Genomic DNA, 57,671 nt, shown 5'->3' with positions numbered 1-57,671 from the left:
TCTTTGTATCGCAACCCTGGATCGGCCTGTGTGTCAGCATCCTCTGGATCATGATTCTGACAAACGCCATGAATTTCCTTGACAACATGGATGCGTTGTCGGCGGGAATCGGCGTAATCGCATCTTTAATCTTCGCGGTCATCCTTGTAGTGCTGCTGCACAATCCTGTCTGGTCCGTGGCCATCGCGCTGGTGATGCTTGCTGGTTCACTCACAGGATTCTTATTCTGGAACCGCCCACCTGCCTCTATTTTCATGGGCGACTGTGGCAGTAATCTCATTGGGTTCCTTCTGGCGACATTGACGATCGTCGGAACCTTCTACGACCACTCCGGCAGCCGACATGTCATTCTCGCTCCGTTGTGCGTTCTGGCGATTCCCCTGTACGACTTCAGTACAGTCATTCTGATTCGACTCCGGCAGGGTCGAAGCCCTTTCCATGGAGACAAGAGCCACTTTTCTCATCGACTCGTTGAACTCGGCCTGCGTCCCGGGCCAGCGGTTCTGACAATTCATCTCGCCACTCTGATGACAGGACTTGGCGGCGTTCTGCTTTATAAGGTCTCCGACTGGTCGGGCGCAGTGGTTGTCCTGAGTCTGATCGTCTGCGTGTTATGCATTGTTGCAATTCTGGAGACCGTGGGGCGAAGATCAGTCAATCAGATGACGGCGATCAAGGCCACGCAGGAAGCCAACCATAACATGGCGGGTGCAGGCGGTCCTGATGTCGCTGTGACCAGTCCATCATGAAACGCTCTGTCTTTGGACTCATCGCGGCCATCATTACGGCCAACATGCTCTGGGCTTCAGAAGAAGCCTACGATGGTGCGGGCCTGCACTGGGTCGTCCTGTGGGGAATGGTGGGCCTGCTCGCTTCGCTGAACCAGTTCAGCCGCATGCGGTCTGATGATGCAATACAGCCAGCCGACGGTCCTGCAAACAAAACCTTCCGAACTGCACAACTGGCTGACATTGGCTGGATGTTGATTGCTGTCGGTCAGTGGATTTCAACAGCGAGACTGTTCCGAACCGGAGGCGATCGAAGAACAGCGTTGAATTTATCGCTGGAGTGGTTTGCACTGGCCATCGCGTGGTGGGTGTTCCGGCAGTTGCAGCGACATCACGACCAACGACGCCAGCTTGGTATCCTGTTCGCGTGCCTGATCGCCGGAATTGCAACCTATGGTCTGTGGCAGCATCATGTTATCTACGTCCAACAATCTGATTGGTACACAGGTATCCGCAACGAACTCGATGAGCTCGCAGGGTCAGATAACCCCGCATCGTTTGGCCAGATTGCGAAACTCAAGTCCGAATTGCAGCAGAATGGCATCCCACTCTCCGGCACGGACCGAATTCTTTGGGAAAACCGACTGCTGAACAGCACTGAGCCGACAGGCACCTTCGCCCTGGCAAATACGCTGGCAGGCTTGCTGGGTGTGGGATTGGTGATGATTGCGGGCCAGCTGGCAAACGAATGGATGAAGAGCGTCCATCGTCGCAAACTGCAAATGCTCTACCTGTGCATCGTCTTCACTCTGGCTGGCTATTGCTTCGTCCTGACAAAAAGCCGTACGGCCTGGATCGCCACGCTGGTCGGTTTCGTCATCCTGTTTGCTCAAAGAAGACGAACCCCTGCATCCACGAGACGAGCGTTCAGAATTGCGGTCTTCGCCGGCGCTACGATGCTTCTGACATCCGCAATTGCAGCAGCCACAGGCGCTCTGGACAAAGAGGTCCTTCTCGAATCGCCTCGATCTCTGCAGTTCCGTCTTCTGTATTGGCTGGGCACCAGGGATGTCCTCCTGGAGTCCCCTGTATTTGGAGCTGGTCCCGGCAATTTCCGGCAGGCATACCTGAGACATAAGCCACCTGAATCCAGCGAAGAAATCCGCGATCCGCATAACATGCTGCTGGAAGCTTGGACATCCGGCGGGCTGATGAGTCTTGTTGGGATAATTCTGTGTTCGACCGCGTGGGGAATCAGTTTCCGCCACTCACGAAGTAGCGACCGTGAGCAGAATGAACGTTTGAATAAGCGAGTCACAGATTCGGAAGTAACTGAGTCAGCGGATGCGTTCAATATTGAGGGAGCGTTGTGGAAAGCCTGCGTAACTGGATTTCTCCTGCATTCCGTCTGGCAATGGTTGAATGGCCGAGACTTTTCTGACGCGATTGATCCGTTCCTGCTGGTTCCGTTCACTTCAGTGGCAGGATGCTGGATTCTTACGAGATCGATTCGACCAAGACGATCGCCTCAGAAAGAAGGACAGCAAGGCCGGAATGAATCGGGGTTCGAACCGATGTCGAACCGAATCTGCCTGGCTGCCTCCGCTGTACTGGGCATACATCTGCTTGGCGCGGGTGGTTTCCAGATGCCATCCGTCATGCTGGTGTTTGCAGCGATGCTGACCGGTGCCACTGGCAGCGATCCTGTTCTACCGCCCGCCCAAAATAATGCTGCTGAAAAGAGCAATTTGTCAACAAGGCTTGCAGCCACAACAAATCTGGTCCTCTGTACGATCGGGCTGTTTGTCAGCATACGGTTTGGCTTGATGCCCGTTCGGGAATCTGAGCAATTCTCACAGCAGGCTCAGTTCGCGCTGATCGATGGTAATACATCGACCGCTGTCGCTTTTTTCAAAAAAGCGGCCTCTGCAGACCCATTTGGCGTGCATCCGCGCCAACAGATCGCAGAACTCGAAACGTACAGGCTTCAGGAAATGGTCCGTCAGCAAGTGCAGGGTCACTCGGCAAGCGTGCCACCGGATGAAAGGCGGGAGATCAACCCGGCTCTCACTCGGCAGTTCAAACTGGCATTGCGGGCCTGTGAGAATCTGGAAAATGCTGATCTTCAGAGTGTTGTTGTGCCAAGACTGCGATCTGAATGCGAATACGCTATGTTCGAAGGCACAGGCGACCGCAGTCATCTCGGTAAAGCAGTAGAACATCTGCAGGAAGTTGTCAGAATGTATCCGACAAATCCGGTCGACTTGTGGAGACTGGCGATAACAGCGGCTGACGATTCGCAACGATTGCCCCTGGCAAAAAATGCGGCTGCAAAGGCCGTCCTGCAGGATGAAATCAATCACAAATGGGGTCACATCGATCGATACCTGTCTGAAGATCAACTATCTCAGTTAGAGTCCATCCTGAATCAGTAATTCGTACAGAACGCACGCATCTCCGTTGATAACGGGGCAATGGCCCTCAAGGTAATGCAAATGAATAAGTCTATCGTGGTTGCAGTTGGAGTCGTGGGCCTGATCGGCGCTGGTATCGTGTTGTTTCTTTCCGATGGACAGTCGACTGAGAAACTGCTTTCTGATCCATCAACACCATCCGCTGAATATCCCTGGCTGCCCGGCAATCAGCCTGATTTGGCAGCGGACGATCACGCAGGTCACGATCATTCGCTAAGTGGCCCCGAGGCAGATGATGAAAAAGAAAAGCCCCGACCAAAGATTGCAGGAAAGGGCCCCTATCCCAAAGCGGAAGTTCCGGAGACATTGTTTGACTTCGGTCGACAGCTTCTGCATTCTGAACCTGGACAACACGATTTCACGATCCGAAATACCGGCGAAGCCGATCTCGAACTCGTCGCTGGCGAAGCAACCTGTCAATGCACATCGTTCGACGTGAACAAAGCCCGGATTGCACCAGGTGAGGAAGCCATTGTCCATATTCAATGGAAAGCAGAGCGACGTGATGTCACGTTCAGACATGGCGGACCGGTCTATACCAACGACCCCGAGAATCCAGAGATCACGTTCAATGTGACCGGAGCGATTGACGAAGCTGTCGAGATTCTTCCCAGCAGCCAATGGGACGTCGGCAACGTCTATGCCGACCGGAACGGTAAAGTGCAAACAGCATTTGCATCCAGAATGGTGGATTCGTTCGAAATTGAATCCATCGAAGCAGATTCGGAATTCATTACTGTCGAGACGACTCCTATGAGTCAGGAAATGCTCGCGCGCGATGACTGGCGCTGTGGCTATTCCCTCACCGTCACGGTCTCCAACGAGATCCCCAATGGTTCGTTCCAGGGAAAAGTGAGTGCAAAACTCTCCTGCTCTGATGAAAAACTCATCATCCCCGTGACCGCCCGCAAGCAGGGACGGATCCGATGCCTGCCGATGCCGGGCACGTTCTTCGATCCTGAAATCATGCTCCTGAAACTGGGTGTATTCTCAGCCAGTGAAAGCAGAAGCGGTAAGATTCTGTTGCTGGTTGACCAGGAGGGACTCGAAGGGCCGCTCGAAATCACGAACCTGGAAGCCAGCCCTGGCTTTGTCAAAGCAACGATTGAACCGGACGGTGACCAGTCAGGTCCAAAACGACGTTATATTCTGACCGTTGAGGTACCGGCGGGAAAGCCACGCGTCAAACACACGATGGGAAACCTAGCATCACTGCGAATTGAAACGAACCACCCCAAAGGTGAGACCATACCACTCGATATTCTGTTCTCAACGAACTGAACAAGGCCATTCTTTTGACACGATACTTTCGCACAACTCTGCTTGTCATTATCGCATGTGGATCTGCTTCTCACGCGGACGACGCCCGATTTGAGTCGAGATTCATATTTCCGCTCGACGCTCAACACAATCACGCGGCCGGAATCACAGAACTCACTGGCGGCAGCCTTCTGGTCTCGTGGTATCGCGGATCCGGCGAACGAAAGGCGGATGACGTTGCCGTCTTTGGTTCAAGACTTGTGCAGCCGGGTGACAGTCACAAGGCAGAATGGTCTGAGCCGTTCATCATGGCAGACACTCCCGGGTTTCCGGACTGCAACACCTGTCTGATGACCGATCATCAGGGTCGGGTATGGCTGTTCTGGCCCGTCATCATCGCAAATTCCTGGGAATCCTGCATCACAAGATTTCGAGTTGCGGATTTACCAGAGGGAGACGGAAGCCCTCAATGGTCGCGCGATGAAATGATCCTGCTGAAACCAGACGACTTCTCCATGGAAGCCTCCCTTGAACTGGACAAGCTGGTTGCAGACATCAAACGCCCGCTCACCGATCACGAATCCAAAGTTGTGCGAATCGTCAAAGAACGGCTGCCGGATAAAATGTACCAGAGACTGGGATGGCAACCCCGATGCAAGCCCACCGTATTACCTTCGGGGCGGATTCTTTTGCCGCTCTATTCTGACACTTATTCGCTGTCTCTGATGGCGGTGAGTGACGATCAGGGGGCATCGTGGTACGCCAGCAAATTGCTTGTCGGTTTCGGGGCAATTCAGCCATCCGTCATTCGGAGAAATGACGGCACTCTGGTCGCACTGATGAGAGAGAATGGTTATACCGGTCATATCCGCCAATGCGAATCTCATGATGACGGGCTCACCTGGGGTGACGTCACCGTCAGCCGGATCCCAAACCCCGGATCCGGCTTGGACACAGTCCGACTCCGGAATGGCAACTGGGTTCTTGTTTGCAACGATACATCAGAGGGACGACACCGGTTGAGCGTCCTGTTGTCGGAGGACGAAGGTCAATCATGGCCCACACGTCGGACTCTGGAAGACAATGAATCCGGTTCGTTCCATTACCCTGCCATCATTCAGTCAAAGGATGGCCAAATCCATGTGGTGTACAGCTACTTCGTTGAAGAGGGCAAAACCATCAAACACGCCACTTTCAACGAAGACTGGATTCGCAGCAATCGAACTGCTATTCACCAGTGAATTAATGTTCGCTAAGGTCCGTGGCACCGTTCAACCGTCGTCGTCTATCTGTACCGGAAGTCATTATGCGAGGCTCTTCGCTGGTCGCAATCGGCATTATTCTGCTCGTGGGTGCCCTGGCCCTGGTCTTTCTTTTTCCCGACCAGGCTCCAGATGGAGCGACCAACCGCGAGCCGGAATCGAATGTTGTGACAGACTCCCCTGGCGAGAAAAATTCTTCGCCCGTTGCCTCAGCGGAAAGCAGTGAGTCAAAATCCCATGCCGCCGCAGATCCAGAACCGCAGGAATCCACGAACGCAAAGTCAACGGCAGGCCATGATGAGACCAGCGATCAGCAGAAGTTTGTCCCCAGGAAGGAAGAGTTGAAATTCGTTTCCTGGCCCGTGCCCAAAGCAGGTCTCGTCATCACGGGAGAACAACTGGGTTACTTCGAACCGTGCGGTTGCACAGCCAACCAGTTGGGTGGCATGAATCGACGCGCGTCCTTGACGGACAAGCTTCGGGAACTCGGATGGACGGCTCGCGGAATTGATCTGGGCAGTATGTCACGTCGTTCGGTACGACAGTCGCAGATTAAGTTCGAAATCACGCTTCAGGCACTTCGTGAAATGAAGTACGTCGCTATCGGTCTCGGACCTGAAGAACTGCGTCTGGATCCTGGCTACCTGATCTCTCAGCACACCACAGACGGTGATCTGCCAATCGCTTTCGTCAGTTCCAATCTCACGTTTTTCGGCACGCCGGATTTGGGTACGCCCCTCCCATGGAAAGTTGTTGACATCAACGGGGTCAAAGTTGGGATGACAAGCGTGATGAGCGATTCGCGGCGACGCGAAGTGATTCCCGACCGAAGTCCGGAAGACGCTGCCAACGCAGACATCCAATGGCTCGATCCCGTAGAATCACTCAAGAAGGCATTGGAACATTTTGAAGGCGAAGGGGTTCAATTCAAAGTCTTGCTGAGCCAGTCAAGCGTTGATGAATCACGCGATTTTGCGAGACAGTTTCCGGCCTTTGATATCGTCGTCACCAGCAAAGGGTTTGGAGACGGCGAACAAGAAGCCGAAATGATCGGAACCACCCGCTTACTGCAGGTTGGCGAAAAAGGAAAACATGCCGGTGTTGTGGGGCTGTACCCGGACCACCCGGATCAACCCGTTCGATTCGAACTCGTCACGCTGTCCGGCGAAAATTTTGGTGAATCCGAAACCATGATACGACTGATGCAAACGTATCAGGATCAACTAAAAGACGAACGGATGGTGACAGCAGACGGCCCCGTCAGTCACCCCACCGGTGCGCAGTTTGTTGGAGCCGCAAAATGCGGCGAATGCCACACGAAGGCCTTCGAAGTGTTCGAAAAAACAGCACACGCCGATGCCTTCAAGAGCCTGGACCCGCATTATCAACGAGAAGGATTTGAACGACTGAACGGCATCATTCGGACACACGACCCTGAATGCCTGGCATGCCACGTGACCGGCTGGGAACCCAAAGAGTATCTGCGGTTTCGATCCGGGTTTATCAATGAAGACATGGCAGAGACAGACGAAGACAAGCTGCTTCAATCGTTGCTCGCGGGAAATCAGTGCGAAAACTGTCATGGGCCGGGAAGTCAGCACATTGAACAGATTGAAGCCGACAACATCGAAGCCGCACGCAGCCTGATGAAAGTGCCCCTGAGTGAATCCGGATGCGTGAAATGTCACGATGGAGAAAACAGCCCGGACTTCAACTTCGAAGAATACTGGGAAGCCATCAAACACCCTGGCCTTGATTGATTTCGTGAGCAATCTGAATCTATTCCTCGAAGCGCTTACACAGCTGGGAATCGACACGGTTCCGCAGGAGTACATCCAACTGCTTCGGAACTTCCCCGCTGAACTCGCCAATCAATCCCGCTCACCGCACCAGCATACAGACGATGCCTGCGTCAGCGATCTTGAACTGCTGAACCATCCCGACGATATCGTCACCATCAACCTGGAAGCTCGCAGTCACTGCATCGCCGATCCTGATGGCAATGAATTCCACTGGCCGGACCAATTACTGATCATCGGTGAGAATGGCGAAGGCGACTATTACTGTCTGGATTCGACCGGCGAACATTCCGGCGTCCTGCAGTACAGACACGTACTGGTCGAATTCGATCTGATCACCGATTCACTCGACGAATACGTCGAACTCCTCAAAGAGGCTTACAGCGCTGGCAATGCGATCGGCGAATCCTGACTGGCACCGCCGCCATGATGCCCGCATCCAGATGATCTCTGCAATTCAGGTACGTTAACGTCGCAGCTACAGCAGAGAACGATGCGGCGTTTCCCTCGCGCTAAGTGTGAGTCGGCACTTGCAAGCCGCATATCCCGTGCGTGATCTGATGGGGTGAGTTTCCGGGGATCGATGCATGTGATTAGACTACGAAGCAACGACGCATTGTGACGCGATGAGTCGCCGAACAGGGTCTGCAGGATGACCCATCGAACAGAAAGATCGAACCAATCGAAAGGTTGTTCTGATGAAATTCATCGGACCAGTTCTTTGTCTTGTCGCTGCCGCACTTTCGGTGTCTGTGAGTCCCGTCGTTCGGGGCGACGATCGGCCGAATCTGATCTGGATCATGGCGGATGACCTGGGCTACGGAGATTTGGGCTGTTATGGTCAGAAAGTGATTCAAACCCCGAATCTGGACCGAATGGCATCCGAAGGAATGCGTTTCACGCAGTTCTATGCAGGAGCCACGGTTTGTGCGCCATCGCGGTCGGTTCTGATGACCGGCCAGCATCATGGACACACACGCGTGCGCGGGAACGCCGGCCAGAGTAACCCCATTGCACAGGCACTGCGAGAAGACGACGTCACCGTCGCCAGGGCTTTGAATGACGCGGGATACAAGACAGCACTGGTCGGCAAATGGGGCCTGGGTGACATTGGTGCGGCAGAAAGCGGTCTGCCTCGCAAACAGGGCTTCGACTATTTCTTTGGATACCTGAATCAGCGACACGCTCACAACCATTTCCCAGATTTCCTCTGGCGAAACGAGCAGAAGATTTCGCTGCCAAACAAGATCACTCCGGTAGGCGACGACGGTGCCGGCTATGCCGACGAAGCAGTGCTGTATGCCGACGATCTGTTTGCGGATGAAGCACTGAAATTTGTGGCCAACAATCAGAACAATCCATTCTTTCTTTACTGGTGCATGGTCATTCCGCATGCCAACAACGAACGAACCCGCGCATTGAAGGATGGTGCGCACGTACCGGATAATGGGCCCTATGAAGATGAAGATTGGCCTCAGCCCGATAAAGGACAGGCTTCGATGATTACGCGGCTGGACAGCTATGTCGGCCGCATGATGGACCAGCTGGATCGACTGGGTCTGGCAGAAAACACGCTGGTAATTTTCACAAGCGACAACGGCCCTCACAATGAGAGCAATCACAATCTGGAGCGATTCGATCCCAACGGTCCATTAACCGGCATCAAGCGAGCACTGACCGATGGCGGAATTCGTGTCCCCATGATTGCTCGGTGGCCCGGCAAGATTCTGCCTGGGCAGGTCAGTGACCACGTCGGCTATTCAGGCGACTGGTTCGCAACAGCAGCGGAACTCGCCCACGCCAACACGCCCTCCAGTCTGGACAGCATCAGCTTTGTCCCGGAACTTCTGGGGCATTCCGACAAGCAGCTTCAGCACGAGCATATTTACTGGGAGTTCCACGAACGAGGATTCAGTCAGGCGGTGCTTTTTCAGGGACGATGGAAGGCAATCCGCATGAAAGACGCCGGTGCTCCGGTGCAATTATTTGATACGCATCAGGACATCGGGGAATTGGTCGATGTCGCAGAAAGGCATCCCGAGCTGGCCAGGCAGCTGGATGAATGGCTGAAGTCGGCACGCAGCGATTCTGAAGACTGGCCCGTGAAATCCGGAAAGTAGCCGAACGCCGCCCTGCTCTGCACCCTAACCTAACTGTCCGTTGAAGAATGGGGACATGCACGGTGGACGGCTGTAAACCGTCGTGTTGTCAGGTCTCTGCTCATGCCAGTCCCGTTCTTCAGCAGGCTACTAAACTAAACCAACGTCACAGCAAGAAGACCCAGGATGCGAGGTTCGAAGGTCATGCAGATTACGCAGCGATTGACAGTATTCGCCCTGGCGTTGTTGCCATTCGCCGTTCAGGCGTCTGACCAATCGGCCCGGACTGCGGCAGCACCCCCTCTGCCCAACGCTCATGCTCACAACGACTATTTGCACGAACGACCATTGCATGATGCCCTGGACTTTGGCTTTACAAGTATCGAAGCCGACATTTTCCTGATTGAAGGCCAGCTGCTGGTCGCTCACAGCCCCCTGGAACTGCATCCGGAGCGAACTCTGGAGCAACTTTATCTGAAGCCACTGCAGCAGATCGCCCATCGCAGAAACGGACGCATTTTTCCGAAACCGCAGCAGCTAACACTGCTGATCGACATCAAAAACAAGGGGAAACAGACGTGGGTGGTTCTCGACCAGCTTTTGTCGAAATATGACCATCTGATCTCACAAACCATCGACGGAGAACGTGTGGAAAGAGCCATCACTGTGATTATCAGCGGTGATCGACCCATGAACGAAATTGCTGGCTCAAATCCGCGACGTGCCGGCATTGATGGCCGTTTGAGCGACCTGGACAGCCGTCATTCGGCAGATCTCATGCCTTTGATCAGCGATCATTGGGGGAATCATTTCAAGTACCAGGGTTCGGGTGAAATGACAGAAGATGAATTGAAGAAGCTGAAGAACATGACGTCTCAGGTTCACAGAAGCGGACGACGAATTCGATTCTGGGCGACGCCGGAAAGTCCGGACCTCTGGAAGAGGCTTCGCCAGAATCACGTCGATCTGATAGGCACGGACGATCTGAGTCAGCTAAGTCAGTTCCTATCGCAGGCATCACATTAATCCCCGGAGTCAATCGTGGGCCGGGATCCATTTTCCTTTTTCAGGGATCACTCTATGAGAACACATCCGTCGGTCTTCGTTCGCATGCTTATCGCAGCTGCGACCCTCGCTGTTGCCTGCAGACCACAACCGGTCGCCGCACAGAACGCAGAACTGGATCATGCCGCCCCTGCAACCACGTCAGTCGCCGCTGCCGTGCTCGACTTGCGCAAGCTGAAACTCCCTCGGGAAGCTGAACCCGTCAGCGAGCCACGCCTGGCTTCTGTGCATTATCACCAGCAGGCGGACGTGAAAACCGCATTCAGCCATGTGAAAACTCAACTGATTTCACTTGGGTGTGAAGAGATTCCAGGGGGATACGAAACCGAGCAATACTGCGCGACGACATTTCAGAAACAACAGTTTCGCATCTCTGTCATGGTCCTGCCGCACAGCCAGCCGGATCAGGTGAGCGTCAATGTTAGCAATCACGGAAACATCGACCTGACGGCACTTCCAAAGCCCAAAGACACAACCCTTCAGTTTTCGAACGCTGCAATGGCAATGTACGAAGTGCCCGGGTCGCAGGAAAAAATCAGGCAGGAAGTCATGGGCGCCATGACAAATCAAAAATGGCTTCCATACGGCACGGCAGGCGATCAAATGTTCTTTCGACAGAATGCTATTGTCGCCAGCGTGAACTGCATCACGGCGCCGGCACAGGACAATAAGATCCTTCTGCAATACGCCAGCCAGCTGGTCTCGGCAGAAATCCCATTGCCGCCAAATGCATCCAATGCACACTATGCGGATGTAACACGGGAGTTATCATTTTCGACAACCGACGACGTCAATGCCGTCGGGAAGTTCTACCAGAATTCACTGGCCGCAGATGGATGGGAACCAACCACGGAAGCACCACTGGCCATCGATTTCGAATTTGTTCAGATCTTCCGTCGCCGGGACGGACAGCAGATGCGACTGTTGATGAAAGACATCAAAGACGAAGGCCGTCGAGATGTGCGTATGAAGTTATGGATGGATAAGGTTGAACAATAAATTAAGCTCGTCATAGTGCCCTGAACTGTTCGGGTCATCGAAATCTGTGACGAGAGGTCATGCCATGTTTTCTATCTGCAGGTCTTGCTGCCTGGCCGTTCTTTTGTTTGTCCCATTCAGCATCGCACGATCGTGCGAAGTCGATCCTGCAAAGGACGTGAAGGTCCAATCCGCAAAGCAGCGACCAAATATCCTGTTTATCTACACCGACGATCATTCGTATCGTACCGTTGGGTGCTATCCTCAGGCCTGGCCGTGGGTCAACACACCGCACATGGATCAGCTGGCCGAAGACGGCATACGCTTCGAATACGCCTACATTGGCACATGGTGCATGCCTTCGCGGGCAGGACTATTGACGGGACATCACCCATATGGTGTTCAGTCAATGAAAATGGAAGGCACCTATCCGGGCAGTACATACGACCCGAATCAGTGCCCATTCTGGCCAGCAGTTTTTCGCAGAAACGGCTACACCACCGCACAGATTGGCAAGTGGCACACAGGAACCGACACCGGGGCGAAGCGGGACTGGGACCATCAGATTGTCTGGAACCGACCTCGCTACCCTGAAAACGCAGGCAACTATTTCTACGACCAGATCATCGAAACGAATGGCGGCCCGGGCAAAATCACAAAGGGATACAGCACCGACAATTACACCAACTGGGCCGAAGACTTCATTCGAGGCGAAAACCGGGACGGGGAGAAGCCGTGGTATCTCTGGGTTTGCTACGGTGCGGTCCACGGCCCCTTCACTCCCGCTGTCCGGCATCGCGAAGATTATCCGGGCATCTCGATTCCTGCACCAAAAGACATTTTCCCACCGCGGCCCGGCAAACCCGCCTACATGCAGATGGTTGAGAAATGGGTCCCTGATGCCGATGGGAATCCCGTCATGAAAGGAGCCTTCGGCGGAAAAACCGTAGAAGGAACAAAGAGCATTCACGGCAACACACTGAGTGACTGGGTGCGGCAGTACAATCAGGGCGTTCGAGCACTGGATGATGGTGTGGGCCGCCTGGTTTCGGCTCTCAAAGAATCCGGCCAGTACGACAATACCCTGATCGTCTTTACTTCCGATCAGGGATTTGCCTGGGGACAGCACGGATTTGCAAACAAGCTTGCCCCCTATGATGCGACAATTCGATCTCCCATGATTGTCAGTATGCCGAGTCGGCTTCCGAAAGGAAAAGTCGTTCCACACCCGGTCAGCGGAATCGACCTGGTCCCCACATTCTTTTCTTTTGCCGGCATCGAATTGCCCTGGAAGATGCATGGCCACAACCTGAAGCCACTGCTGGAGAATCCAGACGGCGAGTGGCAGTATCCCTCGTTGACGGCATTCACGGCCCGAAGTTATGGCGCTGACACCAATCGCTATCCCGTAGGTACCGATGCCGCCCACATCGACAACATTCCCTGGTATTTCATGCTGCGGCAACACCAGTACAAATACATTCGTACGCTTGTCGAGAACGAAACAGAAGAATTGTACGACCTGACGGCTGATCCCGATGAACTCGTCAACCTGGCAGCACATCCTGAATTGAAAGATGTCCTGTCCCGGATGCGTGAGGCGACCATTCAGGAACTGCGTCGCACCGATGCCGGCATCGCAGACCATCTTCCCAGGGTCAGGCTGCCCTGATCGGAACCGCCAGTGGTGAAAGAATTGTGTCTCCCGGAATGAAGCGAACTTCATGACGGTCTTCGCCTCGCGGTTTCCACATCACGCACTTCGAACCGCTGACTGTCCGACGAACATTTCACTATTCATCTGCACGGGATTTTGAACATGCCGATCTGCATTCGGGTAGTCACGGGAATCTGGATCCTGTTTTGCGCTTCGGCAGTGTCATTGGCCCAGCGCCCCAACATCCTGCTGATCGTGAGCGACGATCAGCGTCCGGATACGATTCACGCACTCGGAAACGAGATCATCAGAACTCCCCACCTGGATCAGCTGGTTCGTACCGGAACAACCTTTACGCGAGCAACCTGCGCAAACCCAATCTGCACCCCAAGTCGCGCGGAAATCCTGACAGGATGCAGCGGCTTCCGAATGGGCGTTCGGGACTTTGGCGGCACCATTGACAAGACGGCGCCGCGCATGGCAAGCTGGTTCGCCGGGAATGGCTACAGCACGTGGTATGTTGGAAAATGGCATAACGACGGTCAGCCGAAAGATCACGGATACCAGCAAACGAGGGGACTCTTTACCGGCGGTGGTGCAAAGTTCGCCACGCCGCAGATCGATTTTTCCGGACGACCAGTCACAGGGTATCGAGGCTGGATTTTTCGCGACAGGAACGGAGCCCCTCAACCGGAAAAAGGTGTCGGACTCACAGGTGAGATCAGTCGCCATTTTACCCAGGCGGCCATTCAGGCCATTGACGATTCCATGGCGCTGGACAGCCCGTTTTTCGTGCACGTCAATTTCACGTCTCCACACGACCCACTGATGATCCCACCTGGCTGGTCTGATCAGTACAAGCCCGAAGATATCCCCGTCCCATCAAACTTTCTGACGCAACATCCTTTCGACCATGGTAATTTCCAGGGTCGTGACGAACAGCTGTTTCAATGGCCTCGAACACCCGAAGAGACGCAGCGAGAACTCGCCGCGTATTACGCAGTTATTTCTTACATGGATTCGCAGATCGGACAGATCCAGCAGCACCTGCGGGATTTGAACCTGTATCAGGAAACCATCATCGTCTTTACTAGTGACCACGGTCTGGCTATTGGCAGCCACGGACTCCGCGGTAAACAGAATATGTATGAACACACCATTGGAGTCCCGCTTATTTTCACCGGACCTGGCATACCAGAGGGCCAGCAATCACAGGTCCAGTGCTATCTGCGGGATTTGTTTCCGACTATTTGCGAGCTTGCTGGATTCGAAGCGCCGGTTGAAGAGATTGACGGTCGCAGTTTGAAGTCGGCGGTGAAAGGCTCCGAAGATCAGATTTATCCATTTGTGACGGGATACTTCCGAGACAGCCAGCGCATGATCCGAACGGAACGCTGGAAATACGTCGAATACCCAATCGTCATGAAACAGCAATTGTTTGACTTAGTGAATGATCCACATGAACGAAACGATCTGAGTCAGGCTATTGAATACTCGGACACGTTGTCAGACCTTCGAAATCAGATGACGACATACTTCAGCAACTTTAGCAACGGTTTCCCTTAGCGTCAGCTAAGTTAAGAGACGCCTGCCGAAGAATAAGAACACCGTCCCTGATAAAGAGCGTCTGAACACCCACAGAGGAACTTGCAGCAAGGGAAATACATCAAGGGACGCGCACCAACATAAGACTTCCGAAGAACCTGACATTCCCGCGGAATCTGCTTCGCAGAATGCCATCGATTCTGGTTCTTGAAATGCCTCGTTATTAGTTATTCGATGAACCCTCTTCTTGTTTTTTAACTCCAAGTGAGACTTTTATGCCCATCCATCGGCGAAGCCACACGCCTGTCGTAGCCGTTTTTTTGATCCTTCAGTCACTGCTGCCATCCACGACCGAGGCAGTTGCCTCCTCAGCAGATGAACCATCGCAAACAAGAATCATTCTGGTGGCCGGAGAGACGGCAAAAGTGGATAAGCCGGGGCATCACGATTACCTGGCAGGTTGCGACTGCCTGGCACTTCTGCTGAGACAGACGCCCGGCGTTGTAACGGTTCGTATCAACGATGGATGGCCCCAGGATGAATCACTCTTCGACGGAGCCGCGGCCATCGTGTTCTATACCGACGGTGGTGGAAAGCAGGCATTTCTGAAGACGCCAAACCGAATCGCCCGGATGCAGGCACTGGTTGATGCCGGCGTGGGAATCGTAATGATTCATCAGGCCGTAGACTTCCCCGATGATCATCTCTCACAGGCAAAAACCTGGATTGGAGGCGTCTATGCGAAAGGAAAATCAGGTCGAGGACACTGGGACAGCGCTCATGTTGACTTCCCGAAGCATGAAGTGTGCCGCGGAGTTACGGCATGGCAGATCAATGATGGATGGTTAAATGGGTTGCAGTTTGTCCAGGACATGAAAGGCATCACCCCCCTCGTCTGGTCCGGCAGGGAATATACAGAAAGCCGCACAGGTATCGACGCTCATATCGTCGCATGGACCTATGATCGTCCAAATGGTGGCCGTTCATTCTCGTTCACAGGCCTCGATGCCCATTCCGCGTGGGAACGAACCGGCATGCGGCAACTTGTCATCAATGGAATTCTGTGGTCGGCAGGAGTGATGATTCCCGACACCGGTGCTCCATCCACGATTGAACAATCACAACTTGATGGGCTACTCACACCTCGCCAGCCCGCGAAGACGGACGCCAGGAAGAGCATCCCGAAAAAGAAGGCCTCAGCAGAAGCGGTTGAGACGCGATAGTACGCCTCCGCCATCATTGGCGGTTGAATCAACCAAAATGTTTCAGTGCCAGATCCTTGACTCCTCTCAGGTCAAGTTTTCCGGTGCCAAGCAACGGAACTTGTTCAACTTCCAAAAAGCTATCCTGACTCGGAATCCACAGATTTGGCAGGCCCGCGGCTTTCAGTTCATCGGTCACCTGCCGAATCGATTTCTTCACGGGCTTATGCAGAACAATCAGGCGTTCGCCTTTGGAAGCATCAGGGACGGCCGTCACCGCGCAGAGAATGCCCGGTTCGTCCGAAGGATCGTCGTCCATAATGCGGGTTAATTCAGCTTCGATTCGAAGGTGGGGAACCATCTCACCACCGATCTTGGAAAATCGACTCTGGCGGCCCGTAATCCGGATAAAGCCTTCATCATCAATCAGAGCCAGATCCCCCGTTGTGTACCATCCATCCTGAATCAACTCTGCAGATTTCTCCGGATGATTCAGGTATCCAAGCATCACGTTGGGTCCTTTAATCTTCAGCATGCCTTCCTGATTTGTTCCCAGACGTTCATTGGTCTCGGTATGGAAGACAGCGGCCACAGAACCCGGAATCACTCGGCCAACCGTTCCGTGTTTTGTTGAGGTCTGCCCGGAATACTCTGTGCCAAGTCGCGAAGCCGGAATATTCACTGAAGCGACAGGTGACAATTCGGTCGTCCCGTATCCCTCGCTGGGCTCGAACCCGTACTTCTCCCGGAACGCGTCGCGCAAATCGTCGGGGAGTTTTTCTGCACCAACGATCACCAGGTTCAGCGACTTCAATTCCTCGGTGGAGCATCGCTTCATGTACGAACGAAGGAATGTGGGAGTCGCCAGCAAGATGGTCGCTTTATACTTTTCGATGAGCTTTCCAACGGTTCGGGAATCGAGCGGATTGAAGTGGTAGATGACGCCAGGATCTGTACAAAGTGGCAGCCACATCGAAATGGTAAAACCAAACGAATGGAAGAACGGAAGTACACCCAGCAGCATATCCGTTGTTTTCAGATTCAGCAGTTGTCGAACGGCTGCCAGATTAGAGCCAATGTTATTCTGTGACAGCATGACGCCTTTGGGTTCGCCGGTGGAACCTGAAGTGAAGATAACAGACATCAGGTCGTCGGGCTTAATTCTGTCAAGCCCCAGCTTCCGACACAACATCCGAAATGGCATCAACCTGGCAGTCAGAAATGCCAGAGCCTTCTCCATTCCACTGATTTGTTCTTTCAGGTCCTCAAGATAAATCAGTTCAGCATCAAGGTTCATCGGCTTCTTTTCCAGAAATCGACGACTGGTCAGAACCTGTTTGACACCTGCTTCGCGGATACAGTAATTAACGACATCATCCGACAGCGTGTAATTCAGATTGACAGCCACCTTACCAGACAACGCCACAGCAGCGTTGGCCAGCAGGCCCCCGGAGGACGGCGGCAGGAGCAAGCCAACCATCGTGACATCAGGCTTCAGAACCGAAGTCGTCAGCAGTTTATGAAACGCCAGCGATCCGGTCAGTAAACGTCCTCCCGTTAATTCCGCTCCGGCTGAGTCCGCAGCTTTGATTCGATTCCATCCCAGACGACATTGTCGTATGAACTGCATTGCCGGAATCATCATTCGTTCCTTTCTGCGTTCCAATGATTTTGTGCCGAGGTCCAGCACAGCGTGCCGGACGATATCAACATCTTCCACTCTATGCACAGGCGAGCCGAAAGAAATTGAAACCGGATAGGGCCAGTGACTGGGCTTCTTCCAGAAGAACCGCCCTCGTTCATAGCTGAAAACGCTCCCCCACAGCTCATCAAGGTAAACAGGAATTACAGGAGCATCGGTTCCCTTCAGGATTTTGACCAGTCCCCGTTCAAACTTCTGCAGCTGCCCGGTGCGAGTAATTTGACCTTCAGCAAAAATGCAAACCAGTTCCCCCGCGATCAATGCATCGCGGGCGGTGTTCAACGATTGCATCAATGCTCTGGGACCATCTCCCGCGCGAATCGGAATGATACCGAACAAATTCGCAAGCCATTTGATCCACGGCCCCTGTATGTAATCTGCGTAGGCGACCATGCGAATATTGCGGGAACTCGCCAGCAGCAGCAATACACCATCCAGCCAGGAGACGTGATTTGCCACCAGCAATGCCCCGCCCTGCTCCGGCACATTCTCGATGTCATAACATCGCACACGATAGACAAATCGGCTCAGCATCCAGACCACAAATCGAACGGTGGCTTGTGGCAGCAGCCACACCACATAGTACAAAATTGGCAGAATACCGATGCCGCAGACTAAAAAGATCTGAGCGGCCGACAATTGAAGTGGTCCGCGCATTAGCCAGAACAGTCCGGCGACAACAACCATACCAATAGCGGTCAGCTGATTCCCCGCTGCCAGAATCGCCCCCAGTTTGCCATGAGGGCTGCGTTCCTGAAGCCAGGCATTCAGCGGAACATTGAACAGTCCGCCCCCCACACCAATCGTCGCCAGCATCACAGCGGACATCACCGATGAGGACCGGCTGAAGAAGAGACAAACACAGGCAAACGCCATCGTCAACGCACCCAGCGGAACCATCCCCAACTCGACACGACCATTCGACCACCACCCCGCCAGTAAGCTTCCCAGTCCAACACCAACGCTGAGCACTGCCAGAAACAACCCCACCCTGGTCTGACTCAAAAGCAACTCCCGCGTCACAAACGTGTCGATATTCATTTGGGCGAGAGAGGCCAGCGACCAGAAGAATGTAATGCCAAGTGTGACCCGCAGAATCGGGCGATCCAGAAAGACCAGCTTTAAGTCTCGCCAGGCCCACGTGATCGGATTCACAGGGAACGCCAGACCGGGATCTGCCGGACGGACGCGTTGAATCAACCAGCTGCCTGCGACGCCAAGCACGGCCACTGTGAGAAGGGCAATCGCAGGAATCGTCAACCCGAAGTCGGGTGATGAAATCATTCGTTCAGCAAGCTCATTTCCGGCGACCGTTCCCGCAATGACAGCCACCAGAGTTGTCAATGCCACCAGACCGTTGGCAGCCGACAACGATGTCCGCGCCACGAGCTCCGGAATAATGCCGAACTTTGCCGTGCTCAGCAACGCACTTTGGGTTCCCAGCAGAAACAGCACAGCAAACATAGTCGGCAAATGGCCGAAGTGAATCGACCAGACCCCCACACCAACCAGGAAGACCTCCGCTATCTTGAGCAGGATCGTTGATGAGCGTTTGCTGAATCGATCCGCCACCCATCCCGAATATGGAGCGAACAGGACGAATGGCAGAACAAGACTTCCCAGCCCCAGCGACAACATCAGGGATTCCTGCGATTCAACTTCCGATGGCGTCAGACTGCCTGTCCGCAGTTTGGCCTTTGCGATCGGAATAATCAGCCATCGAAACATATTGTCGTTCACCGCCGTCAGAAAAATCATCATCAGGTACCCGACAAACGAAGCCGAAGCAATTCCTGAGTGTGTTTCCGGAACAGCAGTCTCCGAAGAATGTTGAGCTGAATTCATTCGCCAGGTCCGGTTGAGGTTCGGTACGAAATCGTCTGAAGATATGCGTGTGTAAGATAGAACACTCATCGTCAAATCATCAGCGGCCCATCCTGTTTTTCATGGGATCAGGAAAGTTTGAAGGACTGATGACTGCTACGCCGACCGTTCATGTGACAAAGAGCGATATTGAGCCGACGCAAAGAGCAACCATCAAGGGTGGCAGACTGCTGTCGGTTGTGCCGACAGTAGTCAAACCGCACCGAAGACCGTGACCGCACCGCAAGCCTCGCCGGAATCGCTTGCCAGTGCCGTCGCGCTCGCAAAGTTCCATTGCCCGGAAATGCATTGAGGCGGATGCCGCAGTACCGTTACGTCGGTCCTGCAATTGCTACCGGGTGTAGCGACCCTGAAGATTGATGCCGACGCAAGAACAGTCATCGTGTCCGGCGATACTCAAAACTTTGTCATCGAAGACGCCATCGCGGCTTCAAAAGAATGTGGCTTCCCGGCGGAATCCACAGAACTTCTGACGAATCCCTGAAAGTCTGTTTTGTCACTCGACGGGGCTCTGGAAGATCACCGCCTTCATCATACGTCGAGTCCGCGGAGACCACCCAAACCATGCTCGCGCCATGCGGGCATGGTTGCGTGCCGGAGTTCGGACGCACTGTTTCTCCGGCAGCGAGGTACAGAAGCTACCCCAATCGACCGAACTGCTGGTCCAGTGTGTCACGGGTCAGAGTCAAAGCGGTGGGGCGACCATGGGGACAGTGATGAGAATCGTCGACGAGATGGCGTTGCCGAAGAAGTTCCTGCATTTCTTCCAGAGTTAACCGCTGTCCGGATTTAATCGCGGCCCGACATGCCATGGTGTGCAGCATATGATCCAGCAAATCACGTCGGGTTGTTCGACCATCACTTTGTTCAAGCTGCCCGGCCAGATCGCGCACAATGCGGGCCAGATCCCCTCGGGGAATCAGAACCGGATACGAAGTCAGCAGCATGGTTGTCCCACCAAACTCCTCAACTTCGAATCCAATTTCACGAAGCAGATCCTGATACTCCTGCAATACTGCAGCTTCGCCCGCAGAACATTCAATTGGATCAGGGATCAGCAGTTTCTGGCGTTCTATTCCGCCTCCAAGAATGCGGTGCCTCAGGTGTTCGTAGAGAATCCGTTCGTGCAGCGCATGCTGGTCGATGACTTCGAGGCCTTCGTCTGTCGCAACCACCAGATAACAATCGTGAATCTGGAAAGCGCGAAACTCGTCCGCCATGACCATCGGTCCATAACTGCCCGCCGTTGCAGCACCAATGATGGCGTTCGCCGAAAACTCCTCTCTCTCTGCAGTTACTGACGGGCTACCCTGAGGATCAGTGCCGCTACCGACGTTGTTCGGCTCAGCTGCCGGCGACGACGACAATGCCGCCCGCGAATGCTTCTCTGACAGGCCCGCATCAGACGAGCCCTCGGATGGGGACGGCGGGGAGGTCTCATCTGCAAAGATTCCACTTCGCCCACCGGGAGATGCCGGAACGCGAAAACGGTTGTTGTCGGGGAACGGTTGAAATGGCGTGACCAGCGGGCGGGCGTCGTTCGCAGGGATCGATCGATCATTAACGTCCTGCGCGTTGCTGGCCGTCTCAGGAGCGGTGTCCTGAAGCCGGATTGCCTCCGGCGAATCCGTTTGTTGCGCCAGCGGCCCAATCCTCGGCAGCTCTGCTGCAACTGCGTTTTCTGCCCATAACCCAAGCTCGCGAGTTTCGGCAGAAGGACCCGAGATCCGTGAGTTCAACAGTAATGGCTGCCGACCGCGAACCTGCGGCACTTCGATTGTTGAACGGAACTCAAGCTTCAGAAACTTGTCACGCAACGTATGAAGTAACTGTCGATACAGGGTTTGGCTATCCTGGAAACGCACTTCGGTCTTTGTGGGATGAACATTGACGTCCACCAGAGCAGGAGGCAGTTCCAGAAACAGAAAGCTGACTGGATGTCGCCCGACCATCAGCAGACCTCGGTAAGCTTCCTGCAATGCGTGCTGCAGACTTCGATCCTGAATTGAGCGGCCATTCAGGAACAAATACTGGTTTTTACGAGTGGATTTACTGAGCGTTGGCGATCCAACATAGCCCCACAATCGAATTGACTCGCCCGACGGCAGATCAGAAACCGATTCGACAGGAATCAGCTGATCCGCGACTTCAGAACCATAAAATCTCCGAATCCGATCGAGCTGATTGCTGGTTGCTGGTAATTCATACACCAGCTTATCGTTATGCCGCAGCACCATGTGCAACGCGGGATTTGGAAGTGCGATGCGAGCAAAGTATTCACTGATGTGCCCGAACTCCGTGGACGCCTTCTTCATGAACTTGCGTCGCGCGGGCGTGTTGAAGAACAAATGATGGACTTCCATCACCGTACCGACAGGACAACCACATTCTCGCTGAATCGTGATCTGACCTCCGTTGCATTCCAGCTCTCGACCGACAGTTTCGTCCTCCTGTCGTGTTCGAATCCGAAATCGACTCACCGAAGCAATCGACGCCAGGGCTTCTCCACGAAACCCCAGCGAATTCACGTGATCCAGGTCAGCATCACTGCGAATCTTACTTGTCGCGTGGCTCGTGACGGCCAGCAGCATGTCATCTCGATGAATGCCTTCTCCGTTGTCGGAGATTCGAATGAGTTGAAGTCCGCCCTCGTAGATATCAACCTCAACACGCGTTGCTAAAGCGTCAACACTGTTTTCCAGCAATTCCTTGACCACGCTGGCGGGACGTTCAATCACCTCACCTGCAGCAATGCGGTTAATCACATGAGGATCGAGTTGCTGAATGCGAGCCATGGAACCACAAGTTACCAGGAATCCATTGAAGAGCGGCAGAGTCACCTGTTGAGCATCAACGTTGACGCCAGACAGGATCTTAGAAGGTTACCACAACAGATCAATGCGCGATGAATCATTGCACGAATTGAATATCTGCGCGTGGTCATTGAAAGCATTTGACATCTCCACGCCACCGGATTCTACTCTGAGCCCGGGTGCGGATTTCCGGGCGAATGATCCCGCAGGTCATCGATGCGGTCAGCAGTCATGCATCTCTGATGCATTTTCTGTCCCCAACGTTGCCTGACCGATCATTTCTCCGGGGTTACCCCGGGGCATTTTCAGCACTCGAATTTCGTCGCGTGAGCCATAGTACGCCGGTCGTACAACTGCTCACGCCTGTCAGATTCAGCCGGAAATCCGCTACCCGTTCAATCGTTCTGGCAATCGTTTCCCGTGTTTCCAGCGCGTCACCATTTCGTTTCCGAGTGCTCTCGACCAGGTTGGCCGCATCATGAGCCTTCTCTCACGTGATGTTGATTCATTGGTAGACGCTTTCGTTGCCGGCGAATGGACCGAGCCATCAATGCTGCATCGGTGCGGTGTTATCGTGGACGGAAAATCGAAATGGCTGCCATTTCTGATCCAGGGAGTTCTGAAGCGATTCCCAGGCGTACGCCCAACCCGCCGGGCACTGACTGACTTTCTTTATGAAGACCGGCGTCTGGCCGCCGCAAGCGAACGCATCACAACGCTCACCAACCACATTCGGATGAATTCCGAATTTGATTGCCAGCTTACTTCGCTCAAATCGTCTGTCCGACCGACATGGACAACCGTGCGTCAGTTGGCCGATTGGTTTGATCTCCCTGTCGAACATCTGTTGTGGTTTGCCGATTCCTCTCAAATCGGACGACAACACCCACACGGACCGCTCTGTCACTATCACTACCGTTGGGTTGAAAAACGACGCAGCGGGCGGCGGCTGATCGAGTCTCCCAAACCGGGGCTCAGGCAGATGCAGCGACGTCTCCTGAATGAATGCCTGCGTCATCTACCCGTTCACGATGCAGCTCATGGATTCTGCAAAGGTCGCTCGGTCGACACGTTCGTGCAATCTCATACGGGTCGCCAGGTCGTGCTGCGAATGGATCTTCAGAATTATTTCCCATCGCTTCGGCCATTTCGCCTGATGCGACTGCTGATGCTGGCAGGCTACCCGGAAGTGGTCGCACGCACTCTTTCGAATCTTTGCACAAACACGACACCATCGTCAGTCCTGCGGGACTATTCATCAATCTCGCTGACGAACTCTGATCGACATCTCATGGTTCTGCTCAGGCAACCTCATTTCCCGCAAGGTGCGCCGACATCACCACTGATCGCCAACTTGTTGTCCTATCGTCTGGATGCTCGACTTCAGGGATTAGCACAGTCTGCTGGTATTCACTATTCGCGATATGCCGACGACCTGCTGTTCTCCGGCGACGAGCGGTTTCGACGCTGCGTGAAACAGTTCCGCATTCATGTGGCAGCGATCGTGATTGCCGAAGGTCTGAATGTCAACCACCGAAAATCGCGCATCATGCTCCAAAGCAGGCAACAGCGAGCGACAGGGCTGGTCCTGAATCAGCATCCAGCCGTATCCCGGCGAGACTTTGATTTGCTCAAAGCAATCCTGCATAACTGCATTCGTTTTGGGCCGCAGACTCAGAATCATTCGGGCATTGACAATTTTCGAATGCATTTGCTGGGGCGGATCCAGCACATGGCACGCTACCACCCGTCGCGCGCTCAGAAACTCATGCACAGCTTCGAGCAGATCACGTTTTGAACAGATACTACGAGCTTCGCCCCTGGGCAAATGCCGTGAGCTCCAGAGCTAACCTGATCTCAATGCCGCGATGACTGCTGCACCAAAAACTTGCGGCAGTCCTTGCTCAGTTCCAAAGCGGAGCTTCGCGCTCAGCCATTTTCAGATGCTGCTGCAGCATTGATCGTTCGTCAGGTGGACACACCTGAATGCATCTTTTCAGCAGGCTGATGGCTTCACCGGATCGCCCTGCCCGCAGCGAAATAATCGCCAGGTCGCGTCGTTCACGATAAGACCCGGGAATCAACAACGATAGTCGATGCTGAACTCTCCACGCAGGTGTCCATTGTTCGCGGTTGCCGAAGATCGATTTCAAATTGTTGAGCATCCGAATCAGAATGGTCCGTTCATCAACGGGCTTAAGAGTGACACGAATTTCAGAAATCGGCAGTTCTGTCAGGTCATGCAGCCATGAAACACACTCTTCTTCATCCATGATGCGTCCACTGTCGAATGCATCGACATAGAGATTTCCATGATCGGTGGGCAGACGAGTCAGAAAGTGGGCCGGAGCAGCGATAGGCTCCAGCGGAATCCCCAGATTGTTGGCAACAAACAGATAGATGAGCGAAAGAGAGATCGGAATACCTCGACCGGTTTCAAGTACCCGATTGACATAGCTGCATTCTGCGACTTCGTAGCAATCGTCGTCACCATGCAAATTGAGTTCTTCCGTCATATGGCGGATTAACAATTTCAGCTCTTCCAGGTCTGACCCGGCCTGTGTGACAGGATGGGTGAGTCTGGCGATCGACTTTCGCAGCCGAGTCAGTGTTGGCTCGAACGACAAATCCGACTGTGAATCCCGGGCAATTTCCAGCGCTGCAGTGACCAGATCGACATCGGATTCCCGACGCACAAGTCGCATAAACTGAATATCGTTATCAATCGACGGCAGGAATGACATGGAGGCACTGACAACTGGGGGAAGACAGAGGGGATCGCGGCGACCGCAGCCAGACTATAGCGGCGTGCCGAACGTGCCACAATGGCGACCACGCCAGCCCTGATCCAGTGAAAATTCCGCAAAAATTGCAAGGTTTATTCCTCGGCAAAACCTGCAACTCGCCTGTTGAATTGACCATGCTTCGCCTCATCCGTATGGTGGACAAAAGATTTGCGGGATTCCGGGCGAATCAGGTTTTGATTGCGGTCTGCGTGGGCGTGCAGCAAAACTGCACAGCCATCCACTGGTGCAAGACACTCAACGGAATCCCTGACATCGAAAGCATTTACTACGTTGTACGGCTGAGTCCGATTCCGGCATTCGGACTGAATTCATTCATTTGGTCTCGTTCAGGTGATTTCATGAGCAGATGTACGTGGTTGTCGATTCTGTTGGTATTCGGCATCGTTGGTTGTGAAACCGGTTCAGACTCCGCATCTAATCCCGGTGGTCAGCCTGAAATTCCATCCACATCAGATACCGGCAGCAAACAGTCTGTCGCGTTCATCACAAACCAGATAGCCGATTTCTGGAAGATTGCGGAGGCCGGATGTAAAGATGCCTCGAAGGAATTCGATATCGAAGTGGAAGTTGTAATGCCGCCGGATGCAACCGCTGTGGTTCAAAAACAAAAAGTGGAAGACCTGCTGGCACGAGGTGTGAACGCAATTGCGATCAGCCCGCTCGACGCAGATAACCAGGTAGACTGGATCAACACGATCGCGGAGAAAGTCCCAACCATCACCCATGATTCCGACTCACCAGCTTCTAACCGTCTGATGTACATCGGCATGGATAACTATGCCGCAGGCCGAATGTGCGGTGAGCTGGTCAGAAAGGCACTGCCGGATGGTGGGAAGGTATTGCTGTGCATCGGTCGTCTCGAGCAGGACAACAGCAAGTACCGTCGACAGGGTGTTGTCGACGTGTTGATGGGACGCGACCGAACAATGGATTTCTACAAATCTCAACCGGATTCCTGGGACCCCAACGACGGCGAAATCGTCGGGGACAAGTACACAATCGTTTCGACTGTTACGGACCAGGGTAAGCCGGAGGTCGCGCTTGCCAAAGCCGAAGACGCCCTCGTTACCTGGCCGGACCTGAACGCAATGGTCGGGCTGTTTGAATACAATCCGCCTGCGTGCTATCAGGCGTTGAGCAAGGCAGGTAAGCTTAAGCAGGTGACACTGGTAGGCTTCGACGAAAACGAAGTCACCCTGCAGGCAATCAAAGATGGCGAATGCGTGGGAACAGTCGTCCAGAATCCTTACATGTATGGATACGAATCCGTGCGGGTCCTGAAAGAATTGCTGGCAGGAAATGAGTCTGTTATCCCTGAATCGAAGTACATCGACATTGCCCCGCGTGCAATCACTTCCGACAACGTGGACGAGTACTGGGAAGACCTGCGAGTCAAAAAGGGCCAGTAGTCACCAGCGACTCGTCATCTGCAGGGTGCAGATTTTGTCGCGGGAAATTGACGAGCCCGAAAAACAGGTTGTCTGAACGACGACAGCGAAAAGCCCGACTTCAAATGAAGCCGGGCTTTTGTCTCCGCTCTGATTTGCTGTCTTTACACTTAATACTCCGGCACGGTTCGATGCCCTCACCACAATCATCCAGTCATACACACTCAGGCAGCCAGACGCCGCCAGAAAATAAGATTCCACCTCGCCTGCAGGTGACCAATATTTCAAAGTCCTTTCCCGGCGTCAAAGCTCTGCAATCCGTCAGTCTGCATATCGGTGCCGGAGAGGTCGTGTCTGTCGTTGGTGAAAATGGTGCAGGCAAAAGCACCCTGATGAAAATTCTAGCTGGTGTTCAAAGTCAGGACTCGGGCCAGATTCTGGTGGATGGTACTGAGCGACACTTTGATTCAGTCAGTGATGCGATGGATGCTGGAATCGCATTGATTCATCAGGAATTGAATCTGGCTGACAATCTGGAAGTGGGGGCAAATATTTTTCTGGGTCGAGAACCTCTTCGGCTGGGAATGATTGACAACCCAAAGATCAACCAAAAATCGGAAGTCCTGTTGAAACGAATCGGGCTGAATGTTTCGCCCCAAACTCTCGTTCGGGAACTGACCATCGGGCAGCAACAGATGGTGGAGATCGCCAAGGCAGTCTCTATCGATGCTCGAGTACTGATCATGGATGAGCCGACATCCAGCCTTTCCGCAGGAGAATCTGAACGCCTCTTCGAAGTTATTCGCGATCTGAAGTCAGCTGGCGTCAGCATCGTTTACATCTCACACCGACTCGCTGAGGTGCAGGAACTTTCAGACCGAGTCGTCGTCCTCAGAGATGGACAAAATGCGGGCGAACTCGAAAGGGATCAGGTCAATCACGACAGCCTGGTCAAACTGATGATTGGTCGGGATGTCTCTCGATTCTACATTCGTGAGCCTCATGAACCGGGTGACGTCGCGATTGAAGTCCATGACATTTCCACGGAGGCCTGGCCCTCCCATCGAAACAGTTTTCAGGTTCGCGCAGGAGAAATTGTCGGAATCGCTGGTCTGGTAGGGGCAGGTCGAACAGAGTTGCTCAGGACGCTTTTTGGAGTCGACAGACCTCTCAGCGGGACCATCAAGGTCGGCGGCCATCCTGTGGATCTGCAAAGCCCTCAGGATGCGATCGCTGCAGGCGTCGCATTGGTCCCGGAAGACCGCAAGCAACAGGGGGTTATCCTTGAAATGGCCATTCGACAGAACATCGGACTGGCATCTCTACACGATCATGCCACAGCCGGATTTCTGAATTTCACAGTAGAACAACAGCAATCGGCCGAGATGACACAGCGTCTGCGTGTCCGGATGCCAAATGATGAACAGCTTGTCCTGAACCTTTCCGGGGGTAATCAGCAAAAAGTTGTCATCGGCAAATGGCTGGCCATGAAACCCGGAATCCTCCTGCTTGACGAACCCACCAGAGGTATTGACGTGGGTGCCAAGCAGGAGATCTATCACCTGATGGACGAACTTGCCGGTGAAGGAATGGCAATCCTGTTTGTCAGCAGCGAACTTGAAGAAATCATCGGGATGAGTGATCGATCTCTTGTCATGCACGAAGGCCGAATCACTGGGGAGTTACAGCGCGACGAGCTCACTGAAGAAAAAATCATGAAGTTGGCAACGGACTCGGGCCGTGCAACACAATAATCGACATCCGAATCCGCCTCTGGCTGACAAACGAATGTGCGGTTTCAGAAGCGAAACTGCGAGGTGTGAATCGTGTTGCTGTAAGTCGGGGCAGGTCTGTTGAATGAACAACTGACAATCGAATCCAGGACTTCAAACGCATTTGTCCTCACCAGGAATGAAATTGAGAGTACAGAATGAAGGGTAAACTGTTTGGAATTTTCATGTTGCTGGTGGCGTTGTGTACGTTCATGACGCTCGCAACATCCGATCCGTGGTGGAACATCAAGTCGTCGCTGTTTCTGCAACCGGGTAACATCCAGAATCTGCTGAGCCGCACGTCGCTCTATGGTATCCTTGGAATCGGCGTCGCGTTCGTGATCATTACCGGTGGGATCGACCTGTCGATTGGATCGACCGTGTGCCTGTCCGGCGTCCTTCTGGCAATGTTTCTGCAGGTCGACTATCACCCGGCAGAACAGTTCAGCGTCTCTGATGTGAATGCGGCAGCCCACACAATCGTCGTCTCGGGAGATGCGAGCAGTCTCTCCCCCGGCGACCGCGTGCGCTATTCGGGTGGAAGAAGCAAGTCGATTCTGTTCACCATCGAAGCAATTAACCAGACCGGAAGCCAATGGTCAATCACAACGAAAGAAGCTCCATCGCGAGATGAAACTCAGGGCGAACTGACTCCCACAATTCCCGTAATCTCAGCAACCCGGGAAGAGGGAAAGAAAGCAGCAACGGTGATACTGGGCAAAACCGACAGCCGGACACACACCATCAAACTCCAGGATCAGATCAACCTGGTCGGTATCGCCTCGGGCCTGAGCACACAGGAAGTTACAGCCGTTGAAGTCAAGGGGGGCACAACCGTTTATTCTCTTCGAAATGATCCCGGAGACCGGATCACGAACGACTGCGTCGCCATTCCAATGCATCGACACCAACGAATGTCTATTCCTGTGGCGATCCTGAGCGTGCTGGCAATTGCTGCCACACTGGGGCTTATTCACGGACTGCTCATTACTCGCGCGCGGCTTCAGCCTTTCGTCGTCACACTCTGCGGACTGCTGATTTATCGGGGTCTCTCCAGATGGCTGACCAGTGACAACCCGGCAGGCTTCGGAGAGTTTTCGTCTTCACTCGGTACAGTCGCCACGGGTCGACTTCCCATCGTCACCCACAATGGTCAGATGGTGTTCGGGCTGCCCTACCCTCTATTCTTTCTCGTGATCATCGGCACGGTTGCTGCGGTTTTTCTCGGCCGAACGATCTGGGGGCGATATCTGCTTGCACTTGGTCGCAATGAAGAGGCCGCGCGATTCAGCGGCATCAACACAGGAAGAGTGACTCTGATTGCCTACGTCATCTGCACATCAATGGCGGCCGTCGGCGGAATGTTGTTTTCACTCGATTCCAGTTCGATTTCTCCTTCCAGTTTCGGCAACTTCTTCGAGCTCTACGCGATCGCTGCTGCTGTACTGGGCGGATGTAGTCTGCGTGGCGGCGAAGGTTCCATCGTCGGCGTGGTGATCGGAACGGCGGTGATGCAGGTACTCAACAATCTGATCATGCTTCTCAAGATTTCAGGAACACTCGAATACGCTATCATCGGTTCTGTCATCCTGCTGGGTGTTCTGGCCGATGAAGCCTACAAGAGAATCGCCGCGCAACGACGGCTGCGGCAGAAAGCGGGATAATTCCCTCTCCGCAGAATACAGTCCCAGCACAACAGTCATTGATCAACACGGCGCACTCCGGCTCATGATCGCCGGACACGAACGCCACAATCAGGTTTCAGGCACGCAACGGCACCCCTCATTTTCGATGAGAGCGCCGCGAACAGGAAAATGATCTCAGAAAGGCACGCCATGCAGTTTCGACGAGTTGGAGAATCTGATCTGGAGCTCAGCGTTATCGGTCTCGGCACCTGGGCGATTGGTGGCGGCGACTGGAAGTTCGGGTGGGGTGATCAGGACGAAACAGAAGCGATCGAAACCATCATTGAAGCCGTTAAACAGGGCATCAACTGGATCGATACCGCAGCGGTTTATGGACTTGGCCACAGTGAAACACTGGTAGGTCAGGCTCTCAGGCAAATCCCTGCCACTGAGAAGCCACTCATCGCAACCAAGTGCGGTCGAACGAATTCGGGAGGAGGAGAAATAGGAAAATGCCTGCGCCGCAACAGCATCATTGCTGAATGTGAGGCCAGCCTGAAACGTCTGAACGTCGAATGCATCGACCTCTATCAAATGCACTGGCCGGAGCCGGATGAAGAGATCGAAGAAGGCTGGCAAACACTTGTCGATCTGAAGTCACAGGGCAAAGTCCGACATATCGGAGTTTCAAATCATAGTGTCAGTCAGCTACAGCGGCTGCAAGCCATTCACCCCGTCGCGACTCTGCAACCGCCTTACAGCATGATCGCTCGCGACGTTGAAGAAAGTCTGCTGGGTTTTTGTCACCAGCAGAATACAGGAGTCGTATGTTACAGTCCCATGGGAAAAGGCCTTCTCACGGGTACTTTTACAGCAGACCGTGTTGCGACGCTTTCCGAAAAGGACCATCGTTCGCGTGACCCGCGGTTCCAGTCGCCTCAACTGGAAGTCAATCTCGCATTCGTCGATCGTTTACAAACAATTGCGGACAGTCTGGGATGGACAATTCCTGAATTATCAATCGCGTGGGTATTGCGACGCCCGGAAGTCACCTCTGCTATTGTCGGAGCTCGACGTCCCCACCAGATTATGGAAACAGCAAAGGCTGGCGACCGCGTTCTTGATTCGACATCCGAGGCGGCAATCGAATCTGCTCTTCAACAGAGACAATCCGACTTAAACCAACTTGGCAACATCGAAAAGCCACGCGTGTAGCGAATTGCGAGAAGACCAAACATGACTGCAATTTGGAATTCGCCGGAATGGACCCTGCGTACGACACAGCTGCTGGACTCCTGGAAACGATGGATCGGCAGTGAACTGATCGAACGGACACATCCCGAAGAGGATGCAGAACGGTTGTACAAGTCGCCGTTTGTCGTCGTAGCTCACGGCACAGAAACAGATCCATTGCTGAATTACGGAAACCTCAGTGCATTGCGATTGTGGCAAATGACGATTGAGGAATTCATCGGGACACCTTCGCGTAAAACAGCAGAACCAATCCATCGTGATGAACGCGAGCGGCTTTTGGCACGGACACGCTCCGATGGCTATATCGACAATTATTCCGGGATCCGCATCTCATCGACGGGTCAGCGTTTTCAGATTGAAAATGCAGTCGTCTGGAATGTTGTCGACGATCGCGGCTGCGTAATCGGACAAGCGGCCACGTTTGGCACCTGGACGATGCTGAGCGATTGAAAAGATTCAGGCAGAACAACCCATCAATGGACTTCTGCACGGCCGGATTTCTCAAAGGCGCAGCTAACGTATGACATTACAGGCTGAACGATCTCAACTTACGCTTCCCTGTTCTCAACGCGCCCCGTCTGCAACTGTACCAGAGGCAGCGCGTCATTCAGATTCCCCGAACGAAATCCGTCCAGATCCAGAGTCACCGCGCGAAAGCCCAGCGATCGCAGACAGGTGGTGACTTGACCCCGACAATCAGGTGTCGTCAGTCGATGAAGCTGGTCGAGAGGAATTTCGATGCGAGCTATCTCGTTGGGCTCACATCGAACTCGCAATTCCACGTTGCCAACCAAATCACGCAGAAATGCTTCGGCCTTTTCAACACGCGCCACTCGTTCAGCAGTGACCTCGACACCGTAAGCAATCCGACTGGCCAGACACGGCGACGCAGGTTTTTCTGCAACATCCAATTGCCAGTATCGGGCCAGAGCACGAACCGTGGCTTTATCAATCCCCTCTTCAATCAGTGGGCTTCGCACATGGTGTTCACGTGCGGCCATCATGCCCGGACGATGATCACCAAGGTCGTCAACATTGGCCCCATTGACGATACCGCCCACTTGTAATTGCTGCAAACGGGCCGCCGTCAGCGAGTACAAAGTGTCTTTGCAGTAGAAGCAGCGATTGCCAGCGTTCGCCCGATACTCCACGCGATCGAATTCATTGGTACTGAATTCGACATGCCTGATGCTCAGTTCTCTTGCTGTCTGAACAGCCAATTTGCGATCCGATTCGGCAAGACTGGGACTGACGGCTGTTACCGCGACACATCGATCTCCCAAAGCCAGAACAGCCGCCTTTGCGACAACTGCGCTGTCCACACCCCCCGAAAACGCGACGGCAACGGGACCGTAGCCTGCCAGCCTGTCAACAAGACGATTGGCGATTTCGCTGATGGCATCAGTACTCGCTGACACCGGATCAATCAATGGGGAAGTGTCACTCATTTTTCGTAGGGCCCGGACGTCGTTAAGGGCTGGTCGCTGATTCCGTCAGCAAGACACTGGCGCAAGATGTCTGCAGTGCGATGCATATCTTCGGCAGAAACATTCAGATGTGTGACGGCTCTCATCCTCTGCCCCCCCATCGGAAACAATAGTACGCCGGCTTTCTGCAGGGCAGCGACCATCTGCACAGCCGAACCGAAGGAAGGATCTACGGAAAAGTAAACGAGATTCGTTTCCAGGGTTTCCGTTTCGACCGTCATTCCCGGAATCTGCTGAAGGAGGTGCCCGAGAGTTTTCGCATTTTCATGATCGTCAGTCAGCCGATGAATATTGTGATCCAGCGCGTAAAGGGCCGCAGCAGCAGCGAAACCAGCCTGCCGCATCGCACCACCGAACAGTTTCCGTACGCGTCTCGATTCAAAAATATCGTCATGACTTCCAACGACGACGGATCCCATCGGGCAGCCAAGTCCCTTGGAAAAGCAGATGGAAATGGTATCAAAGCATTCGCATACGTCAGCCAGAGCGTATCCCTGTGAAACAACCGCGTTAAAAACACGAGCCCCATCCAGGTGCAGGCGGAGACCATGAGATCGCGCCCATTCCGAAACGCGGCGCAGGTGCGGCAGGGAATACGATACACCACCGCCCAGATTCGTCGTATTTTCGAGGCAGACAAGCTTCGTTCGGCCGTAATGCTGATCATTCGAACGGATACGCCCCTTGAGTTGGTCGACGTCCAGCCGACCCTGCTCTGCCTGGATCGTCCTCACCGTTACACCACTTAAGGCCGCCGCGCCACCCGCTTCAAAATTGGCGATGTGCCCCGTTTCGTTGATCAACAATTCGTCGCCTGGCCGACAATGAACTCGAACAGCCACCTGATTTGCCTGAGTCCCGGAGCAAACGAAAACGGCCGCCTGCTTGCCACACATTTCCGCAATCCTGGCCTCCAGCTGATTGACCGTCGGATCTTCTCCGAGCATATCATCGCCGACTTCGGCAGTCAGCATGGCCCATCGCATAGCCGCCGACGGCTTCGTCACCGTGTCACTTCGCAGGTCGATGGGCTTTGTCGCCTCAGGATTCACAGGGATACTTTCTGCCGGGTCGTGGATCCCGGCGATTAAATTCACAGGTCAATGACGGATAGTATGATTGCCACAAATCAAACTCCCGGGAATCTCAATTCTGGCGTCGACACTTTAATTCTGACGACACACGCATTCAATGACTCGGAATCGTGGTGAGCATCGCCAGAATCCGTTCAAATAGGAAAGTAGACTGCCAAAAATCCTGCATTCTCTGAACATACTTTTCCCACGACCGATTATGTCACCGATTCAAATCAACACAATCGACTGTCGCAATGGCGACGCGACAGCAATGTTTCATCAGCTGCGCGAGAAGCTCAGCCCTCGAGGTGACGTTGTTTCCGAAGCCGGCAGACAACGAACCATCCAGCTTTTCGGCGAAGCGCTGAGTCCCCGTGAAGTTGTCAAACGCATTTGCGAAGACGTACGAACGGACGGGATTGACGCTTTACTCAGGTACACAGAGAAGCTCGATCGCAAACAACTGACGGCAGAAACCATCCGAGTCACCCCGGAGGAACTCGAAGATGCTGCCAGAAAGGCTGATCCTGCATTCATCGAAACCGTCCGCCATATCCGGGACAATATCACGGAATTTCAGCAGGCCGTTCTTCCGCAGGATGCACATGTTATCCGCACGACCGGCAACGGCACTGTTGAACTGCGCCAGCGACACCTTCCCATGAAGCGAGTGGGCATTTGTGTCCCGGGGGGAGCCGCCGCATATCCGTCCACCGTGCTGATGACCGCGGTGCCTGCAATGACGGCGGGAGTGAAAGAGATTGCCATCGTGGTGCCGCCCACAGACTTTGGTGGCTACAACATCGATATGCTGGCAACGTGTCATACAATCGGAGTGACGGAAATCTACCGCGTGGGAGGCGCGCAGGCTGTTGCAGCCATGGCGTATGGCGTTGCAGGTCTGAACCGCGTCGACAAGATTGTCGGCCCCGGCAACCTGTTTGTGGCCCTCGCGAAGCAGCACGTTTTTGGTGATGTCGACATTGACAGCATCGCCGGACCAAGCGAAGTCATCGTTTTGGCGGATGAAACAGCCAACCCGGAATTTATCGCAGCCGATTTGATCTCCCAGGCCGAACACAGCCCCGGGTCCGGTGTCCTGATTACCTGGCACGAACCTCTCATCCAGCAGGTCCAAACCGCACTCGAACGTCAGCTCGCCCTGCTGCCCCGCGGTGATCTTGCTCGCCAGAGCCTCGAAGAATACGGCGCGCTGATTCTGGCCCGCAGTGAACACGAAGCAGCAGAATTGACAGACTTACTCGCTCCCGAGCACCTGCACATTTCCATGGACGACGCCGAACGAATGCTCGGCCAGATCCAGAATGCCGGGGCCATTTTTATGGGCCATTACACTCCGGTTGCTCTGGGTGACTACATCGCCGGTCCATCCCACGTCCTGCCCACTGGAGGAACGGCTCGCTTCGCCAACGGCCTTGCGGCTACAGACTTTCTGAAACGCAGCTCGGTAATTCAGTACGATAAGGCCGCCCTGGAGGCCGATGCCGATCGGGTCCGACTAATCGCAGACAAAGAAGGCCTGACAGCCCATAGTGCCAGTGTTGATATCCGGAGAAACTGACGGAACGTCTCGAACGCAGCTGGGGTCACCGCAACAGCGTCTGAAGTAACCCCGGAATGCCGGCAATCGCCGGGGGCGATGCACAAGACATTCACGCGGTCTGCAACACGAAACCACGTTGCGGGACTCATTCCGCATTTTCAACGGCAGTTTTCCCTGATCCTGAACCATCAGGCGAGAAACACCATGCCATATTCCGCCGGGCACCAGTCAACCGGACCGGACGGGCCAAGGTGGCAAGCGAAGTTGCCGGGGCATACAGTTCAGATCCTGTTCGTTTCAAGTGTCGCTTAACTGAGCCAACTGAATGACGTCAAAAGAAAAAGATCCGCTGCATCCACCCTCCCTGCAAAGCGACCATTCCCTGCAGGATCATCGGGGGATCGTCGATATTCAGCCGACGCCAAATGCGGAGGGCCTGCAGATCGCCTATGACCCTGCCAGGCTTTCAGAAGATGACGTTCGCTACCTTGTCAACGAACACATGGGCGAGGTCACTTCGGCTATCCACAAACTCACACTCCGGCTGGAAGGTGCAGGCAGCGAAGCCAGTGCGAATCGACTGGGGGGACGAGTGCAGCAGATTCCGGGCGTCCGCAGAGCCGTCGCTACCTATCTGGGGCGAGTTCTGACGTTGACCTTTGACGCTCAACAGACAACAAATGATCGGGTAATCGAAGGAATCAAACAGACGGGAGCGAACGTTAAGTCGTTCGAATCCTCATTCCGATCCGGGGCTCGTGCAGGCTTTGTGGACAAACTTCGCTCAGGTCAACTGAACGAAGAAGTCTCCTGCGCAATTGGCTTCATCGCGCTCGTCACGGCAGCGACCGTTGATTATCGAATCGGGATGACCACGGCGACGTGGATCCTCTATTGCGTTGCATATATTTTTAACGGGCAACAGGGTGTCCGGTCCGCTTTGGCCTCCCTGCGCGAACGTGTTCTGGATGTCGATGTGCTGATGGTGCTGGCCGCCATCGGAGCCGCCATTGTGGGGGCTCCGTTCGAAGGTGCCCTGCTCCTGTTTCTGTTTGCTTTTTCGAACGTACTGCAACGTTACGCGATGGAACGCACTCAACGCGCCATCGAAGCATTGCTGACCCTGCGTCCGGAAACCGCGCTGCGGAAAAGTGAATCCGGCAATGAAGTAGTTTCTGTTGAAGACCTGCAGATTGACGACATCGTCATCGTGCGACCAGGGGAATATATTCCGGTGGACGGAGTCGTCAGTGAAGGCAACAGCAGTGTCGATGAATCGTCGCTGACCGGCGAATCCATGCCGGTCAGCAAGTCTTCCGGCGATACCCTTTTTGCAGGTACGCTCAATCAGAGTGGTGGTCTCGAAATCCGCGTCAACCGTCGAGCCGAAGATTCTACTCTCTCCCGTATGGTCAAACTTGTCGCGGAAGCTCAGGCCGAAAAATCAGGTACTCAGCAGTTTCTCGAACAGGCGGAACAGTACTATGCCACCGGCGTCATTGCCTTCACTGTCCTGGTCTTTGCAGTCCCCTGGCTCCTTTGGAAGCAGCCTTTCTCCGAAGCATTTTACCGCGCGATGACAATCATGGTGGTTGCGTCCCCATGTGCTTTGGTCATCAGCACTCCCGCGACAGTTTTGTCTGCTATCGGCGGCGCCGCTCGAAGAGGCATTCTGATTAAAGGTGGATCCCATCTGGAACGTGCCGCACAGATTGACATCGTTGCCATCGATAAGACAGGAACGCTGACCGTAGGTCGCCCTGCACTTACTGACATGGTCACCGCGACGGGCGTACACGTGATGATGTCTGAAGAATCGGGAGCGCCCCTGTCAGAAGATGTTCGTCACCTGCTGGCCGCAGCAGCATCGCTCGAAGCACGTTCCGAACATCCACTCGCCACAGCCATTGTTCGAAGTGCAAACGAACATGCAATCGAACTGGTGCCCGCATCCGAATTCCAGTCTACCACCGGTAAGGGAGCCGAAGCCGTTATCGCCGGGACGCGTTACATCGTGGGCAGCGAGCGAATGTTTCGCGAAGCAGAAGCCGATGGAATGGCCGAATTGTTTTCGTCCTCGTCGCCCCTGCAAGCGCGCGGAAAGACCTGCGTCTGGCTGGGCGTTGCAGAACAGGATCGGGTTGTGGCGAAAGCGGTTCTGGTCATGGCCGACACATTGCGACCGGAAGCACGGAAACTGGTGGAGGATCTGCATCGCGTTGGCGTCAAACGCGTCGTCATGTTAACGGGAGATCAATTGCCAGTCGCCGAAGCCATCGGAGAAGAAGCCGGGGTGGACGACGTAAGGGCCGACCTGCTTCCGGAAGACAAAGTCAACGCCATTCGCGAACTCAAACAACAAGGTCGCGTGATGATGATCGGCGACGGAGTCAACGATGCCCCGGCGCTCGCCGCCTCTGACCTTGGCGTTGCCATGGGAGCAGCCGGGACCGACATTGCGATGGAAACAGCAGACATTGTTCTGATGGGTGACAAGCTTGAAAACATCGCACTTCTGCAGACGCTGGCCCGCAAGTCACAACGAGTTCTTCGACAGAACCTGACGTTTGCCGGGCTGGTCATCGTGCTTCTGATCGCGGCGGCACTGGGCTTTAACCTGCCGCTTCCCGTTGGTGTGGTTGGCCATGAAGGAAGTACTGTTCTGGTTTGCCTGAATGGATTGCGATTGCTGCTGTTGACCAGCGACTGAAACCTCTTTTCACCGCTGTCCCACCAAAAAACGATGACGCATCGGCGCACGCAATTGCCAGATCGTCAGCCATGCGCAGCGCATCTCACAAGCGCCAATCGCTCCCCCGTTTTCGCGACCGATCCGGGAATTCCGCACACTTTCGGCCCTTTAGACAAGTTTTCAAATCCCCCGCAGTGCGACCATCCCTGAATTGCGTCGGGAGAATTGTGAAGATAAAGTGAAGACGCTTTGCCGTAATAATGCAACCTCCTTTCTACGTAGCGTGATTTCCGCCCCGCCAGGGCTTTCCTTAGCTGCTCAATCCCAGGAGTTGTTCCGATGAGACGATGCACCCGAAGAGATGGCTTTACACTGATCGAACTTTTGGTCGTGATTGCAATCATCGCAATCCTGATCGCCCTGCTCCTGCCAGCCGTTCAACAAGCTCGCGAGGCTGCCCGCCGAACCCAGTGCAAGAACAACATGAAGCAGATTGCACTGGCCATTTACAATTATCACGACACGTTCAACACGTTCCCAACGAATGGTGCTCTGCGCAACTTTCCTGGCAACAGCTCACTGCCAGCGAACACAGGGGCCGGCGGTAACCAGATTACAAACTCCGGACAAAGCTGGATGATGCATATCCTTCCCTACATCGAACAGGCCAATCTTTACAACCAGATTGACTTCAACGGTACAGGTGGCACATGGATCAGTAAGTTCCAGAACAACACCAACAATCAGCAAATTGCAAAAACAGTCATTCGTGCCTATCTCTGCCCTTCGGACAACACCAATAACAACGGTTTACTGGACCGACGATCGGACTGGCACGTGGCGGGCGATTCCTTCGCGGTGACCAACTACAAAGCCTGTGCCGGCAGCAACTGGCAGGCAGGTCTTGCCACATGGAATCCAGTTGTTTCCACCAGCGGCAGAAACGCCAACAACGGCGATGGCCTCAACTTCGGAAATGGGTACCTGTGCTCGAACCAGCTCGGCAACAACGGACCAACCCGGGTACGGGACGTAACCGATGGAACAAGCAACACATTCGCCGCTGGCGAAGCGCTCGCTGGCTATTCGCAATGGAACTGGTGGTATAACCCCAATGCAGTCACCGCCACGGCTGCCATCACTCTCAACTATTTCGTGAAACTACCCGGGACACCGGCCATCAATAACTGGCCGAACAATTACGGCTTTAACAGCCGACACGTCGGTGGTGGTCACTTCGCGATGCTGGACGGCAGTGCCAGATTCGTCAGCGAAAATGTAGATCTGGGTGTCTATCGAGCTTACGGCACCATCAGCGGCGGCGAAATTCCCGGTGACCTTTGATCACCAGGTCAGACATCAGCCCGTATAGAAGAATCGAATTTCCGCCACTCGCGTCAGTTATTGCTCGCGTTACCAGAGATTCTTGATTCATACACCCATCCTCAGATTAAAACCAGGAGACGCAGGCGTCTCCTGGTTTTCAGCTTCACAATTTCTCCGACCCACTCTCTAAAGAAGTGCGCACGTCATGTTTAGTCGCAAGTCAATCACAACGACAACCCTGCTCACTATATTAACATCGATTGTCGGGTGCGGTGGCGGAGCGAGCGACGCTCCGACCCTTTACAGTGCTTCCGGTGTGGTGAAATACAAAGGGGCTCCTGTGCCCAGTATCTCGGTCGCGTTCATTCCGGAAGGTGGCGCCGGACTGGCGGCCGAAGGAACCACCGATTCTGAAGGCAAGTTTGTTCTCGCCACAAATTCAGCCAGTGGTGCAAAAGCCGGAACGTACAACGTCGCCCTGGTGCATGTGCCCGATGAGGTTCCGGACATGTTTGCGTCCCCGGAAAAATCAAAGGCCGACGAAGTCATCCCCAAAAAATACGGCGACCCCAAGACTTCTGACTTGAAGGCAACAGTATCCGAAGACGAATCAAAGAACACCTACACATTCGAATTGGAATAGTCAGGTCTGCGAGCAGTTAACCGACAACCAACTTCGCCGCCTGTTCACTTAACAGCCCTGTTGAAAAACGGGACTGGCTCGGGCAGGAGACCTCAAAACACGATGGTTTCCAGTCGTCCTGCGTGCCGGTCCCGGTTTTACAACGGACAGTTAGCCGCAAAGCGAAGGAAAGGCGCTCCGGAAGGCGCAGTTCTGCTGTCGCCGCCGGAGGGCTGCCTATTTTCGTCTTAATGCACTGGCAATAAAGTCCCGCGGCACCGTGGTGCGAGGGACGGATTGATCGAACCAGCTGCGAACATCGGCATCGAGGCAAACGCCGTGCATGAAGTTGTAGATGGCCTTCGTGAGCGACTTGCCCATTGCGTCGTGGTCAGCACCAACTGGGTCCACGAAACCGATATCATTTCTCGCAAACGTGGTCTCCGGCAACGATATCAACTTCACACCATATTCATCGGGACATTTGCCAACCGGTGAATGGACGGTGCAGGTGAACCGATGAAAGAATCCGGACTGAATACACCCTTCTTCAAACAACTGGCGAACGTATTCCAGGGAATCCACAGTTTCCTGAACAGTCTGAGTCGGAAAGCCATACATCAGATACGCATGCACAAGAATGCCAGCGTCAGTGAAAGCATGCGTCACTCGTGCGACCTGTTCGACGGTCACGCCTTTTTTCATCAGCTTCAGCAGGCGATCGGAAGCAACTTCAAGCCCCCCCGAAATGGCAATGCAACCGCTTTCGGCCAGTAGCTCACATAATTCCGGTGTGAACGATTTCTCGAAACGAATATTTCCCCACCAGGAAATTGTAACCCTCCGCCGAAGCAGTTCCTCGGCCATCGCGCGCAACGATTTTGGTGGTGCCGCTTCGTCGACGAAATGAAAACCCGTTTGCCCGGTTTCTTCAATGACCGCTTCGATACGGTCGACCAGTGTTGCCGCCGCAACATCGTCGTAACGACCAATATAGTCCAGTGTCACATCGCAGAAGCTGCATTTCTTCCAGTAACATCCATGTGCTACTGTCAGTTTGTTCCATCGACCATCGGACCAAAGTCGATGCATTGGGTTCAGCATGTCCAGCGTTGAAAGGTAATCACGAATCGGCAGACCATCCCAGGTTGGTGTGCCGGTTTCGGCGAAGGGCACATCAGGCTCAATGGCATTGATGTACCGCACAACCTGACTTGATTCCTTCGCCTGATCGGCGGACGAATGACGTACGAACGTACGAACCAAATTCTCCTCCGAACGCATACCGTTCAAATGTTCGATCAATGCCAGGAGTGGACGTTCGCCGTCATCCAGACAAACATAGTGGAAGAAATCAAACACTCGAACATCGGATAATTCGCGAAGTTCGGTATTAACGAATCCCCCACCGAGAACTGTTTTTATCTCCGGATGTAATGCACGCAGCGTCTGCGCGATTCGGAACGCAGCATAAACACAACCTGGAAAGGGAACCGACAGAAGTACCAGTTGGGGTTGATGTCGCTGGACAGCCGCCTGCGTCAATTCGTGCAGATACCGATCCACCAGATTATGCGGGGCGGCCAGCGCTTCGGACAAAGGATCAAATGTTGGTTGGCTTGCAGCAAGCGATTCGGCATACCGCACAAACTCGAATCGTGGATCGATGGCATCACGAATGACGTCGGCCAGATCACTCAGGTACAGGGTCGCCAGGTGCCTGGCGCGATCATGCGTCCCCAGAGCGCCGAAAGCCCAGTTCAATTCATCGTCATCGGGAGCATCGGCATCCCGGTGCTGATCCAGTGTCGCAAAACGAGGACCTTCCGGCAGATATCGACGTGATGTGATACGATGAGCCAGCGTGGAATCACGCCCCTGCAGAAACGCAATTAGCTGATCAATGGTCGACTGGTACAATTCGAACTGGTCGCAGAAACTGCGAACTGATCGAGTCGGCCTGCGAAGTTTTCTGCTGCGAATCTGATCGTAAATTGCGGTGACACCAGTTCTTGACAGCAACCGCAACACCAGACTTAATGCCAGATCCTCCTGAACAGCGTTCACGCCGCGCGACCGAAGAAAACCTGTCAGGTAAGCCGTGGAAGGATAAGGCGTGTTCAATTGCGTCATCGGCGGAATGATCGACAGAACGCGCATAGAATGCGTTACGGATTCGGTCATGGATTCATGATCGCTCGGCATTGAGTTCCTTCACAAGCCGCTGCACGACATCCCCCGCGCGAATTCCTTCTGATTCTGCGCTAAACGTGGTCAGTACGCGATGCGTCAGCACCGGTTCTGCAACGGCCAGCACATCTTCCAGCCTTGCCATGTAGCTGCCCGTCAGTGCGGCCCGGGATTTTGCCCCGAGAATCAGGTACTGAACAGCTCGGGGACCAGCCCCCCATGCAACGAGCGGCTTCAGCCATGCCGGAGCATCGGGCGTATTGGGTCGAGTCCGGCGGACCAGATCGACCGCAAATTCGTAGATGTGCTGCGGTACTGGAATCCGTCGCACCAGGCTCTGGAATCGCTGCACCGATTCGGCATTCAACACGTGCTCCAATGGAGGGATGGAGCCTCCGGTTGTTGTCCTGGCGATCTGAATCTCTTCATCTCGAGAGGGATAGTCCACCGTGATAAGAAACATGAACCGGTCCAGCTGAGCTTCAGGAAGTGGATAGGTTCCTTCCTGCTCAACAGGATTCTGTGTCGCAAGTACAAAGAATGGCGGTTCAAGTGGATACGGCCTTCCGACAACAGTGACCCGGTGTTCCTGCATGGCTTCCAGCATGGCCGCCTGAGTCTTCGAGGGAGCTCGGTTGATTTCATCCGCAAGCACAATGTTGGCAAAAACGGGCCCTTTGACAAATTCGAACTCCCGGCGACCGTCGTGGGTTTCCTGAAGAATATCCGTGCCCGTAATGTCCATGGGCATCAAATCCGGCGTGAACTGGATTCGACTGAAACTCAGCGACATGGTTTCAGCAAGGCGGCTCACCAGCAGTGTCTTTGCAAGGCCCGGGACACCCATCAGCAATGAATGCCCGCGGGCAAACAAACAAATGGCAAGCTGTTCGACAACCGTTTCCTGTCCGACAATGACGCGAGACAATTCGCGACACAACTTCTGATAAACCTCTCGCAGCTCATCTATCGCGCGAACGTCGTCCTGTTGCAGCTCGGGCTGCGTTTCTGCACTTACAGACATGTAAAGCCAATTCCAGTTTCGTGTAAATTTTTCGACTGCAGAATCCGGTTCCGTACGTTGAACTCAGCAAGCTCCGCTCCCGACAGACAATTCGTCTGCGAATCACTCAAGCGGAAGACGTGCCCTGAGCTCATCGGCTTGACGCTTCTCATCAGGCGTTCGACCTACCAGAGGTATTCAAGCACAAACTTTGACCCGTCCCGGAGGGAAATCTGAACAGAATTGTCTGAGTAGTCAAACTGTCGGGCCAGTTCCTTCCAGGCAACAATTTGTGATTCGTTCAGGATCAGGGCGAGTTTATCCGGCGAGACTCGCTTCATCACAATTGAAATGTATGCCAACTCACGACCGGGCTGCTGGTACCGATCAATGTCCGATGGCATGATTTCCCGAATCTGCTGACGCAGTGGCTCGATCTGGTCTTCATGCAACCACAGTTCCCTTTCGAGGGCCGTCTGAACGAAGTCGATGCAGGCTTCTCTTCCCCACGCTGTCCGTGACAGGCCCTGAAACTCAACTTCTTTACGGACCTGCGATATAGCGCGACGCCAGAGGGGATGATTCTGGACACGCGTCAAATCGACAGCTTCGCCGCCGATGGACAATCCATTATTCACTCCGCGAGCCTGGATATCGAGGCCCTGTAATTGCCGCAGCTGCTGATCCGCTCGAACCCGTTCCTGCAGCTCCGCCCGTTCGTCCGCCATTTTCCGGATCTGGTCTGCCCGTGACAGAAATCGCTCCATGGTTTCCGCCCGCCAGTCAGAGACAACTCTCGTCACAGCCCCCGATGCCGCTAACTGTAAATGCTCGACCTGCCGTGGATCCAGTTGCCAGAGCCGGCTGTATTCCACGACGCGCTCTTCCATCTCCTTCTTCAGAGAATCCAGATACTTTTGCGAAAGCAATCGCAGGTCCTCTTCCCAGTTGGTCAGACTAACGACGAAACGCGGGACGTTCGCCTGACGGCGCTGCATCTCGGGAAAAAAGGATTCCATCGTCAATCGCTGTTCGGGTGTCAGATCCAGCTCGCCGATGCGCCACGCCACAACTTTTGGAGAAAGATAATCCAGCGGACTTCCCGCGGTCTCGAATCCAAACAGACTTGTGTTCGAATTGCGAATGAGAGCCCGGAGTTCGTTTTCCAGCCGCATCTGCTGTTCTACGGACAGATGCAGTTGTTCATCCACTTCAGCAATGACGTGCGATCGATCTGCATTCATCAATCGCAAATTGCGTACGGACAATGCGTTCGAGTAAATCTCCAGCTGATGCACTGTCAGAAGCTTTCGAATCCGAACCTGAAACGACGTTCGATTCGTCAGCTCTGCTGAGCCGGGGGTTCTCGACAGTTCCAATGGTGCAAAATCGGGCAGTCGCGAAGCAGTTCCTTCAAGCCCCGCTTGACGCCAGGTTTCCTGCGACGACTCCACCGCTTCTTCACAAAGACTTTCGACCGCGATAAGCTGGTCTGCTGACAATTGACATTTTCTTGCCAACCAGCTGCGCCATGCAGAAAGATAAGCCGTCAAACGTTTGTGCCTGGTTCGTTCGGCATTTTCGAGCGATGTCAAATCGTTGACGGAGTCTGGCTTAATATGAGGTAGCAATGCCGACTCATCAGCAACTGCACACAGATGCGTTGTATGCCAGCTTAACAGAATCCCAATCCAGAGGATTCGCATCCGCATTACTCCACGCTAAGCGCCATGTTCAAACATCGAATCTCCTGTCAGTTTGGATATGATTGGGGTCAACTACAAGACGAAGTGTCAATTCAGGTGACCTGTCTCGTTGAATCGATTGTTGCCGCAGGTCACGCCAAAACATGTCCGTGGAACCAGAAAGCTCCGAAAGCACTGGGGTATTTTCACGAATTCCGCTAAAAGAGCCGCCGTTCCCCGGGTTTTTGTCGGGCGTGCTCAACAACCGGTGAAACACCCTTCCCTGCCACGGCCATCCGGTCTTCAATCTCGAACTGGCCGGGATTTGCAAGCCGTTCCGGAACTACCATCAATGAACGATAAAGACGCGTCTGACGCTGAGTCGGACGAACCGTGCCCTTTGTGTCTGGCAGGTGACACCATTCTGATTGACCGCAACACATCGAGAGAATTCTATCGGTGTGAACATTGTGGTTTGGTCCATGTTCCGAAGCGTTTTTTTCTTTCGGCGGACGAAGAATTCAGGATTTATGAACTCCACGAAAACGACATTTTCGACCCGGGATACCGTGGATTCCTGAATCGATTGTTTCAGCCAATTGCAGAACGAACAGCCCCTGATGCCTGTGGCCTGGACTTCGGCTGCGGACCCGGACCCGCCCTGGCCACGATGTTTCGAGAACGTGGGAATACGATGGACGTGTTCGACCCGTTCTATGCGAATCATCCGCACGTCCTGCAACGGAAATTTGATTTCGTGACATCAACGGAAGTTCTCGAACACCTTCATCACCCATGGCGGGAAATCCAGCAACTCTGGAATTGCGTCCGCCCGGGTGGCGTCATGGGAATCATGACCAAACGAATCCCAAAAGAGGCGTGCGATCGATTCTCAGACTGGTTCTACACGATCGACCCGACACACGTCGCTTTTTACGCCGACAGGACTTTCGAGTGGCTGGCTGGCAAACTGAATGGGACGCTGGAACTCCTGCGATCCGATGTGGCTGTGATCAGGAAGAAAACGTGTGAAAGCTGAAGATTCCAGAGCAAGAACTATATCGAACAATGCCTGAAGACCTGTTGCCGTCAAGAAAGTCTCCAGAAACCGGAAGTCCGGTTTCGCATCGAATGTCGGTTTGAATCGATCACCACAAATGCCGACAATACCGCCCCACAATTCTCTGCTCTTTACCTGAAGGCCCGTCATGATTCGTTCTGCCGTTACTGTCAGCATCGTTGAACAAGCTCGCAAGGGTCCTTTTGTTTACCACGATGATGTCGCAGCAGCGTGCTCCGACGCAGAGCGACTTGGTTTCGATGCTGTCGAACTCTTTGCACCTTCTGCCGATGCAATTCGCGCCCTGCCTCTTCAGGATTTGCTGAAGACGCATCAGTTGAGCCTCGCCGCTGTTGGTACGGGCGCAGGTATGGTGGTGCATGGTTTGCATTTGTGCGACGCTGATGAATCCCGACGAATTGCCGCACGAGAATTTATTCGGAATATCATCGATGCAGGTTCTGAGTTCGGCGCGCCGGCAATCATTGGATCCATGCAGGGAAAATGGGACCAGCAAACAGATAAACCCACGGCCATTGCCAGACTGCAGGAGGCATTGAACGATCTGGGCGAACACGCAGGGGCTCGTGGAGTCCCGTTGATTTACGAACCGCTCAATCGTTACGAGACAAATCTGGCTGTCACTATGGAGCAGGGAGTCGAACTTCTGAAACCACTCGCAACAAGCAACGTTCGATTGCTGGCGGATCTCTTCCATATGAATATTGAAGAATCCAGCCTGGAAGAGGCGATCCGAGACGCGGGGCATTTTATTGGCCACGTCCACTTTGTCGACTCAAACCGCCAGGCAGCAGGCCGTGGCCATATCGCTTACGAACCGATTGCCGATGCACTGGCTGCAATAGACTACAATGGCTACGCTTCTGCCGAAGCGTTTCCAGTCCCGGATTCCTCCACGGCAGCTGCCCGAACGATCGAAACATTTCGACGAGTATTTATGCGATAGTCCTGCTCAGACATTGTGCCCCGGGAGTCTTCCTTGGTTCCGGCCTGCGATGCAGAATGACGACTCCGGCAAGACCTCAACCGGGTCTCTCCTGGCCAACAAACAGTTACAGAATCACCTCTCCACAGACAACAAATACGGACACTGATCAATGCTCTATTCAGAATTGATTCATCCAAAGATTTCTGAAGTGGTCGCGCGCGCTGGCCACAGTTCGAAGATTCTGATTGCAGACGGTAACTACCCGGCTTCATCTGCGATCGGCCCCAAAGCTGAACTGGTGAGCCTGAACCTCGCCCCCGGACTTGTCACCGTTGCTCAGGTCCTGAAAGTCCTGCTGACGGCTGTACCCGTTGAAGCCGTCAACACCATGGGCATGCCCGACGACGATCCCTACAAGCTGCCCAGTGATCCTCCAGTCTGGAATGAATATCGCTCAATCCTGAGTTCTGCAGAACTGGACATCACGCTGGAGCCCATATCCCGGTGGGACTTCTACGATGCAGTTGACTCGCGTGACCATGTATTAACGATTCAAACCGGCGACCAGGCACTTTGGGCCAATCTGCTGTTGACTGTTGGAGTCCGAAAAGCAGGCCAGTAAGCGGAAGCGTGCGAACATCGCCAGGGATGGCGTTGGGATTCGGACAGCATCTCACTCCATTCTCTTTCCTCACGATTTATAAAACTTGCTTCGGCCTGTGCCTTCAGATTTGTTATGCTGCCCGGCATGTGATGGCAAGCTGAGCGCGAGAATCGGCGCTCGGTCCGTAATGTCACTCTACTCACAGGCTTTACGAAGTCTTCCAGGAGAATCCCTGAAATGTTGATTCGCTCATTTGTTGTTTCAGCGTCACTGATTGCAGCTCTCTTCACAGCAAATCTCGTTCAGGGTCAGGAAGACCTGAGGTGGAAGCTGAAGACCGGCGAATCCCTGAAGTACATTGTCCGACAATCGATCCAGCAGGAAATGACCATTGCAGGCAACAAGCAAAGCAGCCTGATGCAGCAGACTATGGATATGGGATGGGACGTCGTCGATGTCGGTTCAACCGGTGATGCCACCGTCAAACAGTCGATGAGGCGCATTCAGATGAAGATGAATGCCGGGGCGGTCGCGGTCGAATTCGACACTTCCAGCACGCAGGTCCCCGACAGCCCGACCGCTCGAATTATGGCTGACGTTTTCCGTAAGATCATCGATGCAGAATTCGTGGTCACCATGCGCCCAAGCGGCGAAATCAAGAACGTGGAAGTGCCCAAAGGTTTGCTGGAATCCATTACATCCGGACTGGGCCCCAATCCGCTGTTCACCGAAGACACGCTGCGTCAAACAATGCAGAAGACCACCGTGACTTTGCCGGAAAAGACAATCAAAGCGGGAGAATCCTGGGATAGTTCACACTCAATGGACATGCCGCTGGGGTCAATGAAAATTGACGCAAAGCTGACTTACGAAGGCAAAGACCCAAAGACCGGACTGGCCAGAATTTCTGTTGTCCCAACGGTTTCATTCTCCCCGAAAGAGAATTCTCCGGCCCAGATTGAGGTCATGAAATCAGAAGGCAAGGGTCAGGTTCTCTTCGATTCTGTTCAGGGTCGCATCATTCAGTCAGACCTGAATCTGACCCTGGAACTGCGCATCAGTCAGGCTGGTCAGGTTGTTAATCAGACGGTTGTACAAACAACGAATATGAATCTGGAAAAGTAGGCATTCGTGAAACGCATTTTTTTGACGCTGGCGATCCTGGGAAATATCTGCCTCTGGACAGCCGTGTTGTTTGGTTTATCAATCCGGGCGGGAATCACCCTTCCCGCCACAGATCCGCAGTTTCAGCTGGATCCGGCCTACAATGCTCGAATCAGCACGCATATGCTGATTGGTCTGGGCGCATTGACGTTCGCGACGCTGGTCCACGCAATCCTGTTTACTTACTTCATGGGGACTGGACGATGGATTGAAGAAACCAGTAACGCCTATGGCCTGGACGCTGCATGGTACAACAGCAACCAGAAGGTCAAATATGGCGTACTTCCCGGAATCGTCGTGGTTCTGTTGCTGCTGATCGCCACCGGAGCTTTTGGCGCTGTCGCAGATCCTGCGACGCCCGTTAGTCTTGGCAAATCCGATGCTGCGATTCACTTTTTTGTGGCCGTTTCCACCGCTCTGGCGAACCTGCTGGTCAACGGACTGGAATTTATCGCAGTCCTGAAGAATGCTTCAATTATCGAAGATGTCCTTAGGCAGGTCCGCCGCATTCGCGATGAACGCGGTTTGCCCGTCGAATAATCTGAGATTGAATACCAATGGAGCGTTGAACAGATAATCAACAATGACCGGCAGTTTCGATAATTTTCCTGAAACGCTCGCAGCCATTCAACATGGTATCGATCGGCGACTCCACACGGCCCTCCAGATCTGCGTCAACGTGCGGGGTCAGAATGTTCTGAACGACGCTCATGGTCTTGCTGCACCACAGATTCCTGCCACGCGCGACACGGTAATGCTTTGGCGTTCTGCTGGTAAACCGTTAACGGCGTTGTTGATCCTCAAGCGAATCGAACAGGCGGTCTTCAGTCTGGACTCGCAGGTCTGCGACCTGATTCCCCCTGCCGCTCAATCATCTTCCTCTGCGATGCCGGGTTCACTGACGATTCGGCAACTGCTGACTCATACGGGCGGCATCCCGACAGTTGAAACCGGATGGCCTCATGCAGACTGGGATCATTCCATTCGAACCCTGCTCTCCTCGCAATTTCAATTCGAGCCCGGCACGGCAGCCTATCATCCACAGTCCAGCTGGTTCCTGCTGGGAGAGATTCTCCGTCGCACATCGGCCCACCCCGATCTATCGTTTTCAGCGATCCTTCAAACAGAATTGCTGGATCCGCTGCTGATGGTGAATACAACCTGTGGATCGATCACGGGCGATGAGGTGCCGGAAGCCATGGCGATGAGGACCGGGCAGCTGGCAACGATTTATGAACGCACTGGTGGAGAACTGACAGAGTCTCTGTATAACGCGCCTGAATATCGATCCCGGCCTTCGCCGGGTGGTTCATTGATGGGTCCGGTGAGCGACCTGTGCAGATTCTATGAAGTGCTGCACGACCATGGACGACTGGCCGATGGAAGCCACTTTGTTGAACCCGGCACGATCAGTCAGATGGTTCAGCGCCAGCGAATCGGTCTGTTCGATCACACACTTCAACATAACGTTGACTTTGGATTTGGTGTCATCGTCAATTCGAATCGTTACGGAATTCATACGGTACCATATGGATTCGGTCGCTTCGCCAGTGAAAAGACCTTCGGGCACGGGGGAGCGCAATGTTCGATGGCATTCTGTGACCCGGAAAATGAGATCACTGTCGCCTGGGCCGCCAACGGCTTTTGCGGAGAAGGTCAACACCAGCGACGTAACCGTACCATCAATGAAGCGATCTATGTGGATCTCGCCAACAGTCAGCTCGTTAAACTTCCGGCCCACGATTGAAGTATCCGTAACATGATGAAGACGATTCTGGTGACCGGTGGGGCTGGATTTATTGGCAGCTGTTTCGTGCGACGCGCTGTCGCACGCGGTGGCGTCCGCATTATCAATCTGGATAAACTGACCTACGCTGGCAACCCGGATTCCCTGCCTCAAACAGACTCTGCGCGACACACACTGGTCGTTGGCGATATTGGCGACCGGGAACTTGTGCGAAGCCTTTTAAAGACGCACCAACCGGTTGCAATCGTGAACTTTGCAGCAGAGTCCCACGTCGACAGATCCATTGACGGTCCACTGGATTTTGTTCAGACCAACGTTGTTGGAACCTGTTGCCTGCTTGAAGAAGTCAGAAGCTATTTTGCTCAACTCGATTCACGGGAAGCCCGGGAGTTTCGTTTTCTGCATGTCTCTACCGATGAAGTTTATGGTTCGCTGGGAGACACAGGGCTGTTCACAGAAACAACACCGTACTCGCCCAACAGCCCGTATTCAGCATCCAAGGCCTCGTCCGATCATTTCGTTCGTGCATGGCTGCATACCTATGGGCTGCCCGTGCTGATTACCAACTGCAGCAACAACTATGGTCCATACCAGTTCCCGGAAAAACTCATTCCATTGATGATCCTGAATGCGATTGAAGGGAAGCCAATGCCGGTTTACGGCGACGGCCTGAATGTCCGCGACTGGCTGTATGTGGAAGATCACTGTGCAGCTATTGAGTCTGTGCTGGACCGGGGACGTATCGGAGAATGCTACAATATTGGCGGCAACAACGAGCAGACAAACATCGATATCGTCAGGACGATCTGCAGCACAGTCGATCGACTCTGCCCGCACCTGTCACATAAACCTTGCGAGTCATTGATCACGTATGTGCAGGATCGCCCGGGCCACGACAAACGTTATGCCATTGATGCCTCAAAAATTTCAAATGAGCTCGGATGGACTCCCCAACAGGACTTCGCCACCGGCATCGAACACACGATCCAATGGTACATCCAGAATTCCATCTGGGTCGAACGTGTCCAAAGCGGCAAGTACCAGCGTGGACGACTTGGTCTTGCCTGACAACGTCCGTATTCATGATCCCGGAACTCCATCCTGAAACAGGAAATGTTTTCCGGCCAGATCAACGCATCCCGCCCAGCATGGCGTCGCTAGTTGACCTGAAGTCGCCGTTTGAATTCCTCGGAAGTGACCCCTTTTTCTCTGATGGACCGAATGGTCTCGGACAGATCACGTTTTGCCAGTCTTCGCCCCTGTTCATCGCACAGCAGCGGATGATGGTGGTAGACTGGCGTTGGCAAATCCAACAGATGCTGCAGAAGTCGATGCAGGTGAGTTGCTTCGAAAAGATCTTTGCCGCGTGTAACGAGGTTCACGTTCTGGAAAGCATCATCGTGAACCACGGCAAGATGGTAACTGCAGCCGATATCTTTTCGAACAAGCACGACATCGCCTAATCGCTCAGGGGCAGCGACCTGCACACCGCACACCTGATCGTGCCATTCGAGAACACTTGTGACAGAATCGAGCGCGCGATTCAGATCCAGACGCATTGCGTATTCATCTCCCCGATGAATGCGAAACTGCCGTTCGTCTTCACTTAAGCCCCGACACGTTCCCGGGTACAACGGGCCTTCAGGTCCCTGTGGCGCGGCACCTGCGGATTCGATTTCTCTTTGGATGTCCCGACGCGTACAAAAGCATGGATACAGCAGACCGCGCTGCGTCAGATTCTCAGCAACCGCTCGATATTCACACAAGTGTTGCGATTGAATTCGCACGGGCTCAGCCCATTCCAGACCCAGCCACTCAAGATCTATCAGTATTGATTGCGCAAATTCCTCCCTGCAGCGAGTGAAGTCAATGTCTTCCAGCCTGAGCAGGAACTTTCCACCATGATCCAGTGTATTCTGGTAGGCAATCAGGGCAGAAAAAGCGTGCCCCGAATGTAAATAACCAGTAGGACTTGGTGCAAAACGAGTGATTACAGGTCCTGTCATCAGCGTTAATTCTTCCTCCGGAGGGGGTTGATCAGGAGTCTGGCATGGACATTGCCTATGAATTTAACGAGGCTTGATCCGCTGTGAAAACCGGTTTTTCAGCAGTTCTCCTTGTCACAGAATTGAATCCCTGTCAGATTCCTTATGAGGAAAGTCCTGGCGCAATGTTGTCAGGGCAGTTCAGTGCCCGAAACACTCGGAGACGTCATCACCCATTTTCAAGAACAACGCAGCAAGCAGGTCTTCAGCACCGCCATCATTCCTTTAAGCAATCGGAGCCCGTGAATGTCCGTCGTTAATCCGCCGTCAGCATCAGAGCAACGTCACAAGGAATCCGTCGACACCGTCGTCATACGCTTCGCCGGGGATAGCGGTGATGGAATGCAGCTGGCTGGCACGCAATTTACAAATGTGTCCGCAGTCTTCGGGAATGACGTCTGTACTTTGCCCGACTTTCCCGCAGAAATCCGTGCTCCTGTTGGGACGGTGGCCGGGGTCAGCGGTTTTCAGTTGTGTTTTTCCAGCAACGACATTTTTACCCCTGGTGATGAAGTTGACACGCTGGTTGCAATGAATCCGGCGGCCCTGAAGTCAAATATCGGCGACCTGAAACGCGGTGGCACGCTGATCGTCAATGAAGATTCGTTTGAACTCTCTAATCTTCAGAAAGCCGGTTATGCATCAAATCCGCTTGAGACGGATGAACTAGCCGGTTATCGAATTCATCGTGTTCCGATGACACGACTGACCAGGGATTCCGTTGAAGGACTGGGGTTGTCGCAGCGCGAAGCTGACCGATGCAAGAACTTCTTTGCTCTGGGACTTGTCTACTGGCTGTACGATCGTGATCCAAAGCCAACAGAAGAATGGATTCAGACAAAATTTGCCAGGAAGCAGGATATCGCCGAAGCAAACCTTCGGGCGTTGAAAGGGGGATCTGACTTCGCGTTCTCGACCGAGGCCTTCACTGTTCATTACGAAGTGCCGCCTGCCAAACTGGCCCCTGGCAAGTATCGCAAGATCACCGGAAACGAAGCCCTCGCAATGGGTATGGCAACAGCAGCGAAGGTTTCGAATGCAGACCTGGTGTTTTCCGGTTATCCGATTACACCTGCCAGTGACATTCTTCATGAACTATCGAAGCTCAAGAACTTTGGTTGTACAACTTTCCAGGCCGAAGACGAAATTGCTGCGATGTCAGCAACATGTGGTGCGGCGTTTGGCGGCGCACTGGCGGTTACCGCAAGCAGCGGACCAGGAATCTGCCTGAAGGGCGAAGCAATGGGCCTTGGCATGATTACCGAACTGCCAATGGTCATTATCGACGTTCAGCGTGGTGGCCCCAGTACTGGCCTTCCAACCAAGACAGAACAGTCTGACTTACTGCTGGTCTTATTCGGCCGCAACGGCGAATCTCCTCTACCGGTCATCGCAGCACAAACACCAGGTGATTGCTTCTGGGCGATTCAGGATGCGCTGCGAATAGCCGTTGAGTTCATGACCCCTGTGGTTCTTCTTTCTGACGGGTACATTGCTAACGGTGCTGAGCCGTGGTCTGTGCCGTCCGTATCGGACATCAGACCAATTCCGGTCAACTTTGCAAAAGAACTGAATTCGCCGGACGGATACATGCCCTACCTTCGGGATGAACGGCTCGTCCGTCCATGGGCTCGTCCCGGAACTCCCGGACTTGAACACCGTATTGGGGGGCTTGAGAAGAAAGATGTAACCGGCAATGTGGAATATGGGCCGGATAACCATCAGCACATGTCTGATACGCGCGCTCGCAAAGTTGCCAACATCGCAAACTCCATTCCGGATCAGGAAGTCGATGGCCCCGAATCAGGGGACCTTCTTGTGATTAGCTGGGGAGGCACCTATGGAGCCGTCCGCACCGCTGTACGGGAAGCCAGACGTCAGGGCAGGAGTGTTGCGCATGCCCATGTCCGATACCTGAACCCGCTACCGAAGAATATGAAACAGCTTCTCAGCAGTTACCGGAAAGTATTGATCCCCGAACTGAATCTGGGACAGCTGTCAATGGTCATTCGGTCCAGATTCCTGGTAGACGCAATTCCATACAACAAGATCCAGGGCAAACCATTCAAGACCAGCGAACTGGTCAACAAAATCAATGATGTTCTCGCCAACTGAGTATCTCTGAATCCATATCCTCAGTTCGCCATCTATCAGGCCCCCCGGGGCCCGGCAATTTCCACATAATCAAAATCAAAGATGATCACACCTAAACGCACAGGAATGTAATCTCATGAGTACTGTACTTCCGCAGCTAACTGCAAAGGACTTTGCCAGCAACCAGGACGTCAAATGGTGCCCCCGGTGCGGCGACTATTCCATACTGGCACAAATGAAGAAGGTGCTGCCGGAGCTCGGCATCCCCCGCGAAGACATTTGTTTCGTGTCGGGCATCGGTTGCTCCAGCCGGTTTCCGTACTACATGAATACCTATGGATTTCACAGTATCCATGGTCGCGCACCGGCAGTAGCGACAGGTCTGAAACTGGCAAATCCCGGAATGCACATCTGGGTGATCACCGGCGATGGCGATGCGTTGTCTATTGGCGGCAATCATCTAATGCACGCCATCCGAAGAAATGTGGACCTGAACATCATTCTTTTTAATAACCAGATCTATGGCCTGACGAAGGGACAGTACTCCCCAACAAGTCCGCTCGGCAAGAAAACCAAAAGTACTCCATTCGGATCTGTCGACAACCCATTGAACCCGTTGTCCGTTGCCATTGGCTGTGAAGCAACCTTTGTCGCGCGTTCAGTGGATGTGGACATTAAGCACCTGGCAGAGACCCTGAAGAGAGCTGCGGAACACAAGGGAACCTCTTTTGTTGAGGTGTACCAGGATTGCAATGTCTTCAATACAGGGGCATTCAATTACGCTTCCAAGAAAGGCGAAAAGGAGGACCATGTGGTCTACCTGGAACACGGCAAGCCACTTCGCTTCGGTGCGAATAAAGAGAAAGGCATTCGGCTGAATTCATATGGTCGAGCAGAAGTGGTGGAACTTGGCAGCGGTGTTTCTGAGGATGACCTGTTGTTCCACGATGAAAGCGCCCACGATCCCAGCCTTGCATTTCTGCTGGCACAAATGCGACATCCGGAATTCCCGGAACCGATGGGTGTGCTCCGTAACGTCCAGCGTCCTGTTTACGACGAAGAAGTCCGTAAGCAGGTCGCCCAGGCCAGAGGAAATGCAGGTGAGGGTGATCTGGAGCAACTGTTTAACAGCGGCGATACCTGGATTGTGAAATAGCTTTTTTCAAGCAGCTCCGAAGCAAATCACGGCCACGGCTTTAACTTGACTTAACTTAACTGTCCGTTGAAAAACCGGGACAGGCAGGACGACTGGAAACCATCGTGTTCTCAGGTCTCCTGCTCGAGCCAGTCCCGCTTTTCATCAGTCTGTTAAGACCGTGGCCTTTCAGACAAACGTATGTGTACCTGAGATCCAATCAAACGTATGTGTACCTGAGATCCATTCATGCCTGAAGTGTCCCGCGATCAGGCCTCCTGTTGGCTGGCTGTGAACGTCTCTGGATCACCAATGTGCGTTTGAGCCTGTCTGAGGAAGGTCATCAGTTCGGAGCCTTCGACGTGAGCTGCCGCTGAATGCTGAGGTGTGAGCTTAGACTGTTGGAGCAGCCCTGCGTTCTGAGCGAATCAGCAGGACTGAATAAACAAGCAGGGAAATAATCGCAAGACTGGCAAACCACCCGAAACTGCGTTCGTCACTGAGCAACCAACCAGCCATGCCGACCAACGCTGATAACAGACAGGCCCGACGCAGGAAACTGGTGAACTGGGTGCTGGTCGTCAGAAGAAAAATGGCCGCTGCTCCACAGGCCAGAGCCCAGAGCAATCCGAGTCCGGTTTGAACCGTCTTTGCAGACCTTACATCCAGTGCCAGTGAAGCATTTCCGCCGGGTCGAACAAAGTCCATGCGAACGCCGTCAGACGGTATTTCAAACTGAAGAGACAAGAGTCCCGTGGATTCTGCTGATGACACTTGCTGCTCCATGGTTTTGTTGTCTGATTGAAAAACCGGACTCTGTTCGAAGTTTTGCACCTGGTTGATCGCAGACTGTTCTTCCATCGAAGGTCTGGCTGCAGGCTCTGGCTGCTGCCCACTCTGCCGACGTTCCAGGAGCTTTGATCGCTGAGCCTCACGCTGTGGAGAAGCATTACTCGCAGAGGGCTGTTTTGAACCTTTGAGCTGCCCAAACCTCGGGATGGCCCGGTCGGCGGATTCTTTTTTCTCCTCCAGCGTGCGAGTTTCAACACGATCACTTTGAGGCTTCTCCATCAACCTTCCCAGGGACTCGGTTTCATCCAGCTTCAGCTCAGGATCTGACAGTTGAAAACCAAACAACTGACCAGAGACGCCGAATTGGTCACCCGGGGAAACATGAGCCCGATTGTCTGCAACGAAATCGCCGTTGCTGCGCAGGACGAGTCCGTTTTGATTGAGGTCCGATTCGTAGAGGAAAAGGTTGCTGCCAGATCCGGAAGCAAAACTCCCTGGCTCCCCCATGATCTGCAGCCCATCCCTATCAGAGTCCATATCCAGATTCATCTCTGATTGAATCTTGTTCAGTACCTGGTCGCGCTCTCCACGTGTTTCGGTCTCATTGCCCTGAAGCTGTTGTATCATCGCCTCATTCCTTTTGAGTTCGCGATACAGATTCCTGCGTGACAGGCTGTCCTTTGCTGCAGACAGTGAATTCAACAACCAGTTTGTCTGCTCCACCGTCGAAAGCAGAGACGCATCTTCAAACGAACGGACATCGGCAGAAATAACATTTGTGCGCTGAGAATCTTCGACCAGCGACGCACTCCATGACTGCGGTACGTAGACGCTCCAGCGATTGCGTGAAATTGAGATGCCAAACTCCGGATCATCCCGAAATTCCGGGAATGTCGGCACAGGCACCTGCAGACGACGTTCTGCAAACTGCGTCTTCAGATCCTGTACATCACTATTCATCCGACCGGAAAGAGCAAATTTGACATCAAAAGCCTTCCCGGAAACTCCTGACTGCGGTACCGGAATCAAATACCGGACAATCGTATCGTTCCTCTGAACAACAATCCGCGTGGGGATATTGTCAACCAGGCAGAACAGGAACCGTCCTGCATCCGGTATTGC

At 53.7% G+C, this 57,671-nt stretch carries 41 protein-coding genes and 1 pseudogene (1 of these 42 running past the window's edge); 32 read left to right on the top strand and 10 right to left on the bottom strand.

Annotated elements, in window-relative coordinates; genetic code table 11:
* The 12 genes from R3C20_23315 to R3C20_23260 form a co-directional block, all read left to right on the top strand.
* Nucleotides 1-749, top strand: the 3' portion of a protein-coding gene (locus tag R3C20_23315) for an MraY family glycosyltransferase (protein ID MEZ6043439.1). The gene continues 481 nt to the left of window position 1, outside the view; only the last 749 of its 1,230 coding nucleotides appear in the window; the start codon falls outside the window, past its left edge; the stop codon is at nt 747-749.
* Nucleotides 746-3,163, top strand: coding sequence for an O-antigen ligase family protein (locus R3C20_23310; protein MEZ6043438.1), 2,418 nt, complete (start codon nt 746-748; stop codon nt 3,161-3,163). Before R3C20_23315 ends, R3C20_23310 begins: the two co-directional genes overlap by 4 nt.
* Nucleotides 3,164-3,223: 60 nt before the next feature.
* Nucleotides 3,224-4,483 (top strand): DUF1573 domain-containing protein, encoded by a 1,260-nt coding sequence (locus R3C20_23305; GenBank protein ID MEZ6043437.1) that lies wholly within the window; start codon nt 3,224-3,226, stop codon nt 4,481-4,483.
* Between the two features lie 14 nt (nt 4,484-4,497).
* Nucleotides 4,498-5,703: a sialidase family protein gene (locus R3C20_23300; GenBank protein MEZ6043436.1), complete on the top strand. Its 1,206-nt coding sequence runs from the start codon at nt 4,498-4,500 to the stop codon at nt 5,701-5,703.
* A gap of 20 nt (nt 5,704-5,723) precedes the next feature.
* The gene (locus R3C20_23295) at nt 5,724-7,484 is read left to right on the top strand and encodes a multiheme c-type cytochrome (protein ID MEZ6043435.1); all 1,761 of its coding nucleotides are present in this window, start codon (nt 5,724-5,726) and stop codon (nt 7,482-7,484) included.
* A gap of 4 nt (nt 7,485-7,488) precedes the next feature.
* The gene (locus tag R3C20_23290) at nt 7,489-7,935 is read left to right on the top strand and encodes an SMI1/KNR4 family protein (protein MEZ6043434.1); all 447 of its coding nucleotides are present in this window, start codon (nt 7,489-7,491) and stop codon (nt 7,933-7,935) included.
* A gap of 286 nt (nt 7,936-8,221) precedes the next feature.
* Nucleotides 8,222-9,643 (top strand): arylsulfatase, encoded by a 1,422-nt coding sequence (locus R3C20_23285; GenBank protein ID MEZ6043433.1) that lies wholly within the window; start codon nt 8,222-8,224, stop codon nt 9,641-9,643.
* A gap of 165 nt (nt 9,644-9,808) precedes the next feature.
* Entirely contained in the window at nt 9,809-10,648 is an 840-nt protein-coding gene (locus R3C20_23280) for a phosphatidylinositol-specific phospholipase C/glycerophosphodiester phosphodiesterase family protein (protein MEZ6043432.1), read from the top strand.
* Nucleotides 10,649-10,702: 54 nt separating this feature from the next.
* Nucleotides 10,703-11,686, top strand: coding sequence for a hypothetical protein (locus R3C20_23275; GenBank protein ID MEZ6043431.1), 984 nt, complete (start codon nt 10,703-10,705; stop codon nt 11,684-11,686).
* A gap of 64 nt (nt 11,687-11,750) precedes the next feature.
* Entirely contained in the window at nt 11,751-13,337 is a 1,587-nt protein-coding gene (locus R3C20_23270) for a sulfatase-like hydrolase/transferase (GenBank protein MEZ6043430.1), read from the top strand.
* A gap of 147 nt (nt 13,338-13,484) precedes the next feature.
* Nucleotides 13,485-14,888: a sulfatase-like hydrolase/transferase gene (locus R3C20_23265; protein ID MEZ6043429.1), complete on the top strand. Its 1,404-nt coding sequence runs from the start codon at nt 13,485-13,487 to the stop codon at nt 14,886-14,888.
* A gap of 254 nt (nt 14,889-15,142) precedes the next feature.
* Nucleotides 15,143-16,090, top strand: a complete 948-nt coding sequence (locus R3C20_23260; protein ID MEZ6043428.1) for a ThuA domain-containing protein — start codon at nt 15,143-15,145, stop codon at nt 16,088-16,090.
* Nucleotides 16,091-16,118: 28 nt separating this feature from the next.
* Here R3C20_23260 and R3C20_23255 read toward each other — a convergent pair whose 3' ends face one another.
* On the bottom strand, nt 16,119-19,616 hold the full coding sequence (locus tag R3C20_23255; GenBank protein ID MEZ6043427.1) for an acyl-[ACP]--phospholipid O-acyltransferase: 3,498 nt from the start codon (nt 19,614-19,616) through the stop codon (nt 16,119-16,121).
* 343 nt (nt 19,617-19,959) lie between these two features.
* Here R3C20_23255 and R3C20_23250 point away from each other — a divergent pair.
* A pseudogene (locus tag R3C20_23250) lies at nt 19,960-20,139 on the top strand (cation transporter).
* Nucleotides 20,140-20,293: 154 nt separating this feature from the next.
* Here the strand turns inward: R3C20_23250 and mutL are convergent.
* A complete protein-coding gene (mutL, locus tag R3C20_23245; GenBank protein MEZ6043426.1) occupies nt 20,294-22,495 on the bottom strand; it encodes a DNA mismatch repair endonuclease MutL in 2,202 nt (733 codons plus the stop codon).
* A 451-nt stretch (nt 22,496-22,946) separates the two neighbouring features.
* Here mutL and R3C20_23240 point away from each other — a divergent pair, with 451 nt between their 5' ends.
* Nucleotides 22,947-24,266, top strand: a complete 1,320-nt coding sequence (locus R3C20_23240; GenBank protein ID MEZ6043425.1) for a reverse transcriptase family protein — start codon at nt 22,947-22,949, stop codon at nt 24,264-24,266.
* Nucleotides 24,267-24,372: 106 nt separating this feature from the next.
* Here R3C20_23240 and R3C20_23235 read toward each other — a convergent pair whose 3' ends face one another.
* A complete protein-coding gene (locus tag R3C20_23235) occupies nt 24,373-25,212 on the bottom strand; it encodes a tetratricopeptide repeat protein (protein ID MEZ6043424.1) in 840 nt (279 codons plus the stop codon).
* Nucleotides 25,213-25,388: 176 nt separating this feature from the next.
* Between R3C20_23235 and R3C20_23230 the strand changes: the two genes are divergently transcribed.
* The 5 genes from R3C20_23230 (at nt 25,389) to R3C20_23210 (ending at nt 31,764) form a co-directional block, all read left to right on the top strand.
* A complete protein-coding gene (locus R3C20_23230; protein ID MEZ6043423.1) occupies nt 25,389-26,684 on the top strand; it encodes a sugar-binding protein in 1,296 nt (431 codons plus the stop codon).
* Nucleotides 26,685-26,854: 170 nt separating this feature from the next.
* On the top strand, nt 26,855-28,417 hold the full coding sequence (locus R3C20_23225) for a sugar ABC transporter ATP-binding protein (protein MEZ6043422.1): 1,563 nt from the start codon (nt 26,855-26,857) through the stop codon (nt 28,415-28,417).
* Between the two features lie 176 nt (nt 28,418-28,593).
* Nucleotides 28,594-30,099 (top strand): ABC transporter permease, encoded by a 1,506-nt coding sequence (locus R3C20_23220; GenBank protein ID MEZ6043421.1) that lies wholly within the window; start codon nt 28,594-28,596, stop codon nt 30,097-30,099.
* A gap of 171 nt (nt 30,100-30,270) precedes the next feature.
* Complete coding sequence (locus R3C20_23215) at nt 30,271-31,275, top strand: aldo/keto reductase (protein ID MEZ6043420.1); 1,005 nt, start codon at nt 30,271-30,273, stop codon at nt 31,273-31,275.
* A 21-nt stretch (nt 31,276-31,296) separates the two neighbouring features.
* On the top strand, nt 31,297-31,764 hold the full coding sequence (locus R3C20_23210) for an MEKHLA domain-containing protein (GenBank protein MEZ6043419.1): 468 nt from the start codon (nt 31,297-31,299) through the stop codon (nt 31,762-31,764).
* A 98-nt stretch (nt 31,765-31,862) separates the two neighbouring features.
* On the opposite strand, the gene larE is transcribed toward R3C20_23210, so the two are convergent.
* Both larE and ltaE read right to left on the bottom strand, forming a co-directional pair.
* Complete coding sequence (gene larE / locus R3C20_23205; GenBank protein ID MEZ6043418.1) at nt 31,863-32,762, bottom strand: ATP-dependent sacrificial sulfur transferase LarE; 900 nt, start codon at nt 32,760-32,762, stop codon at nt 31,863-31,865.
* The gene (gene ltaE, locus R3C20_23200) at nt 32,759-33,898 is read right to left on the bottom strand and encodes a low-specificity L-threonine aldolase (protein MEZ6043417.1); all 1,140 of its coding nucleotides are present in this window, start codon (nt 33,896-33,898) and stop codon (nt 32,759-32,761) included. Before ltaE ends, larE begins: the two co-directional genes overlap by 4 nt.
* A gap of 196 nt (nt 33,899-34,094) precedes the next feature.
* Here ltaE and hisD point away from each other — a divergent pair, with 196 nt between their 5' ends.
* From hisD to R3C20_23180, 4 genes are all read left to right on the top strand, one after another.
* Nucleotides 34,095-35,459: a histidinol dehydrogenase gene (hisD, locus tag R3C20_23195; GenBank protein MEZ6043416.1), complete on the top strand. Its 1,365-nt coding sequence runs from the start codon at nt 34,095-34,097 to the stop codon at nt 35,457-35,459.
* Nucleotides 35,460-35,766: 307 nt separating this feature from the next.
* Nucleotides 35,767-38,151: a heavy metal translocating P-type ATPase gene (locus R3C20_23190; GenBank protein MEZ6043415.1), complete on the top strand. Its 2,385-nt coding sequence runs from the start codon at nt 35,767-35,769 to the stop codon at nt 38,149-38,151.
* A 321-nt stretch (nt 38,152-38,472) separates the two neighbouring features.
* Complete coding sequence (locus R3C20_23185) at nt 38,473-39,477, top strand: DUF1559 domain-containing protein (GenBank protein ID MEZ6043414.1); 1,005 nt, start codon at nt 38,473-38,475, stop codon at nt 39,475-39,477.
* Nucleotides 39,478-39,664: 187 nt separating this feature from the next.
* On the top strand, nt 39,665-40,102 hold the full coding sequence (locus tag R3C20_23180; GenBank protein ID MEZ6043413.1) for an Ig-like domain-containing protein: 438 nt from the start codon (nt 39,665-39,667) through the stop codon (nt 40,100-40,102).
* Between the two features lie 216 nt (nt 40,103-40,318).
* On the opposite strand, the gene R3C20_23175 is transcribed toward R3C20_23180, so the two are convergent.
* The 3 genes from R3C20_23175 to R3C20_23165 all read right to left on the bottom strand — a co-directional run bounded on the left by R3C20_23175 (nt 40,319) and on the right by R3C20_23165 (nt 44,980).
* Complete coding sequence (locus R3C20_23175; protein MEZ6043412.1) at nt 40,319-42,286, bottom strand: radical SAM protein; 1,968 nt, start codon at nt 42,284-42,286, stop codon at nt 40,319-40,321.
* Nucleotides 42,270-43,295, bottom strand: coding sequence for an AAA family ATPase (locus R3C20_23170; GenBank protein ID MEZ6043411.1), 1,026 nt, complete (start codon nt 43,293-43,295; stop codon nt 42,270-42,272). The genes R3C20_23175 and R3C20_23170 overlap by 17 nt, the downstream gene beginning before the upstream one ends.
* A 164-nt stretch (nt 43,296-43,459) precedes the next feature.
* Complete coding sequence (locus tag R3C20_23165) at nt 43,460-44,980, bottom strand: hypothetical protein (GenBank protein MEZ6043410.1); 1,521 nt, start codon at nt 44,978-44,980, stop codon at nt 43,460-43,462.
* Nucleotides 44,981-45,311: 331 nt separating this feature from the next.
* Here R3C20_23165 and R3C20_23160 point away from each other — a divergent pair, with 331 nt between their 5' ends.
* The 7 genes from R3C20_23160 (at nt 45,312) to rfbB (ending at nt 51,551) form a co-directional block, all read left to right on the top strand.
* Nucleotides 45,312-45,998 (top strand): class I SAM-dependent methyltransferase, encoded by a 687-nt coding sequence (locus R3C20_23160; GenBank protein MEZ6043409.1) that lies wholly within the window; start codon nt 45,312-45,314, stop codon nt 45,996-45,998.
* A gap of 169 nt (nt 45,999-46,167) precedes the next feature.
* A complete protein-coding gene (locus R3C20_23155; GenBank protein MEZ6043408.1) occupies nt 46,168-46,986 on the top strand; it encodes a sugar phosphate isomerase/epimerase family protein in 819 nt (272 codons plus the stop codon).
* Nucleotides 46,987-47,137: 151 nt separating this feature from the next.
* On the top strand, nt 47,138-47,590 hold the full coding sequence (locus R3C20_23150) for an RbsD/FucU family protein (protein ID MEZ6043407.1): 453 nt from the start codon (nt 47,138-47,140) through the stop codon (nt 47,588-47,590).
* A 219-nt stretch (nt 47,591-47,809) separates the two neighbouring features.
* On the top strand, nt 47,810-48,697 hold the full coding sequence (locus tag R3C20_23145) for a DUF6263 family protein (GenBank protein ID MEZ6043406.1): 888 nt from the start codon (nt 47,810-47,812) through the stop codon (nt 48,695-48,697).
* Between the two features lie 6 nt (nt 48,698-48,703).
* Nucleotides 48,704-49,276, top strand: a complete 573-nt coding sequence (locus R3C20_23140) for a hypothetical protein (GenBank protein MEZ6043405.1) — start codon at nt 48,704-48,706, stop codon at nt 49,274-49,276.
* A gap of 43 nt (nt 49,277-49,319) precedes the next feature.
* The gene (locus tag R3C20_23135; GenBank protein ID MEZ6043404.1) at nt 49,320-50,483 is read left to right on the top strand and encodes a serine hydrolase domain-containing protein; all 1,164 of its coding nucleotides are present in this window, start codon (nt 49,320-49,322) and stop codon (nt 50,481-50,483) included.
* 15 nt (nt 50,484-50,498) lie between these two features.
* Nucleotides 50,499-51,551 carry a dTDP-glucose 4,6-dehydratase gene (gene rfbB / locus R3C20_23130; protein MEZ6043403.1) on the top strand — a complete coding sequence of 351 codons (1,053 nt, stop codon included), beginning with the start codon at nt 50,499-50,501 and terminating at the stop codon, nt 51,549-51,551.
* Nucleotides 51,552-51,640: 89 nt separating this feature from the next.
* Here rfbB and gluQRS read toward each other — a convergent pair whose 3' ends face one another.
* Nucleotides 51,641-52,489, bottom strand: coding sequence for a tRNA glutamyl-Q(34) synthetase GluQRS (gene gluQRS, locus R3C20_23125; GenBank protein ID MEZ6043402.1), 849 nt, complete (start codon nt 52,487-52,489; stop codon nt 51,641-51,643).
* Between the two features lie 285 nt (nt 52,490-52,774).
* Between gluQRS and R3C20_23120 the strand changes: the two genes are divergently transcribed.
* Both R3C20_23120 and R3C20_23115 read left to right on the top strand, forming a co-directional pair.
* Complete coding sequence (locus R3C20_23120; protein MEZ6043401.1) at nt 52,775-54,643, top strand: 2-oxoacid:acceptor oxidoreductase subunit alpha; 1,869 nt, start codon at nt 52,775-52,777, stop codon at nt 54,641-54,643.
* Nucleotides 54,644-54,758: 115 nt separating this feature from the next.
* Complete coding sequence (locus tag R3C20_23115; protein MEZ6043400.1) at nt 54,759-55,778, top strand: 2-oxoacid:ferredoxin oxidoreductase subunit beta; 1,020 nt, start codon at nt 54,759-54,761, stop codon at nt 55,776-55,778.
* A gap of 372 nt (nt 55,779-56,150) precedes the next feature.
* On the opposite strand, the gene R3C20_23110 is transcribed toward R3C20_23115, so the two are convergent.
* A partial coding sequence (locus tag R3C20_23110; protein MEZ6043399.1) for a hypothetical protein occupies nt 56,151-57,671 on the bottom strand: 1,521 nt, incomplete at its 5' end.

The sequence above is a fragment of the Planctomycetaceae bacterium genome, assembly GCA_041398825.1.
GTDB lineage: Bacteria > Planctomycetota > Planctomycetia > Planctomycetales > Planctomycetaceae > F1-80-MAGs062.
Note: the sequence above shows the minus strand (reverse complement) of the source record. Positions and strands in the feature narration are given on the sequence as shown.

Coding starts and splice junctions, on each gene's coding strand:
- R3C20_23190 (MEZ6043415.1), top strand. CDS start 35,767: ATGACGTCAAAAGAAAAAGATCCGCTGCATCCACCCTCCCTGCAAAGC.
- R3C20_23220 (MEZ6043421.1), top strand. CDS start 28,594: ATGAAGGGTAAACTGTTTGGAATTTTCATGTTGCTGGTGGCGTTGTGT.
- R3C20_23230 (MEZ6043423.1), top strand. CDS start 25,389: ATGCTTCGCCTCATCCGTATGGTGGACAAAAGATTTGCGGGATTCCGG.
- R3C20_23180 (MEZ6043413.1), top strand. CDS start 39,665: ATGTTTAGTCGCAAGTCAATCACAACGACAACCCTGCTCACTATATTA.
- R3C20_23210 (MEZ6043419.1), top strand. CDS start 31,297: ATGACTGCAATTTGGAATTCGCCGGAATGGACCCTGCGTACGACACAG.
- R3C20_23235 (MEZ6043424.1), bottom strand. CDS start 25,212: ATGTCATTCCTGCCGTCGATTGATAACGATATTCAGTTTATGCGACTT.
- R3C20_23115 (MEZ6043400.1), top strand. CDS start 54,759: ATGAGTACTGTACTTCCGCAGCTAACTGCAAAGGACTTTGCCAGCAAC.
- R3C20_23175 (MEZ6043412.1), bottom strand. CDS start 42,286: ATGCCGAGCGATCATGAATCCATGACCGAATCCGTAACGCATTCTATG.
- R3C20_23305 (MEZ6043437.1), top strand. CDS start 3,224: ATGAATAAGTCTATCGTGGTTGCAGTTGGAGTCGTGGGCCTGATCGGC.
- R3C20_23275 (MEZ6043431.1), top strand. CDS start 10,703: ATGAGAACACATCCGTCGGTCTTCGTTCGCATGCTTATCGCAGCTGCG.
- larE (MEZ6043418.1), bottom strand. CDS start 32,762: ATGAGTGACACTTCCCCATTGATTGATCCGGTGTCAGCGAGTACTGAT.
- R3C20_23165 (MEZ6043410.1), bottom strand. CDS start 44,980: ATGCGAATCCTCTGGATTGGGATTCTGTTAAGCTGGCATACAACGCAT.
- R3C20_23310 (MEZ6043438.1), top strand. CDS start 746: ATGAAACGCTCTGTCTTTGGACTCATCGCGGCCATCATTACGGCCAAC.
- gluQRS (MEZ6043402.1), bottom strand. CDS start 52,489: ATGACAGGACCTGTAATCACTCGTTTTGCACCAAGTCCTACTGGTTAT.
- R3C20_23240 (MEZ6043425.1), top strand. CDS start 22,947: ATGAGCCTTCTCTCACGTGATGTTGATTCATTGGTAGACGCTTTCGTT.
- R3C20_23260 (MEZ6043428.1), top strand. CDS start 15,143: ATGCCCATCCATCGGCGAAGCCACACGCCTGTCGTAGCCGTTTTTTTG.
- hisD (MEZ6043416.1), top strand. CDS start 34,095: ATGTCACCGATTCAAATCAACACAATCGACTGTCGCAATGGCGACGCG.
- R3C20_23135 (MEZ6043404.1), top strand. CDS start 49,320: ATGACCGGCAGTTTCGATAATTTTCCTGAAACGCTCGCAGCCATTCAA.
- R3C20_23120 (MEZ6043401.1), top strand. CDS start 52,775: ATGTCCGTCGTTAATCCGCCGTCAGCATCAGAGCAACGTCACAAGGAA.
- R3C20_23145 (MEZ6043406.1), top strand. CDS start 47,810: ATGTTGATTCGCTCATTTGTTGTTTCAGCGTCACTGATTGCAGCTCTC.
- R3C20_23265 (MEZ6043429.1), top strand. CDS start 13,485: ATGCCGATCTGCATTCGGGTAGTCACGGGAATCTGGATCCTGTTTTGC.
- R3C20_23155 (MEZ6043408.1), top strand. CDS start 46,168: ATGATTCGTTCTGCCGTTACTGTCAGCATCGTTGAACAAGCTCGCAAG.
- R3C20_23270 (MEZ6043430.1), top strand. CDS start 11,751: ATGTTTTCTATCTGCAGGTCTTGCTGCCTGGCCGTTCTTTTGTTTGTC.
- R3C20_23225 (MEZ6043422.1), top strand. CDS start 26,855: ATGCCCTCACCACAATCATCCAGTCATACACACTCAGGCAGCCAGACG.
- rfbB (MEZ6043403.1), top strand. CDS start 50,499: ATGAAGACGATTCTGGTGACCGGTGGGGCTGGATTTATTGGCAGCTGT.
- R3C20_23280 (MEZ6043432.1), top strand. CDS start 9,809: ATGCGAGGTTCGAAGGTCATGCAGATTACGCAGCGATTGACAGTATTC.
- R3C20_23255 (MEZ6043427.1), bottom strand. CDS start 19,616: ATGAATTCAGCTCAACATTCTTCGGAGACTGCTGTTCCGGAAACACAC.
- R3C20_23150 (MEZ6043407.1), top strand. CDS start 47,138: ATGCTCTATTCAGAATTGATTCATCCAAAGATTTCTGAAGTGGTCGCG.
- R3C20_23170 (MEZ6043411.1), bottom strand. CDS start 43,295: ATGTCTGTAAGTGCAGAAACGCAGCCCGAGCTGCAACAGGACGACGTT.
- R3C20_23160 (MEZ6043409.1), top strand. CDS start 45,312: ATGAACGATAAAGACGCGTCTGACGCTGAGTCGGACGAACCGTGCCCT.
- R3C20_23215 (MEZ6043420.1), top strand. CDS start 30,271: ATGCAGTTTCGACGAGTTGGAGAATCTGATCTGGAGCTCAGCGTTATC.
- R3C20_23285 (MEZ6043433.1), top strand. CDS start 8,222: ATGAAATTCATCGGACCAGTTCTTTGTCTTGTCGCTGCCGCACTTTCG.
- R3C20_23185 (MEZ6043414.1), top strand. CDS start 38,473: ATGAGACGATGCACCCGAAGAGATGGCTTTACACTGATCGAACTTTTG.